The sequence below is a fragment of the Candidatus Methylacidiphilales bacterium genome (assembly GCA_025056655.1).
Lineage (GTDB): Bacteria > Verrucomicrobiota > Verrucomicrobiia > Methylacidiphilales > JANWVL01 > JANWVL01.
This window is the reverse complement of sequence record JANWVL010000045.1, coordinates 1-57,671: the sequence shown is the minus strand read 5'-3', so window position 1 is coordinate 57,671 and position 57,671 is coordinate 1. Positions and strand designations below refer to the sequence as shown.

51 protein-coding genes, 2 tRNA genes and 1 pseudogene (1 of these 54 running past the window's edge) are annotated in these 57,671 nt (G+C 51.7%); 35 read left to right on the top strand and 19 right to left on the bottom strand.

Going from position 1 to position 57,671, the window contains the following annotated elements; all coding sequences use genetic code 11:
- On the top strand, positions 1-366 hold the 3' portion of the coding sequence (locus tag NZM04_02305; protein MCS7062873.1) for an ABC transporter ATP-binding protein. It extends 306 nt beyond the left edge of the window; only the last 366 of its 672 coding nucleotides appear in the window; its start codon lies beyond the left edge, outside the window; the stop codon is at positions 364-366.
- A 15-nt stretch (positions 367-381) separates the two neighbouring features.
- Here NZM04_02305 and NZM04_02300 read toward each other — a convergent pair whose 3' ends face one another.
- Positions 382-1,758 carry a CHASE2 domain-containing protein gene (locus NZM04_02300; GenBank protein ID MCS7062872.1) on the bottom strand — a complete coding sequence of 459 codons (1,377 nt, stop codon included), beginning with the start codon at positions 1,756-1,758 and terminating at the stop codon, positions 382-384.
- A 9-nt stretch (positions 1,759-1,767) separates the two neighbouring features.
- Entirely contained in the window at positions 1,768-2,496 is a 729-nt protein-coding gene (locus NZM04_02295; GenBank protein ID MCS7062871.1) for an outer membrane lipoprotein-sorting protein, read from the bottom strand.
- Between the two features lie 103 nt (positions 2,497-2,599).
- On the opposite strand from NZM04_02295, the gene NZM04_02290 reads away from it, so the two are divergent.
- Both NZM04_02290 and ilvN read left to right on the top strand, forming a co-directional pair.
- Positions 2,600-4,273 carry a glycosyltransferase family 39 protein gene (locus tag NZM04_02290; protein MCS7062870.1) on the top strand — a complete coding sequence of 558 codons (1,674 nt, stop codon included), beginning with the start codon at positions 2,600-2,602 and terminating at the stop codon, positions 4,271-4,273.
- A 46-nt stretch (positions 4,274-4,319) separates the two neighbouring features.
- The gene (ilvN, locus tag NZM04_02285; protein ID MCS7062869.1) at positions 4,320-4,793 is read left to right on the top strand and encodes an acetolactate synthase small subunit; all 474 of its coding nucleotides are present in this window, start codon (positions 4,320-4,322) and stop codon (positions 4,791-4,793) included.
- Positions 4,794-4,859: 66 nt separating this feature from the next.
- Here the strand turns inward: ilvN and NZM04_02280 are convergent, their stop codons facing one another.
- Both NZM04_02280 and NZM04_02275 read right to left on the bottom strand, forming a co-directional pair.
- A complete protein-coding gene (locus tag NZM04_02280) occupies positions 4,860-6,173 on the bottom strand; it encodes an OmpA family protein (GenBank protein MCS7062868.1) in 1,314 nt (437 codons plus the stop codon).
- A gap of 118 nt (positions 6,174-6,291) precedes the next feature.
- Positions 6,292-6,367: transfer RNA gene (locus tag NZM04_02275), tRNA-Gly, on the bottom strand.
- A gap of 143 nt (positions 6,368-6,510) precedes the next feature.
- On the opposite strand from NZM04_02275, the gene NZM04_02270 reads away from it, so the two are divergent.
- Positions 6,511-7,398: a hypothetical protein gene (locus tag NZM04_02270; GenBank protein MCS7062867.1), complete on the top strand. Its 888-nt coding sequence runs from the start codon at positions 6,511-6,513 to the stop codon at positions 7,396-7,398.
- 38 nt (positions 7,399-7,436) lie between these two features.
- Here the strand turns inward: NZM04_02270 and NZM04_02265 are convergent, their stop codons facing one another.
- The 4 genes from NZM04_02265 to NZM04_02250 form a co-directional block, all read right to left on the bottom strand.
- Entirely contained in the window at positions 7,437-8,441 is a 1,005-nt protein-coding gene (locus NZM04_02265) for a deoxyhypusine synthase family protein (protein MCS7062866.1), read from the bottom strand.
- A 12-nt stretch (positions 8,442-8,453) separates the two neighbouring features.
- A complete protein-coding gene (locus NZM04_02260; GenBank protein ID MCS7062865.1) occupies positions 8,454-9,968 on the bottom strand; it encodes a LysM peptidoglycan-binding domain-containing protein in 1,515 nt (504 codons plus the stop codon).
- 61 nt (positions 9,969-10,029) lie between these two features.
- Positions 10,030-10,551 (bottom strand): hypothetical protein, encoded by a 522-nt coding sequence (locus tag NZM04_02255; GenBank protein ID MCS7062864.1) that lies wholly within the window; start codon positions 10,549-10,551, stop codon positions 10,030-10,032.
- A gap of 7 nt (positions 10,552-10,558) precedes the next feature.
- The gene (locus tag NZM04_02250) at positions 10,559-11,818 is read right to left on the bottom strand and encodes an adenylate/guanylate cyclase domain-containing protein (protein ID MCS7062863.1); all 1,260 of its coding nucleotides are present in this window, start codon (positions 11,816-11,818) and stop codon (positions 10,559-10,561) included.
- Between the two features lie 154 nt (positions 11,819-11,972).
- Here NZM04_02250 and NZM04_02245 point away from each other — a divergent pair.
- The 3 genes and pseudogenes from NZM04_02245 (at position 11,973) to floA (ending at position 14,651) form a co-directional block, all read left to right on the top strand.
- Positions 11,973-12,044: transfer RNA gene (locus NZM04_02245), tRNA-Val, on the top strand.
- A 109-nt stretch (positions 12,045-12,153) separates the two neighbouring features.
- Entirely contained in the window at positions 12,154-13,620 is a 1,467-nt protein-coding gene (locus tag NZM04_02240) for a serine protease (GenBank protein ID MCS7062862.1), read from the top strand.
- A gap of 44 nt (positions 13,621-13,664) precedes the next feature.
- Positions 13,665-14,651 (top strand): annotated as a pseudogene (gene floA / locus NZM04_02235) (flotillin-like protein FloA).
- A 44-nt stretch (positions 14,652-14,695) separates the two neighbouring features.
- On the opposite strand, the gene priA reads toward floA, so the two are convergent.
- A complete protein-coding gene (gene priA, locus NZM04_02230) occupies positions 14,696-16,972 on the bottom strand; it encodes a primosomal protein N' (protein ID MCS7062861.1) in 2,277 nt (758 codons plus the stop codon).
- 82 nt (positions 16,973-17,054) lie between these two features.
- Between priA and plsY the strand changes: the two genes are divergently transcribed.
- The 7 genes from plsY to NZM04_02195 all read left to right on the top strand — a co-directional run bounded on the left by plsY (position 17,055) and on the right by NZM04_02195 (position 24,406).
- Positions 17,055-17,708, top strand: coding sequence for a glycerol-3-phosphate 1-O-acyltransferase PlsY (gene plsY / locus NZM04_02225; GenBank protein ID MCS7062860.1), 654 nt, complete (start codon positions 17,055-17,057; stop codon positions 17,706-17,708).
- Positions 17,705-18,601, top strand: coding sequence for an NAD(P)-dependent glycerol-3-phosphate dehydrogenase (locus NZM04_02220; GenBank protein MCS7062859.1), 897 nt, complete (start codon positions 17,705-17,707; stop codon positions 18,599-18,601). The genes plsY and NZM04_02220 overlap by 4 nt, the downstream gene beginning before the upstream one ends.
- 126 nt (positions 18,602-18,727) lie before the next feature.
- A complete protein-coding gene (locus NZM04_02215) occupies positions 18,728-19,042 on the top strand; it encodes a hypothetical protein (protein MCS7062858.1) in 315 nt (104 codons plus the stop codon).
- Between the two features lie 119 nt (positions 19,043-19,161).
- Positions 19,162-19,830, top strand: coding sequence for a succinate dehydrogenase cytochrome b subunit (locus NZM04_02210; protein MCS7062857.1), 669 nt, complete (start codon positions 19,162-19,164; stop codon positions 19,828-19,830).
- Between the two features lie 36 nt (positions 19,831-19,866).
- Entirely contained in the window at positions 19,867-21,789 is a 1,923-nt protein-coding gene (locus NZM04_02205; GenBank protein ID MCS7062856.1) for a fumarate reductase/succinate dehydrogenase flavoprotein subunit, read from the top strand.
- A gap of 19 nt (positions 21,790-21,808) precedes the next feature.
- Positions 21,809-22,576, top strand: coding sequence for a succinate dehydrogenase/fumarate reductase iron-sulfur subunit (locus NZM04_02200; protein ID MCS7062855.1), 768 nt, complete (start codon positions 21,809-21,811; stop codon positions 22,574-22,576).
- A gap of 87 nt (positions 22,577-22,663) precedes the next feature.
- On the top strand, positions 22,664-24,406 hold the full coding sequence (locus NZM04_02195) for an alpha/beta hydrolase-fold protein (protein ID MCS7062854.1): 1,743 nt from the start codon (positions 22,664-22,666) through the stop codon (positions 24,404-24,406).
- Here the strand turns inward: NZM04_02195 and NZM04_02190 are convergent.
- From NZM04_02190 to argF, 3 genes are all read right to left on the bottom strand, one after another.
- Positions 24,400-25,380, bottom strand: coding sequence for a glycosyltransferase family 9 protein (locus NZM04_02190; protein ID MCS7062853.1), 981 nt, complete (start codon positions 25,378-25,380; stop codon positions 24,400-24,402). The genes NZM04_02195 and NZM04_02190 overlap by 7 nt on opposite strands.
- Positions 25,358-26,047, bottom strand: a complete 690-nt coding sequence (locus NZM04_02185) for a hypothetical protein (GenBank protein ID MCS7062852.1) — start codon at positions 26,045-26,047, stop codon at positions 25,358-25,360. Before NZM04_02185 ends, NZM04_02190 begins: the two co-directional genes overlap by 23 nt.
- Before the next feature lie 155 nt (positions 26,048-26,202).
- Positions 26,203-27,093, bottom strand: coding sequence for an ornithine carbamoyltransferase (argF, locus tag NZM04_02180; GenBank protein MCS7062851.1), 891 nt, complete (start codon positions 27,091-27,093; stop codon positions 26,203-26,205).
- On the opposite strand from argF, the gene pyrH reads away from it, so the two are divergent.
- The 5 genes from pyrH (at position 27,085) to NZM04_02155 (ending at position 32,680) form a co-directional block, all read left to right on the top strand.
- Complete coding sequence (pyrH, locus tag NZM04_02175; protein ID MCS7062850.1) at positions 27,085-27,930, top strand: UMP kinase; 846 nt, start codon at positions 27,085-27,087, stop codon at positions 27,928-27,930. The genes argF and pyrH overlap by 9 nt on opposite strands.
- Before the next feature lie 44 nt (positions 27,931-27,974).
- Positions 27,975-29,678 (top strand): GspE/PulE family protein, encoded by a 1,704-nt coding sequence (locus NZM04_02170; GenBank protein MCS7062849.1) that lies wholly within the window; start codon positions 27,975-27,977, stop codon positions 29,676-29,678.
- A 34-nt stretch (positions 29,679-29,712) separates the two neighbouring features.
- Positions 29,713-30,960, top strand: coding sequence for a type II secretion system F family protein (locus NZM04_02165; GenBank protein MCS7062848.1), 1,248 nt, complete (start codon positions 29,713-29,715; stop codon positions 30,958-30,960).
- 102 nt (positions 30,961-31,062) lie between these two features.
- Entirely contained in the window at positions 31,063-31,794 is a 732-nt protein-coding gene (locus NZM04_02160) for a YebC/PmpR family DNA-binding transcriptional regulator (protein ID MCS7062847.1), read from the top strand.
- A gap of 91 nt (positions 31,795-31,885) precedes the next feature.
- Complete coding sequence (locus tag NZM04_02155) at positions 31,886-32,680, top strand: autotransporter outer membrane beta-barrel domain-containing protein (protein ID MCS7062846.1); 795 nt, start codon at positions 31,886-31,888, stop codon at positions 32,678-32,680.
- 111 nt (positions 32,681-32,791) lie between these two features.
- Here NZM04_02155 and NZM04_02150 read toward each other — a convergent pair whose 3' ends face one another.
- Both NZM04_02150 and argB read right to left on the bottom strand, forming a co-directional pair.
- Positions 32,792-34,027, bottom strand: coding sequence for an aspartate aminotransferase family protein (locus tag NZM04_02150; GenBank protein MCS7062845.1), 1,236 nt, complete (start codon positions 34,025-34,027; stop codon positions 32,792-32,794).
- A 13-nt stretch (positions 34,028-34,040) separates the two neighbouring features.
- Entirely contained in the window at positions 34,041-34,940 is a 900-nt protein-coding gene (gene argB, locus NZM04_02145) for an acetylglutamate kinase (GenBank protein ID MCS7062844.1), read from the bottom strand.
- A gap of 178 nt (positions 34,941-35,118) precedes the next feature.
- Between argB and NZM04_02140 the strand changes: the two genes are divergently transcribed.
- Complete coding sequence (locus tag NZM04_02140; GenBank protein ID MCS7062843.1) at positions 35,119-36,549, top strand: phospholipase D-like domain-containing protein; 1,431 nt, start codon at positions 35,119-35,121, stop codon at positions 36,547-36,549.
- Here the strand turns inward: NZM04_02140 and NZM04_02135 are convergent.
- Positions 36,546-37,421 (bottom strand): MBL fold metallo-hydrolase, encoded by an 876-nt coding sequence (locus tag NZM04_02135; GenBank protein MCS7062842.1) that lies wholly within the window; start codon positions 37,419-37,421, stop codon positions 36,546-36,548. The genes NZM04_02140 and NZM04_02135 overlap by 4 nt on opposite strands.
- An 87-nt stretch (positions 37,422-37,508) precedes the next feature.
- On the opposite strand from NZM04_02135, the gene NZM04_02130 reads away from it, so the two are divergent.
- The 5 genes from NZM04_02130 to glgP all read left to right on the top strand — a co-directional run bounded on the left by NZM04_02130 (position 37,509) and on the right by glgP (position 42,906).
- Positions 37,509-38,102 carry a 5-formyltetrahydrofolate cyclo-ligase gene (locus tag NZM04_02130; protein MCS7062841.1) on the top strand — a complete coding sequence of 198 codons (594 nt, stop codon included), beginning with the start codon at positions 37,509-37,511 and terminating at the stop codon, positions 38,100-38,102.
- A 7-nt stretch (positions 38,103-38,109) separates the two neighbouring features.
- Positions 38,110-38,538: a Holliday junction resolvase RuvX gene (ruvX, locus tag NZM04_02125; protein MCS7062840.1), complete on the top strand. Its 429-nt coding sequence runs from the start codon at positions 38,110-38,112 to the stop codon at positions 38,536-38,538.
- Between the two features lie 24 nt (positions 38,539-38,562).
- The gene (gene truA, locus NZM04_02120) at positions 38,563-39,357 is read left to right on the top strand and encodes a tRNA pseudouridine(38-40) synthase TruA (protein MCS7062839.1); all 795 of its coding nucleotides are present in this window, start codon (positions 38,563-38,565) and stop codon (positions 39,355-39,357) included.
- Positions 39,354-40,229: a 50S ribosomal protein L11 methyltransferase gene (locus NZM04_02115; GenBank protein ID MCS7062838.1), complete on the top strand. Its 876-nt coding sequence runs from the start codon at positions 39,354-39,356 to the stop codon at positions 40,227-40,229. Before truA ends, NZM04_02115 begins: the two co-directional genes overlap by 4 nt.
- 118 nt (positions 40,230-40,347) lie before the next feature.
- Positions 40,348-42,906: an alpha-glucan family phosphorylase gene (gene glgP, locus NZM04_02110; protein MCS7062837.1), complete on the top strand. Its 2,559-nt coding sequence runs from the start codon at positions 40,348-40,350 to the stop codon at positions 42,904-42,906.
- A gap of 54 nt (positions 42,907-42,960) precedes the next feature.
- On the opposite strand, the gene NZM04_02105 is transcribed toward glgP, so the two are convergent.
- Entirely contained in the window at positions 42,961-43,662 is a 702-nt protein-coding gene (locus tag NZM04_02105; protein ID MCS7062836.1) for a M23 family metallopeptidase, read from the bottom strand.
- A 134-nt stretch (positions 43,663-43,796) separates the two neighbouring features.
- On the opposite strand from NZM04_02105, the gene hisG reads away from it, so the two are divergent.
- A complete protein-coding gene (hisG, locus tag NZM04_02100; GenBank protein MCS7062835.1) occupies positions 43,797-44,738 on the top strand; it encodes an ATP phosphoribosyltransferase in 942 nt (313 codons plus the stop codon).
- Here hisG and panB read toward each other — a convergent pair.
- Positions 44,732-45,529, bottom strand: a complete 798-nt coding sequence (gene panB, locus NZM04_02095; protein MCS7062834.1) for a 3-methyl-2-oxobutanoate hydroxymethyltransferase — start codon at positions 45,527-45,529, stop codon at positions 44,732-44,734. The two genes, hisG and panB, sit on opposite strands and share 7 nt — an antisense overlap.
- Positions 45,530-45,556: 27 nt before the next feature.
- On the opposite strand from panB, the gene serS reads away from it, so the two are divergent.
- Genes serS through NZM04_02050 form a run of 9 tightly spaced genes read left to right on the top strand, consistent with a single transcriptional unit; the run spans position 45,557 to position 53,239 of the window.
- Complete coding sequence (serS, locus tag NZM04_02090) at positions 45,557-46,813, top strand: serine--tRNA ligase (protein MCS7062833.1); 1,257 nt, start codon at positions 45,557-45,559, stop codon at positions 46,811-46,813.
- A 9-nt stretch (positions 46,814-46,822) separates the two neighbouring features.
- On the top strand, positions 46,823-49,027 hold the full coding sequence (locus NZM04_02085; GenBank protein MCS7062832.1) for a carboxy terminal-processing peptidase: 2,205 nt from the start codon (positions 46,823-46,825) through the stop codon (positions 49,025-49,027).
- 14 nt (positions 49,028-49,041) lie between these two features.
- Positions 49,042-49,257 (top strand): translation initiation factor IF-1, encoded by a 216-nt coding sequence (infA, locus tag NZM04_02080; GenBank protein ID MCS7062831.1) that lies wholly within the window; start codon positions 49,042-49,044, stop codon positions 49,255-49,257.
- A 27-nt stretch (positions 49,258-49,284) separates the two neighbouring features.
- Complete coding sequence (locus tag NZM04_02075) at positions 49,285-49,671, top strand: hypothetical protein (protein MCS7062830.1); 387 nt, start codon at positions 49,285-49,287, stop codon at positions 49,669-49,671.
- Between the two features lie 18 nt (positions 49,672-49,689).
- A complete protein-coding gene (locus tag NZM04_02070) occupies positions 49,690-49,950 on the top strand; it encodes a hypothetical protein (GenBank protein ID MCS7062829.1) in 261 nt (86 codons plus the stop codon).
- Positions 49,951-49,988: 38 nt separating this feature from the next.
- On the top strand, positions 49,989-51,158 hold the full coding sequence (tgt, locus tag NZM04_02065; protein ID MCS7062828.1) for a tRNA guanosine(34) transglycosylase Tgt: 1,170 nt from the start codon (positions 49,989-49,991) through the stop codon (positions 51,156-51,158).
- Positions 51,155-51,490, top strand: a complete 336-nt coding sequence (yajC, locus tag NZM04_02060) for a preprotein translocase subunit YajC (protein ID MCS7062827.1) — start codon at positions 51,155-51,157, stop codon at positions 51,488-51,490. Before tgt ends, yajC begins: the two co-directional genes overlap by 4 nt.
- A gap of 26 nt (positions 51,491-51,516) precedes the next feature.
- Positions 51,517-52,461, top strand: coding sequence for an ABC transporter ATP-binding protein (locus NZM04_02055; GenBank protein MCS7062826.1), 945 nt, complete (start codon positions 51,517-51,519; stop codon positions 52,459-52,461).
- Between the two features lie 4 nt (positions 52,462-52,465).
- On the top strand, positions 52,466-53,239 hold the full coding sequence (locus tag NZM04_02050) for an ABC transporter permease (protein ID MCS7062825.1): 774 nt from the start codon (positions 52,466-52,468) through the stop codon (positions 53,237-53,239).
- A 3-nt stretch (positions 53,240-53,242) separates the two neighbouring features.
- On the opposite strand, the gene NZM04_02045 is transcribed toward NZM04_02050, so the two are convergent.
- Together NZM04_02045 and NZM04_02040 are read right to left on the bottom strand one after the other, a co-directional pair.
- On the bottom strand, positions 53,243-54,844 hold the full coding sequence (locus tag NZM04_02045) for a lipase maturation factor family protein (GenBank protein ID MCS7062824.1): 1,602 nt from the start codon (positions 54,842-54,844) through the stop codon (positions 53,243-53,245).
- A gap of 58 nt (positions 54,845-54,902) precedes the next feature.
- Positions 54,903-57,671 (bottom strand): putative Ig domain-containing protein (locus NZM04_02040; protein MCS7062823.1); only part of this gene is annotated, 2,769 nt, incomplete at its 5' end.

Here is a 57,671-nt window from a genome sequence, read left to right as displayed (position 1 = left end):
AATATCGAGCTTCCGGCACGTCTCAATCGAATGCGGGGCTCAACCGTTCGTAAACGAGCCCAAGCACTGCTTGAAGAAGTGGGCATTGCAAACCGAAAATACCACAAGCCTCATCAACTTTCCGGTGGCGAACAGCAGCGAGCCGCTATTGCTCGCGCACTGATCCACTCACCACCACTCGTTTTGGCCGATGAACCAACGGGCAACCTCGATTCGGCCTCAGGTCAACAAGTTCTGGATTTACTCCTAAGACTTCAAAAGGCTCACAAGCTCACGTTGCTAATGGTGACGCACAATCCAGCCACAGCGTCGTTGGCTCAGCGTCGAATAAAGATTACAGACGGGATTGCGCAAGAAATACGCTAGCTCACATGCAGTCGATTACCGCGAGACCCGCAAAGTATCGTGCCGCTGAAATTCTCGCTCCACACGAGCTTGAGCTGGAGCCGGGAGTTGAGCAATAGCGCGTGTCGGGACGGTAGAAAACTCAAGTAACAACTTTGGACTCGGCTCATCTTCGAATTGCCAGAGGCGCGCAGCAAGACCCATAGCCACCAGGCCGACAAGTAAGACCCCAAAAGCCACCAAGGGAAAAGCAAGATTTAGCCACTGATACAGCAGCATGTGAAGCTCGCCCCAGACTAGGCCGACTACAAGTAGTAAAGCCATTCCCGGGCTCATTCCCCACTCTACAAAAATGCGGCTAAAAAAGATGCTGAAAGCGATAAAACACAAAAAAATCAACACCGGATGCCAAAATCGGGTGAAATTATTATCCAAAATCATTTTTACAGCTTGCATGTGTATCTCGACCGGAGGACGTAGTCCGACAACGGTCAAGATCGGACGGCTGACCGAACGATCCGTGCAACTGATCCATATCTGACGTTTTCGCAGAAGGTTGAGATCGATTGAGGGTTGAGTGCCTCGCTCGGCTTGATCTGCCATCACCAAAAAATCATCAAAATTGATCGTCAAGAAGCGCTCTTGTTTTGGATAAAAGCGCAAACGCATGCAACCCTCTTTATCAATCGGAATAGTCCGTAGGACTTTTCCGTTTGAATGAACCAGCTCGATATGCTGAGCGAGCACGACGCGCGTCAAATTAGGATCAGCGCCGATCTTAATCGCTGCTGCTTGTAAAGCCAGCGAAGGAGTGATTGTGCCATCAACGTTAAAGATCAAAGGGATACGGCGCAAAGGCTGATTTACGGATGGCAGGATATTTCGCGGGCCAGCCTGTGAGTCTCGGATGAGATGAGTAAGAGGCCAAAGTAAGGAACCAAAAGTAGGCAGTGCAGCTCGTTCGCCTTTGACATTGATTGAAGTAAGCCCCTCAGGCAACGGATCGGGATCAGGGCTCCGAAGCACAGCGCCTGCAAATACGCGCTTAGGAATGCGATGAACGTAGCTCAGGAAGGTGTCGTCGAAGGCACTAGAGCGTGCGTCATCATCGTTGAACAACACTTCAAAAACAATACTGTGGGGTGCACGATCAATGAGGGCGCGAGTCATCAAGGCATATTCAAATCGCGGCCAAGGCCACGGCCGGTCAGTTGAGACCTGCTCGATGGCGATCAGCGCCAGATCTCGATCCGGGTAGGGTGTGGCGTTGTGCAATGTCTGGCCCCAGTCTAGCACGACGTCCTCAAAGGTATCGAATATTCCCGCGACAGAGGCGGTAGAGATCAATAGTGCCCAAATCACACCCAACGTAGAGGCAAGTTGAAGGCGGCGTTCAAATGGATTTAAGCCCATAACTGGCGTTTATCCCGTTTCTGCGGGCTTTACATCCCAAAACTCGATGTAGGTTCGAGAAGCGGATAGATCTCGTCCTGGTATCATGGAAGAAATTTGGAGTTCTTTTATAACTACGACGTTTCCCAGGCGTATTACTCCATTAACTTCGAGGCGTTTTATCACTTGCCCTTTGTCATTCAAGGCATCGGCTCGTAAGAGGGCAAAAGATGCGGCCTCGACCCAATAGCGAATTCGAGAGTAACTGCTTTTTTCACCTGGGGGTGCAGAGGCTTCGTATTTGAGTGCGGGCACGGTCTTGATCGTATCGGGGCCGAGAGCGACGGTCTGGCTCCAATGTATGAAATTTAGCGTGAGATCTTCATAGGTGGCGTCGGAATTGAGGATGCGGTCAAGGTATTGCTCTTTCTCTAAAGTCTTCCAAGGCGCATCGGCAGCTTGTTTTACGAAGAGTTTGTTGCCTTTTTTTGTGAATTCGACGCGAAAAAACAGGTTATGTTTTGGAAAGCGATAAGTGAGTTGATTATCACGCGTGACTAAGATCAAGGGGTGACTGTCTTGTGCCGTTTTCATTCGGCCTGTTAATACGAGCGGTTCCAGTTGAAAGTGGTGGAGTATCCGATCGGAGATCTTGGTCTGATGATTGTGGGTGATGGGGCTGCCATTCAGCGAGGTAGATCCAAGAATTAGAGCCAATATGCACGCTGCTGCGCGGTTTTTCGATGGGCTTGAGTTCATGGTTGGAATATAGTGTTTCAACGCGAATACATCAAAGAAAGAAACTTGTCGCGGGTATGGGCTCGTTCATAATCCTTGTTTTTGAAAGCACACCTCCCTTTTCATGATTCCAGAGACTATCATGCCTCGCACCTACCGCAAACGGGTGACACTTCTTCTTTTTGCAGCGTTGTTTTTTCGATTTTGGCTTGGGCAGACGTTTGAATTGAGTGAGGCCGAGGCATATGCGTGGCTGAAGGGCAAAAATTGGGATTGGGGATATTGGGATCAGGGTGCGGGTGTGCCATGGCTTGCGGCCATTGGTAGTGCACTTTTTGGGGATACAGAGCTTGGGCTGCGATGCATTACTGCAGCTTTGTATGCCTCTATGGGGTTTATCCTCTTCCTCACTGCTCGGCTGTGGTATAACCCACAAAACGCTTTCTATTGTGTCCTTCTCTACCTTATCACGCCTCTATATGCGTGGAAGACCATCCTTCTGAATGAGGCTTCGGTTTCTTTGGCGTTAATGGCTTTAGCGCTCTATGGTATTGCTTTCCTTTTGCATATTCCGACTTGGCGTGGAGCAATTCTGGCTGGGCTTGCCTGTGCAGGGGGGATCATGGTCGCTTGGTCTAACCTGACGTGGATATTGGGGCTTGGCTTGTATTATTGGGTGAATCGTCGTTCTGATCGGCCGATTCCGCGGAGGCGTATGCTTTTGACGGCTGCCATAACGCTGGTGGGGTTTCTTCCAGCGTTGGTCTGGCATTATCAGATGGGGCTTTTTAAGGAGCGGACGCTATTTTTCATTGAGATAGCTACTCGGCTTCATACTCAGTTTGAGTTAAGCCGATTGGTTGAGTTTTTCATTCGGCAATTTTGGCTTCTGGGGCCGGCGCTTAGCATGGCATTGATCTTGGCCATCGTTTTTATTCGGCGAGCGCATACAACACAGCATATAACAACTCTTCTGCTTTGTTTTAGCCTGCCGGGCTTTCTTTTGGCGATCTTCCGCTATGCGCTTGGCAACCCGCATCCGTATTGGGAGATGGTTTTTTATTATCCGACGATGATTGTGGCGGTGAGCGTCTGGGCGCATCTTACGCAAGGCAATCGGGTCTGGCGTTTTGTTCTGCTTGCGGTGCTTGTTGCGACGGCTTTTCAAAGTCTTTATGGGATAGTGGGACGTAAAGAGAATATCTTTGGGCCTATCGAAAGACGCTGTGTGGAGGTGCAGTCTTGGCAGGGTTTTGCGGATCAGATTCAACGGATTAACGAGCATATCGGGGCAACGTTTATCATCACGGATGATGCTTATGTGGCGGCCTCGCTGACGTTTTATCTTCGGGATGCTACGACGACTTATCTCACTCCAGAGCGTGCTCGGGAAAATCAATATCAGTTTTGGCCGAGTTTTGATGATCACGTTAATTACGATGCACTTTTAATTTTTACGCGGGATACGGGGCCATCTCCTGATCTTGCAGCACAATTTCGTTCTGTGGAGCCGCTGCCTCTCGAGGACGTTCCTGACACTTTTCCTCATACATGGCGTTATTTCATAGGTCGGGGTTTTAGCCAGACTGCGTATGCAGCAGATGAGGAGCGGGATACTTCTTCTAGGAAGAAGCATCGGCCTCATCCTAGCCATGATGAGCCTTTGCCGGCGGAATTTACGCCTGCTCCACCAGATAAGCCGCTAGATGATTTGCCTCCTCTTCTTCATGCGCCGGAGTCCTCGGGAGCTGCTACGTCCCGACAGTCGGAGTCGTTTAAGACAAGGAAAAAGGAGTGAAAGCGATGCATTGCCACAAGGTAGAAGGCTGCTAAGAGATTGGATTATGCGTCATACGATTTCAGTTCTTGTTGAGAATCGCTTTGGAGTGCTTACACGTGTCGCTGGGCTGTTTAGTGGTCGCGGTTACAATATCGATAGCCTGAATGTTGCGCCAATCCACGATGAGAAGACGTCACGTATGACAATCGTGGTGAGAGGCGATGATAAGACGCTGGATCAGGTGGTGTTGCAACTTAAGAAATTGATAGATGTGATCGAGGTGCACGATTTTCGCGAGGGGGATTCGATTGATCGGGAGCTGGTGTTGATCAAGGTGAAGACGCCGGCTGAACTGCGGGCAGAGGTGATTGAGTTTGCAAACATTTTTCGGGCTAAGATTGTGGATGTGCAGCTCGATTCGCTCACGATAGAAATTACGGGGGATGAGGCGAAAGTTAATAAGTTCATTACGTTAATGGAGCCATTTGGGATCCTCGACTTATCGCGAACGGGGAAGATTGCGCTTCCGAGGGCTTAGGGATTTTTCTACATTTGCGCAGCCTGAAAGGGGCGGTCTGAGCGTTTCTATGCTGGCGGGCAAACCTTAAGGCTTGTTGGCAGGAGCGGGGGTTGCGTTCTCGGCATCCTCGGGAATGGGTGTGCCGACGGGGATTGCGGGGGCAGTAGGGATGCTGTTGTCGGAAGTGGGAGGCGTAGTGGCGGGTGTGATGAGGGAGTGGGTGGGTGGTAGGGGGGGATTGGGCGGGTTGGTCGGGTTTGGGGTTGTGATAGTGGGAATGAGGGAAGGTTGGGCTTGGCTGGGTGTCTTGGGGAGTTCTGCGTAGATGAGGATTTCGACGCGGCGATTGGGTTCTTGTTGTTGTTGGCTTCCGCGGGGGTTGACTTTGGGTTGGGTCTTGCCGAATCCTTTAGTGCGGAATTTGTAATTGGGATTGCGAAGGGCGTTGCGGAGCCAGCTGGCGACGGTGTCGGCGCGGAGTTGGGATAGGGTCATGTTGTATTCGTCCGTGCCGAAAGTATCTGTATGGCCATGAATATCCACTAAAGCATTGGGGAAGCGGAGGAGGATTTCTCTGGCTTTTTCGAGAATGGGGATGGCACTGGGGCGGAGCTCGGCTGAGTTGAAGTCAAAGAGGATGTCGCTGGGAAGCGTCATGGTAACGGGCTCGGCGTAGCCTGGAGGAACGCTGGATTGGGTGGAAAGGCTAGAGCGGATTTCATCGAAGCCTGGGATTGTCGAGGTGCCTACACCGGAATTTAAGCCTGTGCCGGATGGACCGAGTAAGGCGCGGTTTGTATCATCTCCGAGGGCGCGAGCGATGGCGGCTAGAGTTTCGTCTCCTTCTTGAGTAATCCCTGCGCGTGCGCTCGTGAGGGCTTCGCGGATGGCTTCCGAGGAGGGGATGAAGGGGCTTGATTCAAGAGGGGTAGGAGCTGAAGGTAGTGAAGCGATGACATCTTGGCTGATGGAGACTTCTGGGATGGAGTAGCGAGGTTGATTAATCGAAATGTTTGTTTCGACAGGGATTTTGGGCGTAGAAAGCTGAGGTGGGGCTTGAAGAATGCGTCCTACATTCGATTGAGTGGGGGTCTCGGAGGGGATACCTGGGGTGTCGTTTTTGGGTTGTAACGGAGGGGGAGGAGGTATTTCTCTACGTTGGACTATGATGGGGCGCTCTGGACGGTCGTAGTCATCGATAGTCTGTATGGAATGGATTTGAGTAACGATTAGAAAGACCACTGCTAGGGCGTGGAAAAGGATCGAGAATAAAATGGCAATTATTGAATAACGGCGAATTTGTCTATCGAGCTCGCTGATATGTGGGTTATCGAAGTCATAGATATCCATCGACAGGGGCATTCTCGGTCGCGGGACTATGGCTGTGGATTCACTCATGGATAAAGCTAAGATAGCGGCTTTTGGATTTGCTGTAAAATAAAACGCAGCAGGTAAAATGCACCAGGAATTATGTCCTGATGATGTGTTTTTCGTGTATTAGAGTGCTCGCTGGGAATGGAGCGGGTGACGAGACTCGAACTCGCGACATCAACCTTGGCAAGGTTGCACTCTACCAGCTGAGTTACACCCGCGCTGTGTGATTAATGAGATTAGTATAGATATGCGACGAGTATGTTTGTCAATAGTTTTGTCAATGTTCCGTTCTAGCCGCAACTCATGAAGAGTAATTGGCAGGATGCTTGCTGGGGTGGGGGTTCCGTGGTAGGGTAATGGAATGGCTGAAACCTCTGTGATTGAAGACCGGCTCGGACAAGTCTTTGAAAAAAGACAAGCAGAGGTGCTTTCACAGGTGGTTGGGGAGATAGCCAGTAATCTGGTGGCTCGTGAAGATTTCTCTGAGTTGAAACAAATCGTTCACAGCCTCGGCATCACGATTGAACAGATCGGAAAGTTTCAGGCAGAGACTAACCAGCGATTTGATCGACTTGTAAAATTTCAAGAGGAGACAGAGCTGCGGTTTAAGGTGCTGGCCGAGGCGCAGGCGAGGACTGAGGCGCGGGTCAATGAGTTGGCGGAGAGTATATCGCGGTTGGAGAAGGCACAGGAGCGGACAGAGCAGCGGCTAAATGAGTTGGCTGAGGCACAGGCGAGGACAGAGGCGCGGGTCAATGAGTTGGCGGAGAGTATATTGCGGTTGGAGAAGGCACAGGAGCGGACAGAGCAGCGGCTAAATGAATTGGCTGAGGCACAGGCGAGGACGGATAAGTCTATCGGTGCGTTGACAGAGGCATTAGGGGCTAATCTCGAAGATTTGGCGATTGATATTGTGCCGGAGCTGCTTGAAAAGCATTGGCATATGAAGATCAGCAGCTCAGGTCCTGAAGAAATTAAGACAAACGGCCACGTTTATCCTTTTGATTTTGTGATCCGTGGTCACGTCAAAGGTCAACCAGTGACCGTTCTGGGAGAAGCGAAAAGTAATCTGACTGAAAAAGAGGTGGTTAGATTTCTTAAGATTGTAGATCGTGTCAAAAAGGGAATTAAGGGCAAGGTGAAGGCGCTGTTTTTTGGTTTTAGAGCGCTAAGCGCAGCGAGAGAAAAAATTGAAAGGAGTGGTGCAGCCATGGTCTTTAGCCGAGGGGTAATGATCGGTAAGTTTTAATAATCTTTTTGCAAGCTCCATTTTCCGTCGGGCTTGTTTTACCAGCCAAGGACTAGGGCAAATATCAGGGGCGCAACGATTGTTGCGTCAGATTCTATGATGTGCTTAGGGGTGTGGACGGATAGCTTACCCCATGTGATCTTTTCGTTTGGGACAGCTCCGGAATAGGAGCCGTATGAGGTGGTCGAGTCACTGATTTGGCAGAAGTAACCCCAGAGGGGGATGCCTGTGCGGCCTAGGTCTTGGTGAAGCATGGGGACGACGCAAATTGGGAAATCACCCGCGATTCCGCCGCCGATTTGGAAAAAGCCGATGTTGCCGACATCTGGGTTGTCGGGGTGTAAGGGGTGAGCGTGGGTGGTATACCAATCTGCGAGTGCGATCATGTATTCGATGCCTGTGCGGATGGTGTGGACGTTGCGGATATTGCCGCTGATGACGTGTGCGGCATACATGTTACCTAGGGTCGAGTCTTCCCAGCCGGGGACAAAGAGAGGCAGGTTTTTCTGCGCGGCTGCATGGACCCATGAGTCTTTGGGGTCGATCTGGTAATGTTTTTCGAGAACTCCGGAGAGGAGGATGCGGTAAAAAAACTCGTGGGGAAAGAAGCGCTCTCCGGCTTGGTCTGCTCGTTGCCATTCTTCGAGCATGGCAGTTTCGATGCGACGCATTGCTTCTATTTCTGGGATGCAGGTGTCGGTGACGCGGTTAAGGTGTTGTTCGAGGAGGGTTTGTTCATCTTGGGGGGTTAAATCTCGATAGTGGGGAATTCTTTTGTAATGGTGATGGGCGACTAGGTTGAAGACGTCTTCTTCAAGATTAGCGCCGGTGCAGCAGATAGCGTGAACTTTATTTTGTCGGATCATTTCGGCTAAGGAGAGGCCAAGCTCTGCTGTGGACATTGCTCCTGCGAGGGTGAGGAACATCATTCCTCCTTGATCCAGGTGGTGGATGTAAGAGATGGCGGCTTCTTTGAGGGCGGCTGCGTTGAAGTGTCGGAAGTGATGTTGGATGAACTGAGTGATAGATGCAGAAGTAGGCATGACGGTTAGGTTTTATTGAAGGAGGTCACGCATTTCTTCTGTTTGGTGGGCAAAGGTTTGGCGGTCAAGGTTGTCTACAGGGCGTCCGATCGCTACGAAGCGACCGTGACGATAACGGGAAGAGCCGATGGGGCGGTAACCACCGAAGTTCATTTCTGGGCGAAACACGTAGATGTTGGGGCCACCGCGACGGGTGGAGGTGCCGCTAGAGTTTGAGGCGGCCATGAGGTAGCGTCCTTTTTCGTCTTTGCCAAGGTAGATGGCTACATGTGTTATCGGGGGCCAGCGGACGGGGCGGTAGGTGTGTTCCCAAAAGAGGAGGTCACCGGGGCGAAGGTTTTTTTCGAGGAAATCGCGAGAGGGGTTACCGGAGGCGTCTTTGGGGACGATCCAGATGCGTCCGCGGTTGCGCAAGCTGAGGAATTGATCTGAGGCGGTGCGTCCGATATCGACGCCGGCTACGCGTTGGTAGAGCCACCGAGTGGTGTTGGAGCAATCCATGACCCATGGGACGGATTCGCCTGGGGGACGCCAGCGGCCTTTGTATTTTATGCCTTGTGAGGCTATGCGGCGGATTTCGTTTCGGAATTGTTCAGTAGCACGTCCGGGCACGCGGGTGTGGAGGCGGGTGAGGGGAGGGATTGTGGAGACCGTGTTTTTGGAGTTGGGTTTGGAAGAGGAGGTGGTGGGGGGCGGAGTGGTATGGGAGAAGATTAAGGGAGAGCGGAATTTTGAGGAGTGGTTGTGTTTGGGTGAGTGAGTGAGTTTTTTGGTGATTGAAATGGGGGTGGAATCGTCAGTCTTGGAGGAGGTGGCTTGAATTTGCTGTGGGTGATCTTTTTTATGGGTAATTAGAGTTGTAGGAGTAAGGCTGATTTCGTCGTTGAATACTTCATTGTAGTCGAATGTTGGTTCTTCAGCGATTTGGAATTTGCTTTCTTGGGGGTTTAGTTGGATTTGGCTGCGGTTGGCAGAGGCGCTGCGGAGGGGGAGATTTTGGGCTATGTAGGGGGGTGGATCGAGGGAGATGGATCGAGGATTGATCTGGGTGGGGGATGATGGGGATGTGAGGAGAGGCTCTGATGGTGTTTGAGTAGTGTGAGTTCGAGGAACTTTTGTTGGCGAGGCGAAAGATTTTTTAAGGGGGAGGGAGTAGAGGCTAGGGTTTGCTTTGGAAAACTTGGGAGCAGGTGAGGGTATGGAATTTATGACCTTGACAGTCTTGCCTGCGGGGGCGACTGGTGCTGGTTTTTGGGTGATTGTGACGACGCGAGGTTTAGGAAAGATGAGTTTTTGGTTGGGACGGATGAGGTCGGAGTTGAGGCGGTTAAGTTTTTTAACTTCTTCGACTGAGCATCCGCGGGAACGAGCGAGTTGCCAGAGGGTGTCGCCCGGTTTGACTATGTAGGTTTCGTGATTTTTTCCCGCTTGAGTCATTACGGGGCTGATGGAGAGTGCGAAAATAGCGACGATCGTTAGCATTAGGAGTAGCGGAGTGTATGGTGAGGTTTGTCGCATTTGTCGCATACTGATGTGGGGTTGCTCAGGCAGATGTGAATAGTTGGCCGCAGGCTAGCGATTTTGTTTTTTATAGCAAGCCTCTTTGTTGGAAATTTTGTATGTTATGCTGAGTGGAATGGTGGATATAAAATAGGGTGAATTTAATTAGGATGATTTCCCAGCCTTCTTCCAGTCCGGAAAGTAGGGTGTGAAGGGGGTCATCGAGTTTTTGTATCTCGGCTTGAATTTTGGGTAGACATGAATCGATGGGCTCGCGGATTAGTTGGGAATGAGTGTCTGTCTTTTTTATGATAAAACCATATTTAAGGATGATGGATTGGGCAAGGGCTTGTCGGATGGATTGTACGAACTCTTGTGCTTCTGGGCCAAATCCCTGCAATAGTATAGTGGCAAAGTGGTGGGGCGAGAGGATTTGAGGTTTTTCTGCTGTGAGGATACCATCGCGACGATGGGTGAGGTTAGGGTTATCCATGTCGGTGGTCAGAATGGTGTAGTGGAGGAAGGTGTCGCTAAAGGTGGCTATGTTTTTTTTAGGAGGGATGATGATGCGAGCATTTTCGAAGGAGAATTCCCAGGTGTCTGAGTTCATATTCAGTCTAGCTGGATTGAGATGCAGTGTAAATACGCGCTGAGTAGACTTTTAGTGGATGGGTGATTCCTTTGAGCTGAAGTTCGCCGAGGGGTTGAAAAAGTTGGGTAGATTTGGCAGTTCGGATTACCTCTTCTGTAGCGAGGATCTCGCCGGCTTCAGCTTCACCTTGAATTCTAGCTGCAGCATTCACGGTATGTCCTATGAGGGTGTATTTTTTAGAGTTTTGGCCTCCGACTATGCCCTCGAGGACAGGTCCATGGGTGATGCCGATGCCCATTCCGAGTTGATATGGGGCGAGGACGGTGTGGATTTTTCGAGAGAGTTCTAGAGCGCAGTCTATCGCGGCGCTGGGCTTAGTAAAAGAGGTTAAGAAGGCGTCGGCGATGAATTCACACTTAGCACCGCCGAATTCGGCTACGGTATCTTCGATGATGGTGTAACTTTTTTCCAATATCGAGACGACTGTCTCCGTGGGTGTGCGTTCGCAGAAGGATGTGAATCCACGGATGTCTCCCATCATGATTGTTTTCGTGGTGGGCTGCATAGTGTGGGGTAAATCATCGGATTGTTTGATTGCAGAGCGTATGATGTGGGTATCCAAGCTCCATGAGGTAAGATTTTCCAATGTCTGTCCGATGCTTTTTAGGCGTGCGGCACGGTAGGCAACGAGCGTCTGATGTAGGATGAGACTTAGCATGATCGTGAATAATGCAGCGATGAGAAATAGAGAGCCAGTTTCGACTTGTATAGAGTCAAGAGAAGAATGAAGTGAGGAAAAGTGAAGTGTCTCAGAAGGGAGGATGGCAGTATAAAGGGCAAAAACAGTGAGGATACGCAGGCCTTGGGTAGCGAGATTGGCCAGTAGCGTGCGGATTGGAGCATGAGACTGTTGAGCGTATCGGTGTAATATATTTTCCAAGATTAACCAGATTGCCGCAATCCCAATCCAAAGATGTTCGGCAAGGGATATGGGAATTTTTAGGGAAAACAAACCAACGGATAGCGATAGCAGCGGTATCAAGTCGCGTATCCACGTATAAGTGTGTAGCCAGAAAGCTGCTAGAATGATTGGAGCTGTCATGCCGAGACTCAGCAGGAGTGCTAAAATCTGTCGGATTTCGGCTGAAGGCCAAGGTGTCCACCAAAAGCACAACCCAACGAGAGTGAGGGTGGGTAGCGTAATGCGGATGGCGTATTCGGCTATGTTGTAGCGCCAACTTTCATTTAAGACACCGCTGGATGGGGGTTTGGATGCTGAGCTCATTCTGGGCAAAATTCCCAAAGAAGAAATACTGGTTTTTTGATGAACTTAGGATAACTCTGCCAAGACTCCAACTTAATTTTGCGGGGAATTTGATGGGGCAAGAGGAAAAAAGCTTGTTGTTTTTTGGCGTGAGGTGGATAGTTTTGCGGCATTGGGGCAGTTAGCTCAGCGGTAGAGCACCTCGTTTACACCGAGGGGGTCGGGGGTTCAAACCCCTCACTGCCCATGTGGGTGTGGATCATCGTGTGCGTGACTAATGATTGGGTTTTTGCGAATTGTGACCTAAGAAAGTTGTGGCAGGATGAATAAGTTTTTGGCAAGGAAAAATTAAAAATATGAAGTGCTTGTGTTTGCCTCGTCTGTTATTTTCGGCCGGGCTATTCCTACTGTTACTAAACGAATGGATTTGGGCGGCTCCCGCAGAGGGAACCCAAAACCCTGCGAAAGAAGCGGTCTTATACGTTTTACCCATACGCGACGATATCGAACAGACCATGGTCTATAAAGTGCGTCGCGGTGTAAAAGAAGCCATGGAAAACAGAGCTGTCGCGTTGATTATCCACATGGAAACCAACGGAGGACGTCTTGATTCCCTTGAAGAAATTATCAAAGTGTTGGAGCGATTTGCACCGAGGGAGCGATTATATACGTATGTGGACTCGAAGGCATTTTCTGCCGGAGCATTTATAGCCGCGGCGACGCCCAACATCTACATGAGCCCGACAGCAGTCATCGGAGCCGCTACACCAGTGATGATCAGTCCTGGAGGCAATGCTGAAGGGCTTCCAAAGAGCTATGAAGAAAAAATCAGCTCAGCTGTGAGGGCACAGGTTCGTGCCATTGCTGAAAAGAACGGCCACCGCCCAGAGGTTTTTGATGCGATGGTCGATCGGGATCAAGGGCTTATTATCGATGGCAAAGAAATAGTGCCTAAAGGCAAAGTCCTGACCTTGACTGCTACTGAAGCTTGCGAAGTCGTAGGAGGGAGACCCTTACTTGCAAGCGGAGTGGTGGAAAATCTTGATGCAATGATAGCTAAAGTGGCGAAAGATTTGAGCTTGGAAGGGTATCGGGTTGTTACATTTAAGCCCACCGGGTTTGAACAACTCGGTCGCCTAGTCACGATGATGGCGCCAGTGCTGCTCAGTCTGGCGTTTATCCTAGGGTATATTGAGTTTAAAACTCCAGGGTTTGGGATTTTTGGAACACTTGCTGTGATTTGTGCAGTTATCTTTTTCTTTGGCCACATGGTTGCGGGCTTGAGTGGATATGAGCCACTTGTGTTATTTTTCCTGGGGGTCGCATTGATTTTGCTCGAGTTTTTAGTTTTCCCCGGACTCATATTACCAGGGCTAGTCGGAATTGTCTTAGTGGTCGGTGCCGTTATTTACTCTATGGCAGATTTATATCCGAGTCTTGAGGGAATAAGCTGGCCGACAGTGCAGAATTTGCGATTGCCTTTTTACACGCTTTTTCAAGCGTTTGGGTTGACGACGCTGGCAGTGCTACTGATTGCGCGATACTTTCCGAAACGTATATTATTTCAAAATCTAGAACGTGCCACATTCAGCGGAGCGGGCTACGATCAAGGTGCTTCAGAAAAAATAAAGGGCATGGGAGAAAAACAACCCTCGCTTCTTGGCATGACTGGCCAAGCAATCACCCCGCTGCGTCCCGCAGGAGTTGCAGTATTCGACGGGCAACGTAAGGATGTGATCACCCAAGGGGACTTTATTGAAAAAGGATCCTCCGTACGAGTAGTCGCGGTGGAAGGGACGAAGCTTATCGTCACTAAGATTTGATTTTCGCTTGTGGCTAGCTATCTTCCCCCCATCATTTCTAAGCTATGCAAGTAGTCGAACTCATCCTCTTTGGCGGTTTAGCCCTGATTGGGCTGATTTTCATTATTATCCTCTTTAACTTCGCCAACATTTGGATCCGCTCCATCATTTCAGGGGCCCCCGTAGGGCTCCACGAGATAGTCTTCATGCGGTTGCGCGGGATTCCGCCAGCTTTAATCGTAAACAATCGCATTACTGCAGTTCGATCGGGTCTTGACATCAGCGCAGCTCAACTCGAAACGCATTTCCTCGCCGGCGGCAATGTTGAAGCGGTCGTCCGCGCGATGATCGCAGCTGATAAAGCCGGGATTCCTCTCACGTTTAATCGTTGCTGCGCGATTGACCTAGCCACCATAGGCTCAGGTAAGACTGTATTCGAAGCCGTCCGCACATCAGTCAACCCCAAAGTCATAGACTGTCCCAACCCCGCATCTGGGAAAACCAGCATTGATGGCGTGGCCAAAGACGGCATCGGAGTCCGAGCCAAAGCCCGCGTGACCGTCCGTACCAATCTCGACCGTTTCGTCGGCGGTGCCACAGAGGAAACTATCATCGCGCGAGTCGGAGAAGGCATCGTCAGCACCATCGGTTCTGCCGATAGCTACAAGGAAGTGCTAGAGAACCCCGACCGCATCTCTAAAACAGTTCTCGCAAAAGGTCTCGACGCTGGCACAGCTTTCGAAATCCTTTCAATAGACATAGCCGATGTTGACGTCGGAGATAACGTCGGTGCTAAGCTCCAAGCCGAGCAAGCTGAAGCCGACAAGCGCGTGGCTCAAGCTAAAGCTGAAGTTCGCCGTGCAGCAGCCGTAGCGCTCGAGCAAGAAATGAAAGCCCGCGTCCAAGAAATGCGTGCCAAGGTAGTCGAAGCAGAAGCTCAGGTCCCCCTAGCCATCGCAGAAGCCTTCCGAAAAGGCAATCTCGGCCTTATGGACTACTATCGCATAAAGAATATCCAAGCCGATACACAAATGCGTTCCAGCATTGCAGGGGAAGACAAAGGCTCCGCCATCTCCAACATACCGTAGGCCTCCATTCACAACAAATCATACGGATCGACATCCACAGTGCATCGTATACCGTCAGGCCAAGTCTGACCCGACAGCACATCGCGCAACTCCCTAGCGGTCTGCCTAACTTGCTGAGTCTTGATAAAAATATGATACCTATATCGATCCTTCACCTTGTGAATTGGAGCTGGGCTAGGAGCCTCTGGCACAACGGCGCATTTCACTAGCCTTTCCCTCAACCTCAAATTAATCTGCTCTGCAACCCATCGCGTCTTCTCTTCGACAGGGCCACTAAATGTTATCAACACCGCTCTCGTCCACGGCGGATAATTCAATGCACGTCGGAATTCTAGCTCCTCCTCCACAAATCCCCTATAGTCATGATGCCGTGCCAACTGAATCGCAGAATGATACGGAGTGTTAGTTTGCACATAGACTTCCCCTAAGCGATCACTTCGGCCACTTCGTCCTGCCACTTGTGTGATCAATTGAAACACACGCTCAGCGGCTCGGAAATCCGGCATGTGAAGCGCTTGGTCCGCGTGTATTACCCCGACGCAGGATACCTGGGGAAAATGCAACCCCTTTGCAATCATTTGCGTTCCCAATAAAATGTCTACCTCACCGCCCTCCATAGCTCTTAAGGCATGCTGAAATGCTCCTTTACGACGCATGCTATCAGCATCCACACGTCGAATTCTCGCCGCAGGAAACAGATTCCCAATCGCCTCTTCCAACCGCTGCGTCCCAGCCCCAGCAAGTCGCAACTTCACGCTTCCACAAGCTCTGCATGCAGGAGGCCGCTCCTCCTGATGATCGCACAAATGACACACCAGTTTTTCCCTCGCTCGATGATAGTTCAAGGCCACACTGCAGTGCGGGCACATCACTACCTCTCCACAATCTTCACACTGTAAAACCGGCGCATACCCGCGACGATTCAACAACAATATCACCTGCTCCCCGCGTTTTATAGTCTCCTCCACAGCAGTTTTCAGCATCGGATGAATCAAAGCCCCCTTAGTCCTTCTTTGATCCAATACATGCACTACAGGCAACGCCTGGCCGCCGAAGCGCTTCTTTAACTCAACAAGACGATATTTTCCTCGCTGTGCGTTATACCAAGACTCGAGCGATGGGGTAGCCGATCCCAAGACCACCCTTGCTCTCTCCCGCTTTCCCCTCCACACAGCTAAATCCCTTGCATGATAATTCGGACACTCCTCGTTTTTGTAGCTCTGCTCATGCTCCTCATCTACCACAATCAACCCCAAATCTTTCATCGGCGCAAAAATCGCAGATCGCGCACCGACCACTATCCTCGCTATCCCGCGCTTGATGCGCAACCAAGCATCATACCGTTCCCCATCGCTCATATAACTATGCCACACGGCCAGACTCTCACGCCACTCCCAAAGCCGCTGCTGAAATCTAGCCATGATCTGCGGCGTCAATCCCACCTCAGGCACAAGCACTAACGCGCTTTGTCCCGCCTCGAGCACCCTCCGAATCGCCTCGCAATACACCTCCGTCTTTCCGCTCCCCGTCACGCCCCATAAAAGCACAGGCTTCCCCTCCGCAAACACAGCCTGCAACGCAGCTCGTTGCTCTGCATTCAGCTCGACGCCATCACCTCGAATCCCCTCGACCTGCCCCCACGTCTCTCGCCCCTTGGCAGCAGCAAAAATTCGTACCCAACCTTTCTTTTCCAATCTCCGCCACACCTCTCTTCGCACGCCGCTCTGCTCGATAGCCTCATGGATCCAAGCCGCCCCACCGCGCTCCTTCAAAAATGAGAGTGCAGCCCGCTGCTGAGGTGAACGTAAAGCCCCCTCTCTTTCCACTGCCTCCGCATCCCAGCACCGCACCAGTTCCACGCGCAACCGCAACAACGGCCCTCTCTCGTTCGCCACAACCTGAGGCAATACACACCGCATCACCGCTCCCAATGGTGCACAGTAATATTCCGCAATCCACTGAGCCATCTCCACCAGCACTGCCGGCAGATGATAAACAGAATCCGCTATCCCAGAAATCTCCTTTAATCCTTCGCGTCTTCCACAAGCACCTTCCTCCGCCCAATCCACAATATACCCACACACCATCCGTCGTCCAAGACTCACACGCACTTTCGCCCCAATCGTAAGCTCGCCCCGCCACCGCTCCGGCACAAGGTAATCAAAAACCCCATCCACGTGCGATTCAGGCACCACACGAGCAATCCGCCCCATCCCTCCCCGCTCGCCCATCCGCGGCCTCTCATCATCCTCCTCCCACCCTACAAACAAATCCGTCTCTTTCATTAACCCTCTTCCCTCACGACTACACCCATCCTACAAATAAAATGATTGGCGAAAACAAGATAAAAAATAAACTCTCCCATACATGGAAGGCCCCCTTCAAAACCCGTTCCTCCTCTTCTTCACCAGCTTCATTTTCATCGGAGCCTACCTCATCGGCTCGATCCCCTTCGGCTTCCTCATCGCCAAACTCTGGAAAATAGACATCCGCCTCCACGGCAGCAAAAACATCGGAGCCACCAACGTCTGGCGCGTCATGGGCAAAAAATGGGGCATCCTCGTTTTCATCCTAGATTTTCTCAAAGGTTACCTCCCCATCCTTCTCCTACTCACCTTTTGGAACCGCGAAGCCGAAATAAACGACCACACCCTAGCAGTCATCGCCGCCATAGCTCTAATCCTCGGCCACAACCACCCAATCTGGCTCGACTTCAAAGGTGGAAAAGGCATAGCGACTTCAGCAGGCATCCTAGTCGCCCTCATGCCATGGAGTTTCCTCGCAGCATTCAGCTGCTGGCTCATCGGCTTTGCAATCACACGAATCGTCTCAGTAGGCTCTATCCTCGCCTGCATAGCCCTGCCACTTTCCACTTTTTTCACCTATCGAAACGAACCCATCTTACTCTTTTTCAGCCTTGTTGCAGGCAGCCTCGGTCTACTGCGCCACAAAAGCAACATTTCCCGACTCTGGGCAGGCGAGGAAAAACCACTCACCTCTGGCCCCGAAAAACCATCGTGAAAAAAACCATCACCGTCCTCGGTGCTGGAGCTTGGGGACGCACCCTCTCACGCCTACTCCAAAATAACGGACACACCGTCCACCTCCGCCACCACGACGACCTCTCTCCCTGGCCAGACCAAGACGGGCTCATGATCGCAATCCCCGTCCAACACATACGCCACACAATCAATCAACTCCCCCCACCGCACACCCCGATTTGCTCCCTCAGCAAAGGCATTGAAATAGGCACCGGAAAACGCGTCACCCAAATCATCCGAGAAACATGGCCCGATAGCCTCCCCCTTGCCGTCCTCAGCGGTCCCAACCTCGCCCACGAAATTACCCAAGGACTACCAGCCGCCTCCACCTTAGCCGCAGAAGACACCCCTACTGCAATATTCTGGCAGACACTTCTCCATCAACCGCTCTTTCGCATCTATCGTTGCCCCGACATCATCGGCGTCGAGCTCGGCGGCGCTCTCAAAAACATTTACGCCATAGCAGGCGGTGTCTGCCGCGGACTCGGCCTCGGAGAAAACGCCCTCGCCGCCCTACTCACCCGTAGCTCTGCTGAAATGACCCGCATCGGCCTCATCCTAGGTGGACAACTCGACACCTTCCGAGGCCTCAGCGGCATCGGTGACCTCTTCCTCACGGCCACCAGCCGCCACAGCCGCAACGCTCGCGTCGGTGAACTCCTCGTCCAAGGAAAACCCCTCCCTGAAATCCTGCAATCCTTGGGCGGCGTCGCAGAAGGAGTTACCACAGCCCGCGCCATCTACAACGATCCCCGTCTAACCAACTGCGAAAAACCCATCGCCAACGAAATCTACGCCATGCTCTACGAAAACAAACCAGTTCAAAAAGCCGTCGAAGATCTCCTCGACCGCATCCCATCAGTAGAAAACTAACCATTTTTGAAGTGCAGCGCGAAGCGACAACGCCCCGCCGCTACGGACAGCAGGAACAAGCGCAAGCGCGCTCCCGCTTTATCTCATAGCAGCGCAGCACATTCGTTTTGCGTCGCACTCCAAAATATGGACTACGGCAAAACTTTGGACTGCGGTGAGAAGCACCAGCGCCTCACAGCTTGGGTTATCCCCAAAAAGCGAGGTTGCACCATCGCCTGCCTCCGCATTCCACACTTCAAGCCGCAGCAGGAAACACGGTGCCCTGCCGCCTTCCTTCGCGTCTCGCCAGTCGTCCTTTTCGGCCATCAGCACAAAACGCCGCCCGCCCGCGCTTTACTCCTTCTAACGATGAGCACCTTCTCTTCGCTTTCTTTGTCCATGACATCTCCAAAAAAACTCAGCGCCTTTACCCTAAACTCCGTGTTGAATGTTTCCGAATGAGAGGGCAGCTAGCCTATAAGCCGAGCTTATAGCCTGATTTACTGGTTTAATATCCACCGCAACTTCCTCAGCAGGCTTTGCAACCTCGATGGGCAAACTATAAGTTTTTAACGTCGCCTATGCCGTTCAACCGCTGGCTCAACACCGTCACCTTAAAATGGATCATGGCATTATCTGGCCTCTTTCTCGTGGGCTTTGTCATCGCCCATATGTTGGGGAATTTGCAGATTTTCCTAGGCCGTGATGCGATTAATGAATACGCGCGGCTTCTAAAGTCGAACGCAGCCCTGCTGTGGGGCTTTAGGCTGGCTTTACTAGCGGCTGCTGTATTGCACGTCAGTGCTGCCATTGCCCTGATCCGCATCAACCGTGCTGCCGCAGGTTCTCGGTATTCAGTAAGAGACCCTCTTTCGGCCTCAATAGCCTCTCGCACGATGGCCTTATCGGGGATCGTTCTTTTGGCATTTATCGTTTATCACATTTTGCATTTTACGGTGATGGCTTTTCATCCGGAATATCATGCGCTGGATAGTCAAGGCCGGCACGATGTTTACGGAATGATGGTTGCGGGATTTAGTCAGCCTTTAATTGCGAGTTTTTATATTTTATCAATGGCGCTTTTAGCATTGCATCTCTCGCACGGGATAGGGAGCATCTTTCGCACAGTGGGATTTGCTTCAAAACGCATTTTCATCATCGGCTCGGCTATTGGTTACATGGTCGCAGCCGTCCTGTTTCTGGGATTCGTGTCGGTGCCGGTCAGCGTGTGGATAGGTTGGGTAAAATGATTTTATGATAAACGCCATCTCTAACTCCGTCTCCATATGAAACTCGAGGCTTCCATCCCCAGCGGTCCACTTTCCGAGAAGTGGTCTCGTTTTAAGCGAGATGCCCGCCTCGTCAATCCAACCAATAAGCGTAAATATCACGTGATCATCGTCGGCACAGGCTTGGCGGGTGCTTCCGCAGCAGCTTCCCTCGGCGAGCTCGGATATAACGTCACGGTATTTTGTTTCCAAGACAGCCCACGCCGGGCTCATTCCATAGCTGCTCAGGGTGGAATAAATGCTGCTAAAAACTACCGCAACGATGGCGACTCCGTCTATCGCCTTTTCTACGACACAATCAAAGGCGGCGACTTTCGCGCACGCGAAGCCAACGTCTATCGCTTAGCCGAAGTCTCCGTCAACATCATCGACCAATGTGTCGCGCAAGGGGTGCCTTTTGCCCGAGAGTATTCCGGTCTCCTCGACAACCGCTCCTTCGGCGGCGCGCAAGTCTCCCGCACCTTCTACGCACGCGGCCAGACTGGCCAGCAGCTCCTCCTTGGCGCCTACCAAGCCCTCATGCGCCAAGTCGCTAGCGGTCAAGCGCGTCTTTTCCCGCGCACTGAGATGCTCGATCTTGTCGTCGTCGATGGTTATGCAAAAGGCATCATTACTCGCGATCTCGTTACGGGACAAATCACCCGCCACGCCGCCGACGCTGTCCTCCTCGCCACAGGCGGCTACGGTAACGTATTCAACCTCTCCACCTATGCTCGCGGCTCGAACGCCACAGCCATCTGGCGCGCTTATAAGCGCGGCGCAGTCTTCGCCAACCCCTGTTTCACACAGATCCATCCCACCTGCATCCCCGTCTCGGGCGACTATCAATCCAAGCTCACGCTCATGTCGGAGTCGCTTCGCAACGACGGCCGATGCTGGGTCCCCCTCTACAAAGAAGATTGCGGCAAAAATCCCCTCGAGATTCCCGAAGAGCGCCGCGACTACTACCTCGAGCGCCTCTATCCGTCCTATGGCAACCTCGCCCCACGCGACATCGCCTCCCGCGCCGCTAAGCGCGTCTGCGATGAAGGCCGCGGCGTAGGCCCGGGCGGACTCGGAGTCTACCTCGACTTCTCCGACGCCATCCGTCGGCTTGGAGAAAACGTTATCCGCCAACGTTACGGCAATCTCTTCGACATGTATCGCGAAATCACGGGCGAAGATGCCTACAAAGTCCCCATGCGTATCTACCCCGCCATCCACTACACCATGGGAGGCCTCTGGGTTGATTATCAACTCATGTCCAACATCCCTGGCCTCTTCGTCCTCGGCGAAGCCAACTTCTCCGATCACGGTGCCAACCGCCTCGGCGCTTCCGCCCTCATGCAAGGCCTCGCTGATGGCTATTTCATCATCCCCTACACCCTCTCGAATTTCCTTGCGACTCAAAAACCAATCTCTCCGAAAGCTTTCGTCGAACGCCCCGAATTCCAAGAGGCCGAGGAAAACGTTCGCTCAATAATCCGCCGCTTACTCAACATCAAAGGACGCCGCACGGTGGACGACTTCCATCGCACACTCGGCAAAATCCTGTGGAACTACTGCGGCATGTCACGAAACGCCACTGGCCTCCGCCAAGCCCTCACCGAAATCCCCGCTATCCGTGAAGAATTCTGGCAAAACGTCAACGTCCCCGGCTCCGCCGACTCCCTCAACCAAGCCCTCGAAAAAGCAGGCCGCGTCGCTGATTTCCTCGAGCTTGGTGAGCTCCTCTGCCTCGACGCTCTCACCCGCGAAGAATCCTGTGGTTGCCATTTCAGAGAAGAATATCAGACGCCCGATGGTGAATGCGCCCGCAACGACCAAGACTTCGCACACGTCGCAGTCTGGGAATATCAAGGCCCAGACAAACCTCCTCTCCGCCACACCGAGCCACTCCGCTACGAAGAAGTCAAAATGACCACCCGAAGCTATAAGTAGTCCCGAAGGAGATCATCGTATGAATTTCACCCTCAAAGTCTGGCGACAAAAAGACCGACACTCCCAAGGCCGATTCGTTACTTACCAGGCCCGCAACGTCAACCCCAACATGTCCTTCCTCGAAATGCTCGATGTCGTCAACAACGAGCTCGTTCTAAAAGGCGAAGAACCTATCGCCTTCGATCACGACTGCCGCGAAGGCATCTGCGGCATGTGTTCCCTCGTCATCAACGGCGAACCGCACGGCCCAGAAGATCGCGTCACAACTTGCCAAACCTACATGCGATCATTCCGCGATGGCGACACAATCACCATTGAGCCTTACCGCGCCCGCGCCTTCCCAGTTATAAGAGACCTCATCACCGATCGATCCGGACTCGACCGCATCATCGCCGCAGGAGGATACATCAGCGCCAACGTCGGCGCAGCCCCTGATGCCAACGCCATTCCAATCCCCAAACCCGTCGCCGACCTCGCCTTCGACGCCGCAGCCTGCATCGGCTGTGGCGCCTGTGTCGCCGCTTGCAAAAACGGCTCCGCCATGCTCTTCCTCGCCGCCAAGGCAACTCATCTCAATATCCTTCCCCAAGGCAAACCCGAGAAACACCGCCGCGTCCTCGCTATGCTCCAAGCTCACGACGCTGCAGGCTTCGGCGCATGCTCCAACACCACCGCCTGCGAAGCCGTCTGCCCAAAAGGCATCTCCACCGAATACATCTCCCGCTTCAATCGCGATCATCTTCTTGCCCAGATCTCTCAAGCTCTCCACCCCACCTGGTTTCAATAGGCTCGCCCCGCACGTCCCAGAGAGCAGCGAGAATTGACAACCCTTTTTCCTCCGCCACTATTAGTTGTAAATACAACAAAAACTCGCATGTCCTCGCTCTATCCCAAGTTGGCGGCTATCTTAGTCATTCTTCACCTCGCGAATCTACCATTTACGGCCTTTCCGAAGTCGGTTCAAAAACAAACCCTGACTTTCTCACACACCGTCGATGTCGGCCTGGGCAACTTTCTTTACGTCCTCGGAAATCACCCCGACCTCGGCGCCAACGACCCCGTCCGTGCCATCCGTCTGCGCTGGACTCCCGGAAACATCTGGACAGGCCAGATCGCCGTCGAAGCTGGCGCCAACATACAATACAAATTCATCTCCCGCAGCGGCTCATCCTCCACCCACTGCCAAAACTCCAACGCCAGCGACATCACCCCGCTCCAGACCCTAAACGTCCCCTCCATCCCTCCACCGCACTACAAAGGCAAAATTATTTTCTACCACAGCGGCTTTGATCCAGCCTACATCCTCTACTCCTCAAACGGCGGCCCATGGCAAAACGCCCAGCTCCAAAAAATCGGCCCCGGCCGTTCCCCCGGAGAATTCCTCCACCGCATCGATGGCATCGGTGAAGAAGGAGCTCCCATTCAATTCGTCTTCCACAACGGCCAAGGCGTTTTCGATAAACCTCCTACCGGTGAAGGCGTAGGAGCTGGCGGCGACTACTACACCGAGCTCGACGCTTTCTTCGTTCAAGACGGTCAAGTCTTTAACTATTTCCCCCCACCCTCCGTCTCCCCGCAAAGCATCAGCGGCACAATCACCATCACCTCCACGATCCCCAACATCCTCAGTCGCGCAATCCGTGTCCTCCTTCCTCGCGGCTACAATGAAAACACCTGGCGTCGCTACCCCGTCCTCTATTTACACGACGGACAAAACGTCTTTCACCCAGGCGGCGTTTTCGGCTCTTGGGACGTAGACATAACAGCCGGCCGCCTAATGCGGCAAGGCCGCATGCGCGAGACCATCATCGTCGCAATCAACAACACATCCGATCGCATGTCCGAATACGTCCCCACGGGCGACACCATAAGCGGCAACCCCGCAGGCAAAGGAGCCGCCTACGCCCAATACCTCATCCAAAACGTCAAACCCTACATCGACGCCACCTACCGCACACTCCCCGACAACCGCCACACCGGGCTCATGGGTTCATCGCTCGGTGGCCTCATCACCACCTACATCGGATGGCACCACTCCGCCACCTTCTCCCTCCTCGGCCCTCTATCGCCATCCTACTGGGCTGCCCCAAACTTTGTAAATTACGTCAATAACAATCCGCGACCCGCCGGCATTCGCAGAATTTACACCGCATGGGGCACCAATGAAAGCGACTCCAGCATGTGGAATCCCGCCTGGGCCATGCACGCACGCTTCCTCGCAAAGGGGTTCGTCGTAAACGAAGACCTCAAAATGGCGATCGGCTGCGGGGCTGGCCACAACGAAGCCACTTGGGCAGCCCAAATGCCCGCTGCGCTTCCCTACCTCTTCAACCTGTGGGATGAGCCAAACTACCTAGCACAAAAACATCATCCCTTTGCTGTAAGCCAATTCCAACTCGGATCCACAGCCAGTCTTACCTTTCCGACTTTAGCTGGATTTGTCTATGAACTACAGCGCTCGCTTGATCTCACCCCAGGCTCCTGGACGACTATTGCTGAGACCCCTCAAGCCGAGCCACTGCCGTGGTCAAGCTCCACGCTCACAGATCCTGCTCCACCCAGCGGACCGCGCGGATTCTATCGCATCCGCGTAAAAGACTGGCCAAGCTCTCAATAAGCCCAAGATCGAATAACCTCCCGCAGCCGCACAATTAGTCGATCAGGCGTAATCGACGTCATGCACAAAAGCGGTTCTTCATTCCGACACTTGCGGCGCAGACAAGGAGAACACGACACCCCCTCCGCTTTAAACAACTCCACTTTTCGCCCCACAGGAGCAGTTCGCGAAGGATCCGTCGGGCCAAATAACACCAGCGTCGGCACACCATAAGCGGCTGCCAGATGGGCAGGCCCGCTATCCGAGCTGATCACCGCAGCGGCATTTCTCAAAATGCACATTAACGACCACAAAGAGCTTTCCTTCCTCATATCCACAGCATTCGGAGGCAGTCGCTTCTCCAAATCCCCGCGACCGACAACCACAAACCGCGCATCAGGAAAGTTGTGGATGACTCGCTCATAGTAAGCCCACGGCCACAACTTCGTCGCCCAGCGTGCAAAAGGATGGATCACGACATACGGCTTATTTTCGCTCGCCAACTGCGCAACCGGTGGAGCCGCAGCCAACCCAAAATCAAAGGGATCGGCATCTTTTACTCCGAGATAGGAAGCAGCTTCGAGATAACGCTTCGCCGCATGGATCGCTCGAGTCGTGTGAATCTCGCCATAGAACCAACTCGCGCCCTCCCGACTCCCACTGAGCCCCACACGTCGCCGAGCGCCCGAGAAAGCCGTCAACACACCGCTGCGAAATAGCCCCTGCAGATCCACTGCGCAGTCGTAACGCTCCGCTTTCCAGCGCGAAAAAAGCTTCATGGCATCACCCCACTGCAGAGGTGACCACCAGCCTCGCGGAGGCGAAAACCAAACTCGATCCACATAATGATGCTCACGAAAAAGATCGCGGTAGGGATGGAACACAAACCAATCAATGCGACATCGCGGATATTGTTTTTTTAAGGCCGCAGCCACGGGCATCGCCTGCACGATATCGCCGAGCGAGCTGGGCTTAATGACGAGTATTTTGTCCATGAGGCGATGGAATGCTAACTTGCGGTTGGAAACGTTGTGAGCAACGTGCGGCTGTCGGAATATTTAATTGCGCCTCAAGTGCCGCAATGCGTTGATCAATTTTCTCCCAGTGACTCTGCGGCTCATTTTTAAGAAAAGCCTTCTGTCGGATGGCACAATAATGCTCGTAAGCGCGCGTAAGTTGCCCCGATTTTTCCATCATGTAACCCGCAAAACGCTCCAGAAACGGCAAGGCGCCAGGCTGTTGAGAAGCCGCAAGATAAGCCTCAGCAGCGCCTGCATAATCTTCAAGGCGATGGTGCAACAAAGAAGCTAGCGCGTAATGCAGGCGGTAACTTTGAGGCAGCACAGCTATCCCCTGGCGGAGAAGGGCCTCTCCTTCCCGTATCCAGTGACGAGCCAGCGACTCGGCACGCGGGCTAGCTTGCTCTTTGGCCCGTCGTTCCGCATCATAAGCAGCATTCCAAGCGAGATGCCATGCACCCATCTCCCAAAACATTTCAAACTGCGGATCGAGCAAAGTAGCCAGAGAGACTTTTTGTTTCAGCAGAAACCAATCGCGTTTTTCCCAGGCGGAGGTGACTTCAAGCCAAGTCAGATTGGCTACAAGCGATTTCATCCCGCTCAAAATAGCCCAGGCGGAGGTTTGGCCAAGTGAACGCGTCATAGATGGAGAGAAAAAATTTGGCGTGAACGAAGAGTTGCGCTGAGTCTGATGCAAAGAGGTCTCGCATGAGGATTTCACAAAGCACCACAGGAGTAAGCCCAGCAGAGGGTAGAGGAGCTTTATTAGCCTAAGGAAAAATGTAGAAGGGTAAGACATCAGCACGATTGCTTGATCCAAGCTAAAATGCCTTTTTGAACGTGCAGGCGATTTTCGGCTTCATCAAAAATATCGAGGGCTTTTTCATCTAAGAGCTCTGCGCTGATCTCTTTGCCTCGGTAGGCCGGAAGGCAGTGTTGGACAAGCGCCTGTGGAGCGGCGACTCGAAGGAGGTCGTGATTGATTTGATAACCTTGAAAGTCTCGTAGGCGTTTTTCGGTCTCGGCTTCCATGCCCATGGAGACCCAGACGTCTGTGTAGAGCAGATCAGCTCCTGCGGCAGCTTCATAAGGGTCAGTTGTATTGCGAACGTGGGGATTTTGAATCGGGCAAGCATAGCCTTGCGGGGCAGCGAAGCAGAGCTCAAAGTCAAGCAGTGCGGCTGCATGTGCCCATGAGATTGCGACATTGCAGGCGGCATCACCGATGAAGGCTACACGACGGCCTTGGATAGATCCGCGTTTCTCTTCGAATGTGAAGATATCGGCTAGAATCTGACACGGATGCTCTTGATCAGTGAGTGCGTTGATGGTAGGGCGGTTGCTATATTTAGAAAAGATCTCGACGTCTCGATGATCGTAAGTGCGGATCACTGTGCCGAAAATCATGCGTCCGAGCACGCGTGCGGTGTCTTCGATGGGCTCACCACGACCGAGTTGAATTTCCTGAGCGCTTAAGAATAAGGATTGTCCGCCAAGCTCACGGATGGCGACCTCAAAGGAGACGCGCGTGCGCGTAGAGGGTTTAGAAAAAACAAGCGCCCAAATTTCGCCAGATAGAGGATGCGGGAGGTGGGCACTGCCTCGGGCGGCTTTGAATTCCCGGCTAAACGCGAAAATTTCACGAACGTCTTCGCGCCTGAGATCGCGTATGGAAAGTAAATGACGCATGGGGCTACAAGCGTAGCCAATTTATTTGAAAACGAAATGGAATTTCAGCGTGGAATGATTTTTCGCGTTGATTTGAGTCTGTTTTTTTCTGAAGATGAAGGTGTGACGGCGAAAACAACGCGAACCGCGAAATATTCGAGAATCCTTCTCAAACTCAGTGGTGAAATTCTCGCCGGAAAAGAAGACGTAATCGATCAAAGAGTCGCGCTCGATATCGCTGAACAAATTCGCGAAATTCATGAGCTAGGGGTGCAGGTGGCAATTGTAATCGGTGGAGGCAACATATGGCGTGGCCTCACAGCCAGTAGTCGAGGGATGGATCGCACAACGGCAGATTACATGGGTATGTTGGCCACAATTATAAATGGCTTGGCCTTACAGGCGACGCTTGAACACATCGGAGTGGTTACCCGTGTGCAGACGGCGATTGAGGTGAAAAATGTCGCTGAGCCGTTTATTCTTCGGCGCGCGATACGTCATCTTGAAAAAGGGCGCGCGGTGATTTTCGTAGCAGGCACAGGTAATCCTTATTTTTCTACGGATACTACAGCCGCTCTGCGAGCGAGTGAAATCGGAGCAGAGGTAATTTTGAAAGCGACGAAGGTGGACGGTATTTACAACGCAGATCCCAAAAAGCACCCGGAGGCGAAGCGCTACGAGCGGATCACATTTCAAGAGGCTTTGCGCGCGCGGTTGAAGATTATGGACTCTACAGCCTTTTCGCTTTGTATGGATAACAAGGTGCCGATTATTGTTTTTGACGTTTTCAAAAAAGGCAATCTGCGTGATGTGGTAATGGGTAAAAATGTTGGCACTTTGGTGATAGACGGCGAATGAGCGCCGGCTCTTGTTTCAGTTGTGGTTTCGGTTAAAATAGCATCATGCACGATAAGATTCTCGAACTGTGTGAGATAGCTGGTGCGACGGACGCCGAGAAGAATCGCAACACAATGCTTGACGCAGCTCAGCAGCAACAGTCTATTGTTCGGGCATTGTTGGAGCTTGAAAATCTCGATGAGAAGAAGTTCTTGTCGGGCTTGAGCACACTGACGGGGATTCCTTGGTATGAGCAGAACGTCGATTCGGTCGCCGCGCCGCTTCGAGAAAAGTTTCCTGCAAGGGTGGTGTTGCGGCATCATCTATGCCCGGTTGAAATTGGGGAGGGGCAGATCGGAATTTTGACGTATGATCCGTTTGATTACATAGCGCGACAGCAGGTGAATCAACTACTAGACACTCCCGTAGTGTGGTTCATGAGCACGCGTCGAAATATCCTTAACGGATTACGGCAAGGCTACGGGGTCGGTGCTGAAAATTTCGATGATATCCTTGAGAACAGTGATGAAGACGTATTTTTAGAGGTGAAGCAAGAGACGAACGTCTTGGACGCAGATGATTCAGACGAGGCTGCAGTTGTGCGCTTTGTGAATCAGATTTTTCGGGAAGCCTTACATCAGGGGGCAACGGATGTGCACATTGAGCCGATTGAGAACGATCTTCGAATCCGTTATCGCGTAGATGGCATGCTGACTGAAGTGCCAGTGCCTCCGCAGATTAAGCGGCTGCAGTCATCGCTTATTTCTCGCCTGAAAATTATGGCGCATTTAGATATCGCCGAGCGGCGACTTCCGCAGGATGGTCGGATCAATCTGGAGTTGGATGGTAAACCGATCGACGTGCGTGTGGCGACGATTCCAAGCGTGGTAGGGGAGAGCGTCAGTTTGCGTCTTTTGGGACAAGAGCGTTTTGATTTCTTGCGTCTGCAGATGGAGCCTCAGGTTGAAAAAATGTGCCGCGATTTACTGGCATTGCCAAATGGTATCATTCTAATCACAGGTCCTACTGGCAGCGGTAAATCCACGACTCTTTATACTTTCCTGACAACATTGAATACAACAGAACGACGGATCGTAACGATCGAAGACCCGGTAGAGCATAAGTTGCCTGGAGTCGTGCAAATCGCTGTCAAGCCGGAGATTGACCTGACATTTGCCAAAGGCTTGCGCAGCATTCTTCGTGGCGATCCAAATGTGGTAATGATCGGGGAAATGCGGGATTTAGAGACGGCAGAAATAGCAATCCGAGCGGCTCTGACGGGGCACTTAGTGTTTTCGACGCTACATACTAATGATGCAGTGGGAGGCATTACGCGATTAATCGATATGGGGATCGAGCCTTTTTTAGTGGCTTCAGCTGTGCGTGCTTTTATAGCCCAACGTCTTGTGCGAAGGCTATGCCTGCATTGTAAAACTCCCGCTGGGGATTATTATTCCCAGCCCTATCTTGAATCTATAGGTTTTCCTCTTGAACATGCTGATAAGATTTATCGTGCTGTAGGATGTGATGAGTGTCGCCACACGGGTTATCAAGGGCGACTGGCGATTTACGAAGTCTGTCTTTTAACGCAGCGGCTCCAAGACATGATAACCCAACGCAAACCCGCCAACCTCCTACGTCCAGCTGCGCTAGAAGAAGGAATGATTACCTTACGCGAATATGGGTTCCGCAAGGTCATAGCAGGCGAAACCACCATTGAAGAAGTCCTAAGGGTAACTATAGCGGATCGTTCAGAGGAAGGAATCTGACGACAGACGGTATCAACTAACACCGTAACAATTTATGGCAATTTATAGTTACCAGGCTCTCCAGCCCGATGGAACTCGCACTCAAGGGGAATTAGAAGCAAAGAGTCGAACGGATGCCTTACGCATTCTTGATCGACAGAAACTGCAACCGATACGAATTCAAGAAAAAACAGGCAGTCGTGTCGCTTCGACGTCGCATACGGCAGCAAAAACAAGCAACGCAGTCCCTTCAGGTCCTATCAATCTTACACAAGGTCAGATTATCCGTTTCACAGAAGAGTTAAGCGATATGCTTCAAGCAGGTCTGCAACTCGAGCCAGCGCTTCGCGTAATGGAGGGGCGTCAAGAACTGTCAAATTTGAAACATGTAGTGGCAGCGCTACGGCAGCGTGTGAGAGACGGGGCTTCTTTCTCGAGTGCGCTTCGATCAGTGAGCCCTTCTTTTGGTGAACTTTACTGCAATTTGGTTGCTGCGGGAGAGGTTTCTGGTGCCCTAGGGCAGATTTTGGCTCGGCAAGTAACCTATTTGAATCTTATGGACGATATGCGAGCACGCGTGACGCAAGCCTTGATTTATCCGGCGTTTATCACTATGGCCGGTATTTTACTGATCGGCATATTTATGACGGTCCTCGTTCCCCAACTTACCTCGCTTTTCAGCAAGACAGGTCAGAAACTGCCTCTTGCAACTCAACTTTTGATTAACTTCAGTCAATTCCTCTCTGCTAACGGCTGGTGGTTAGCGCTCCTGGCAGTTGGCTCAATTGTCGGAGCATTAGCTTATATTCGCACCCCTCAAGGGAAGACATGGTGGCATCATGCTCAACTTCAAATCCCGCTTATCGGCAAAGTGCTCTACGCCCGTTTCTATGCTGAGCTGACGCAAACATGTGCGACGCTGGTCGGCAACGGTGTTCCCCTGTTGAATGCAGTGCGCCTTATGGCCGATGCAATTCCTAATGAATATCTGAAGGCATTACTGAGACGTGTTGCTGACTATATTGCCGATGGTGCGGTTTTTTCCAGTGCCTTGCGGAAGACGCAGAAATTCCCACCGGCGTTAATTGATATGGTAGTCGTCGGTGAACAAACGGGTGAGTTGGCCTTAGCTTTGGAACGTGTGTCGAGACGCTATGATAAAGAACTTAACACACAAGTTCAGCGTATGACGGCGTTAATTCAACCGATCATTCTGATAGTGTTAGCTCTAGTTGTCGGCGCGGTGTGCTATTCGATCATCGCAGGTATACTTCAATCGGTATCAGGATTTAGAACACGGTAATGAACACTGGGGCTTTTCGATCTCCTGTAAGGCTTTCGATCCTTTATTCTTGAAACGAAGACGTTCTAAGTTTGTAAATTAATTATTCAAAAACCAATCGATATGGGACGGCAATGGCTTCACGCTATTCGTGAGATCAATTCGCAACGTCGCTCTAAACTCATAACAAAATATCTTCGTGAAATCACTGTAGCTGCCAAGCTCGGCGGGGGGGATCCTCACACTAACGCTAGACTGCAGGCAGCTATCGAACGCGCCAAGAAAGAATCTATCCCCAAAGATAACATCGAGCGCGCTATCGGCAAGGGTATCGGTAGTTCCGATAACAAAGACGCCCTTGAGCTCGTAATATTCGAGGGATACGCACCTCACAAAATTCCAGTGATTGTCGAAGCCCTAACCGATAATCATAATCGCACCGCAGCAGAGATCCGTTTATTATTTAAAAAAGGGCAACTTGGAACAGCCGGCTCCAATAAATTCCTCTTTGATCATGTCGGCATCGTCGAGGCTCACCATCCTGACCGATCTATTGATATTGAGGCTGCAGCGATCGAATCCGGAGCTAATGATTTTGAGGCTCTCACACACGCACAGAATGACGAAATTCCTGAAAACTCCATCGGAGCAAAATTCATAACAGACCGCACCGCCACGCATGCAGTGGCGAGTTGGTTGAAGGAACACGGTTGGACAGTGATCACAGCTGAGATTGGTTACATTCCTAAGATGTATCCTCCCCTGGATGACGCCCAGAGGCAGGAGGTGGGAGAATTTCTTCAAGCGCTAGATGAACATGATGACGTTCACCGAATTTGGGCGGCTATACGATGATGCAAATCGTTTCATGCAAATCAAAAATTTCGTGAATTTTTAATTTTTATATTGAATAAGCAGCGTAGCCTTTGATATACACCTCGTTGATATGAAAAAAATCATATACGCTATCCTTGGTATAGTGGCTTGCAGTTCCATATCTATCGCAGGCGTGAAATACTCAGACCCTAAAACAGTCACTCCGCGTGAACCCGCACCTGAATCCAAACCGAAAAAAGAACTCAAAAACTGGTATATCGGAGCTGGCATAATGGGTGGTATACACCATGACGGAAGGGTCTTATTCACGGAAAGATTTGACCCTGGGATTCCCGATGATGATGCTGTCATCAATCTCCGTAGCGGCAACTACCTTGGTGCTGAAGCCAAGCTCGGGTATCGCTTTTATTTCACCGATGCTTGGTTTTTTGCCACTGAGCTTAATCCTTACTACCTCACAGGCACGTTAAAAGGAAAAGGATACTGGACAAGTCCTAGCTTAGGCATGGGGGCGGATATCGAATACAAAGATCGTGTTGATAAAATCAACGTGATGTTAAACTTGCTGATCGGATATGATCACAAGTGGTTTCGTCTCTACGCAGGGCCAGGTGTAGGTGTAGCTTTCGTGGATACTGCAACTAAACCCGAGATAACGATGACTGACAACATGGGGAATTCCATTACTACAACCGTAGACGATCTTGACCCCAAGTCTGCAGCCAGTCTAGCAGTGCAAGGAGTTGCAGGGGTGGAATTTAAATTAAATGACTCGTGGTCGATTTACGCAGAATATAAATATCTCGATGTTACCAACGCCAAACAAGGGCAGGGGAATGTTACTTGGCGGAACAGAGAATTGCGCTCTAGCCTGGGGAGTATAGGGTTCAAGTATTCCTTCTAAATCTAAGTTGTCCTTCAAGCCTGCGGCTTTACGCCCCCTGGTCCCCAACCAGGGGGCGTTCTTATTTTATGGAAGGATAGGCTAAATTTCTCCAAGCACTAGGCAGGTGTTTTAGGCAAAAGATCGAGATAAAATCTGCAACGCCTGATCGCATTCTTCTTCACTTACATTCAACGGTGGCAACAATCGAACGACTTTCTCGCCTGCTGCTGCAGTTAAAAGCCCCATGCCGATAAGTTGCATGACTTTGCCGCGCGCATTGCACTCCTTTAACTCGATCCCCAAAAGTCCCCCATATCCTCTTACATCGCTAATCTGCCCCGGATATTTATCTCTCAAATCTAAGAGAGACGATTTCAACGCTTCCCCGCGAACACGAATATTCTCGTCCAAGCGTTCTGCCTGAATCACCTCAAAAGTGGCTAATGCCGCCGCACAAGCTAAAGGGTTGCCCCCGTAAGTTGTCCCATGCGATCCTGGTCCCATCAGTTGACTCAAAGGATCTCGCACCCACACCGCTCCCACTGGAAAGCCACCTCCTAAAGATTTAGCCATTGCAACTGCATCTGGCGAGAAACCAACATCACGACCTTCAAGAATTCGCTCATAGCTTTGAAAGCGTCCCGTTCGAAACATCCCACACTGCACTCCATCCCACAGCAAAAGTAAATTCCGCTCGTCGCATATACGTCGCACATGAGTGAGAAATTCAGGTGTAGCCACGTTTACCCCACCCTCGCCTTGTATCCCCTCGATTAAAATCGCCACCGTCTCTCTTCGCACCGCCGACTCGACCGCCCGCCAATCATTCCAAGGCACATGAGTAAACTCAGGCAATAACGGATAAAACCCGACCTTCACCTTCTCCTGACCTGTGGCCGAAAGTGTGGCCATCGTTCTCCCATGAAAGGAACCATGTGCTGTGATAATATGATACCTCCCAGACTCCGCACCAAAACGCCTCGCAAGCTTTATCAACGCCTCGTTCGCCTCTGCTCCACTATTGCAAAAAAACACACGCCCTGCCCCAAGTAAACCAACAATTCGCTCTGCAAGAAGTGCCTGCCCCTCGTGATAAAACAAATTCGACACATGCATCAAGCGCCCCATCTGGTCCTGAATCGCTTTCACAATAGCCTCATGGCAATGCCCTAACGCATTTACTGCTATCCCCTGTGCAAAATCAAGATACCTCCGACCCTCTTCATCCCAGACGTAGCACCCCTTCCCACGCCTTATCAACAGCGGAAAACGAGCATAGTTCCCCAGCACCACTTGGTCATGTCGCCTCAATACTGCCTCAGCTCTTTGCCCCGCGATCAGCTGATACACTCGCTGTTCAATCATGTATCTCTTCTAGCTAGATGTGAATCTCAGTGCCCACATCTGCTCGAGTAAAAAGTTTCAACAACAGCCCGTGCGGCATACGCCCATCCAAAAGATACACATTTTTAACCCCAGCCCGTATCGCTGCCATAGCCGAATCCAGCTTCGGGAGCATTCCGCCATCAATCACACCCTGTTTGCATAGATCCGCTATCTGTTTCTCTGTAAGAACAGGAATCCGCGAATTAGGATCCGACGCATTTCGCAAGACACCGTTCACATCAGAAAGAAAAATTAACGTATTCGCTTTTAACGCCTCAGCCACAGCCGATGCCGCGACATCTGCATTCACATTATAACGTTGCCCTTGCTTATCCACAGCAATAGGCGAAATGACCGGAATTTCACCTCGCCTAATACATGCCGTGATAACAGCTGTCTTGACCTCTGTCACTTCCCCTACAAGTCCCAAATCAATCGGCTCTTGAGGCGAATCCTTAGCCTTACCCTTCGTCATCGGCAGCTTCACAAAAAGCTTACGAGCCTTCAACACCTCTACCCCAGAGATAGCACAAGCCTTAGCCCCAAGCTCTACAATACGATTCGCAATCACAGGCGTAATCGATTCATTAAATGTTTTTTCAATTATCTTTATCGTCGCCTCATCCGTATAGCGCATCCCTTGAATAAATACGGGCTGTAAATTAGCCTCCCTCATCGCCTTGCTGATCAACTTCCCACCCCCATGCACCACCACTGGAAATATCCCCACCGCAGCTAACAAAATCACATCACGCAACACCCCCTCCACAAGCCGCTCATTCTCCATCGCAGAGCCCCCATACTTCACCACCACTATCTCGCCCTTTAGCCGAAGTAACGCCGGTAGCGCCTCAATTAAAGCCTTCGCCACTTGATCGTGTTGATTATTCATGCACACCCAGACTGCCCGCATAAAATGCAGCACTCCCCCCCATTGGCAAGCCTATCATTTCAATTCCCACTCCATCCGCTAAGCCTCCAACCTACGCCCCCCTTTCATGTCAACTACATAACGGTTTTTTTACAAAGTTTCATTTTCCCTCCAGGCACCCTTCCATTAACCTCAAAGCATGAAAACGGCCCAATCCTACCTCATCCTCCTAATCATCAGCCTAATAATAACCAACCTTCCCCTCTCTGCTGCCATCATCTCCGGTTCAGATTGGAATGTCATCTGGAATCGCCCAGACCAAAATTCATCCCTCAACACCCCAGAAGAATTCGACATCCGCGACGCCCTCATCGCAAGAATAAATGCCCTCGGCAGCAACCACTCCGCCTTTCTCTCCACCTTCACCTTTTCTGGCAACGCCACAGGCGCAGGCTCCATCCTCACAGCTATCTACAACCGCCTCAGCGATCCCACCGTCTCCAACCTCACAATCCGCATGAATATCGATAAAAATATAAACCCCTCCACCCTCTACAACACCGGTGGCTCCTCCCCATTCTACTCAATCAGCGGCCTAGCCTCCACCGTCTTTCCAAACGGCAACGCCTTCTACTACGACCGAGGCACATACCCATACGGGATCATGCACAACAAATTCTCCCTCTTCGACTACGGCCCCGGCAACCGCTGGATCCACTCCAGCTCCGCCAACTACACCGGCGGCTCAGCCATATTCCAATGGAATATCTCCTTCGAAGTCCGCAACGACGCACTCTACGCCCTCTACCTCGGCGAAGCCAACCAACTCATGGGCACAGACACAAACACCTCCGACGGCATCTACCACGATAACCCCACCAAATCCCACGCCTTCGACCTCTCCCCCCCTAGCATCAGCTTCGACGGCGGCAACGGCCTCATCGGAGTCCGTTTCGGCCCCCACCCCGACAGCATCGTCCCCGGAGGAAACAACGCCGCATCAGAAATCATTTCCGCCATCAACTCCGCCCAATACTCCATTCTCCTCGGCACCAACAAACTCTCCTCCATGCAAATCGCCAACGCCCTCATCAACGCCTGCAACAACGGCGTCGAAGTCCACCTCATCATCTCCCAAAGCGACGTCACAGGCTCAGGTGACTCCGTTGCCGTTTACAACCACCTCAATAACCCCGCCAACTACGCAGACGCAGCAGCCTTCGCACGATTTTTTACCTACATCGCTGATCGCGACGGAGCAACAGCCGGCTTGCAACCAGACAACCCCCTCACCGATCAAGATCTCGTCCACACAAAATACCTCGTCATAGACGCCGGCACCCCCAACGCCCAAGTCATCCACGGCTCCGCCAACTTCACCAATCAAGCCCTCAACGGCACTAACCTCAACGACGAAAACATCCTCTTCATCAAAAGCACATCAGTCGCCAATGCTTTCGTCCAACACGCCCAAGCCATGACAGCTGGCCAGATCCCCGCACTCCCAGTTCCAGAGCCCTCCACCTATGCATTCATTCTCCTAGGCCTAGGCCTAGGAAGCCTGATCCTAAGTATCAAATCCAACAAACACAAAACATCCTCCACTCCCGTACACACCAAAACACCTTAAAACACCTGCGGCATCCCCTCGATCAAAAAACGAATCTGCGAAAGAATCCTCCGCTTCGCAGCCTCACGCAACAACCTCTCCGCAGGCTCATGCATCGGCTCATAGCTAATCCGATACGTCCCAAAATGCATCGGGATAAACGTCTTCCCGCCTAGCTCCTCAAACGCCTGCAAAGCCTTCTCCGGATCGATGTGATGATCCCGCGCCGACAAGCTCTGATACGCGCCGATCGCCATCAATACAATCTCCGGCTTACATCGCCTCCCAATCTCCTTAAACCCCTCAAAATAAGTCGTATCCCCACTATGATATATCCTCCGTCCAGCATACTCGATCACATACCCTCCATAACCTCGGTGCCGGTCAAACCCCAACCGCGCTCCCCAATGCTTCGCAGGAGTAAAAGTAATCTTCAAACCTCGATACACGTAATCCTCCCACCACCGCATCTCATGAACGCGCTCAAACCCTAAATCATGCACCAAGTTTCCTACATTCTCCGGCACAACGATCGGCTGCCGCTCCGCAATCTTTCTCAAACTCCGCCGATCCAAATGATCAAAATGCGCATGCGTGATCAACACCAAGTCAATATTCGGCAAATCCCTCAACGCAAAACCCGCGCGCCTCAGCCGTCGGATCACCGTCAACCAATTACTCCAATTCGGATCAATCAACACATTATGCCTAGCCGTCTGAATCAAAAACGACGCATGCCCAATCCAAGTGATCCCTATTTGATCCCCTGTCACTTTCGGAAAAATCGGCTTCCCCTGCACCCCAATCTTCCTTGCAAAAAGCGATGGTATCAACACATCCGTAATAAAATTCCGATGATGCCACCGCTTACGTTCCGCTCCCTTCACTTTCATAACATGCCATAAATCCTAACACCATCCCACACCCTAAACCCAAGCTTTCATCATGCAAAAATAAAGTTACACTCGCCCCACCTTCCCATGCAACCCCCTCCTCCTCACCCCAAGCAACTCCAGCGCGACCTCGCTCGCTCTCGACTAAAAGTCATGACCGATAAAGACCGCGAAATCGCCTCACGTTGCCTCATTGAAAACATTCACCGTCTCCCCATCCTCCGCCGACTCCAGCCCGTCGCAGGCTTTTACCCCCTGCTCAAGCAAGAACCCGATCTCCGCCCCTACTGGCAATCCATCCTCGACCGAGGCCTCCCCCTCATCATGCCCTCCGGCGCAGATAACCTCGAAGAAATCTCCCTCTGGCGAGTCCCCCACCTCGACGCTTTCCGCCCCACCCAAAGCGGCGTCATGGAACCCGACCCCGCACAATGCCAACCCATACCCTTCTCCGAACCCAAACTCATCTTCGTCCCCGGCATAGCCTTCAACGCCTCCGGCGCACGCCTCGGTCGCGGCAAGGGATATTATGACCGCCTCCTCCCACGACTCCGCCAGACAACTTACCGCGTCGGCGTCTTCTTTTCCTGTCAAGAAATCGAAGACCTCTACACCGAGCCTCACGACGCCCCCCTAGACCTCATCATCACAGACCAATCCATCCACCTCTGCTCAATCTAACCCCCCCATGAAAAACATCCTTGCCCTTGACCTCGGCGCCGCACGCGTTGGCCTGGCCTATGCAGACGCTCAGATCGGCATCCCACTTCCCCTGCCCTATCTCCCCGCACAACCCTGGGACGCCTTTCTCTCAGCTCTAAAAAAAATTGTCGCAGAAAAATCAATCCACGAAATCGTCGTCGGCCTACCCCTAAAAATGGACGGCACCTCAGGGCCCGCTGCTCAAGCTGCCCGCCAGCGCATCCAAGAAATTCACGCCGCTACCGCCTTGCCCGTCTACCCCATAGACGAACGCCTCTCCACCCTCCAAGCCAGTCGCCAGCTTCAAGCCTACGGCCTCCCCGCAAAAAAACAAAAACAACACCTAGACAGCAGTGCAGCTCTGATCCTCCTCCAAGCTTATCTCGACCGCCACCAAGGCCCTCCACAATCCTGATGGCCCCCCCCACACCTCATCCCGATGCTATCCACCTACATCCTCACCCTCTCCTACAAAGGCACTCGCTACCAAGGATGGCAACGCCAAGCCAACACCCCTCACACCATCCAACAAATTTTAGAAAACGCCCTCTCCACTCTCTTCTCCACGCCGATCACCACCGACGCCTCAGGCCGCACCGATGCCGGCGTCCACGCCCTAGGCCAAATAGTTGCATTTCGCGCACCACGCAAATTTTCACCCGCCACCCTCCTACGCGCCCTAAACGCCCACCTCCCCCCCGACATCCGGGTCCTCCGCGCTCGCCACACCCCTACCCCATTCCATCCCCGCTTCGATGCCCACAGCAAGACTTACCTATACAAAATCTACAATCACCCCATCCACGATCCCTTCCTCGTAGAGCTTGCCTGGCACCAGCCCCTTCCCCTTTCCCTACCAGCCATGCGCCAAGCCGCGCGCCATCTCATCGGCCGCCACGACTTCTCAGCTTTCTTCACCAACCCCGGCTACCCAGTCCCCGATCGCACTCGCACCCTCTACCGCCTAACCATAAGTCAACCTGCCCCACACCACATCGAAATCCGAGCCACAGCCGACGGCTTCCTTCATCGCATGATGCGAAACCTAGTCGGAACGCTCGTCGCCGTCGGTCGCCAAAAACTCTCCCCCCAACAAATCCCGCTCCTCCTCGAATCAAAATCCCGCCTCCACGCTCCAGCGACTGCCCCAGCTCATGGCCTCTACCTCGAAAAAGTTCACTACCGCAAACCTTCCACGCCTCATCAATCCAAGACCTCCCCCTCTCCACAATGAAAAATACGCTCCCCACACACCACTGGATTTGCCGGCGCTATCTCCATCCCGACCACGCCGAAAAATGGATCCACACTCTCCCCCCAGCCCATCAGCTCAAAATCACCTACACCCACTCCCCCCCAACCCCCCGCGCCAGAGTCGACTTCTACGCACCCTCCTACCGCGCTGCCTATGCATTCAAAAAAAAACACGGCGGCCGCATCCTGCGTCTGTCCTCACTCGCCTGGTCCCCCAATCCAGCCCCCACCGATCCTCCTCTCCGCGCAACTCGACGCCTTGCTATCTGCTCCACCCCGCAGCAGCTCCATCACTGGCAACGCAAACTCAACCCCTCACAACTCATCCTCATCACCCACAGTCTAGCCTTCGGCACAGGCCATCACCCCACCACCGCCCTCTGCCTACGCGCTCTACAGACCATTGCTACTCGCCAGCGAAAATCCCCATCCCAACCTCCCCCAGCGCCCTGCATAGACATCGGCACAGGAAGCGGAATCCTAGCAATTGCCGCCGCTCGATTGGGCTTCCCCGACGTCCACGCTCTAGATCATGATACCACAGCCCTGCGCATAGCCCGCTACCACGCTCGCATCAATCACACAACCATCCGCTTCATCCACGCCGACATCACCCGATACCCCCTCCCCCCCGCATCCTATTCCCTCATTATCGCCAATCTCTACAGCGCACTCCTCACCGTCGCAGCCCCAAGAATCCTCCAAGCCCTCGCCCCAAAAGGTTACCTCATCCTCTCAGGCATCCGCACCGAAGATGAAAACGAAATCCGCCACGCCTTTGCCTCCGTGCCGTTCATCCATCGCTCCCAAAAAGAAAACTGGCTATGTCTGATTGCACAAGCAGCCTTCTAATTCCAACAACCCCTCGAGTCGATAACCATCAGCAGTCTCTCACTCCCAACACCACGCTGACCTCAACGCCAAAATAAAAGTTGTCCTACCTGCCCCCCTCGCTTTAACCTCCCCCACTATGCAAAAATGGCCCTTCTCTTACTCCTGCATCCCCCAAATCCCACCCCGCATCGAAGGACTTCGCGAACTCGCCTACAACCTTTGGTGGACCTGGAACCCTAAAGCTATAGCCATATTCAACGAACTCGACCCTGCACTCTGGAAAAAAGTCGAGCACAACCCCGTCCGCCTCCTCCACCACATCCCTCAAACCCGCCTAATCCAAGTCTCCGAAGACCCCGCCTTCGTCTCCCGCCTAGACGCCGTCCTCCACGACCTCCACCAATACCTCTCCCGCAGCGATCGCTGGTTCCCCACCCACCATGGACACGATCACCTTATCGCCTACTTCTCAGCCGAATTCGGCTTTCACGAGTCCCTCCCCATCTACTCCGGCGGCCTAGGCATTCTCGCAGGCGACCACTGCAAATCCGCCTCCGACCTCGGCGTCCCATTCATTGCAGTGGGGCTCCTCTACCGCATCGGCTACTTCAAACAACGCTTCAACAAAGACGGCTGGCAAGAATCCGAAAACATCCACTTCAACTTTTACGAACTCCCCATCACAGAAATGCGCCACGCCGACGGCACCCCCGTCACCACACAAGTAGATATCCTAGGAACCCCAGTAACCATCAAAGTCTGGCAAGCCCTCATCGGAAATGTCCGACTCCTCCTTCTCGATACCGACATCAGCGAAAACACCGAAGAACACCGCAAAATCACCTACCAACTCTACGGCGGCGACCACGAAACCCGCATCAAACAAGAAATCGTCCTCGGCATCGGCGGCGTCCGCGCCATCGCCGCCATAGGCCTCAAACCAACCGTATATCACATGAACGAAGGCCACGCCGCCTTCCTCTCCCTCGAGCGCATCCGCCAACTCATCACCCTCCAAGGCCTCAACTTCTCCGAAGCCCTACAAGTCGTCGCCGCCTCAAATCTCTTCACCACCCACACCCCAGTCCCCGCAGGCAACGACGCCTTTTCCCCAGCACTCATGCACAAATACTTCGACCGCTACGCCCAAGAATCCTCCATCAGCTTCGAAGAAATAATGCGCCTCGGACGACCATGGGAACATCACCACGACGAACCCTTCAGCATGACCATCCTCGGCCTCCGCACCTCCCGCCAAGCCAATGGCGTCAGTGCCATCCACGGCCACGTCTCACGTGAAATGTGGCAAAATGTCTGGCCAGGCGTCCCAGTTGAAGAAATCCCCATCGGCCACATCACCAACGGCATCCACACCGCCACCTGGATGGCACCAGAAATCCGAGCACTCTTCGACCGCTCCCTCGGCCCAAATTGGATCGAAAACTCCTACGACCCCACACTATGGTCCAGAAACAGTGAGTTCGACGATGAAGAATTTTGGAATATCCACCAAGCCCTCAAAGTCCGCCTCATCCACTTCGCCCGCAACAACGTCCGCCAACAACGCATCCGCACCGGATTCAAACCCGAAGACATCGTCCAAGCCGATCAAATTCTCGACCCCTCCGTGCTGACCATCGGCTTCGCTCGACGCTTTGCCACCTACAAACGCGCCACACTCCTTTTCCGCGACCTCGATCGCCTCAACGCCATCGTCAATCATCCCGAGCACCCTGTCCAATTCATCTTCGCAGGCAAAGCCCACCCCGCAGATGAAGGCGGCAAAAAACTAATCCAACGCATCTACCAAATCTGCCTCATGCCAGAATTCCGTAACCGCATCGTGCTCCTCGAAAATTACGACATCAACCTCGCCCGCTACCTCTACCACGGCGTAGACGTCTGGCTCAACAACCCCACACGCCCTCTCGAAGCCTCCGGCACCAGCGGAGAAAAAGTCTGCCCCAACGGAGTCCTCAACCTCTCCGTCCGCGACGGCTGGTGGGACGAAGCCTACGATGGCGCCAACGGCTGGGCAATCGGCGAAGATGTCGTCTCACACGATGCCTCAGTCCAAGATGAATTCGACGCCGTCTCACTCTATACCCTGATTGAGCAACAAGTCGCGCCCCTCTATTACCGCCGCGATAGCGACGAGATCCCACACGAATGGATCTCTTGGTGCCGACACAGCATCGAAACCATATGCCCAATTTACAACACCGGCCGCATGGTGCAGGACTACTGCAATCAATATTATCTAGTCGCCTCTCGTAACGGCAAAAAAATGGCCGAAAACAACTACAGCCACGCCCGCAACCTTTCCCAATGGAAAGATCGCGTCCGACGCGCATGGCATCAAGTCCGAGCCAAAGAAGTCACCTGCCACGCTCACCAAAATAACCAATACATCATGGTCGGAGACGGCTTCACCCTAGAAGCCAAAGTATATCTCGGTGACCTCACCCCACAAGAAGTCCTCGTAGAAGCTTACGCACAACTCACCAGCGGCGCTGGTCGCGCCCAACAACACCGCCTAGAAGCCGTTCAAACCTTCCCCGACGGATGGATCCTCTATCGCGGACGAGTAGTCGCACTTGAGACAGGCACATACCGCCTCAACGTCCGAGTCATCCCTTATCACCCTGATCTCGTCCAAAAACACGAGCTCCGACTCATCTGCTGGGCTGAATAAACTCGCAGCTCAGCACACCTTCCCCATCCCCTAAACCATAGCCCCGCCAAAGACTCAATCACTGCCCCACATCTCCCAATCCTCCATCGCAAGGAAACGATAACGCCCCTCTTCCTTACGAAGAGCGCTAATGAAACCCGATCCACTACGATAACTTTTCAACATATCTTCCTCACCGTAGCCCCCCCCTAATCCTAGCCCCAGCTCTGTGCGCACCTCCCAATGAAGATGCGCCGCATAAAGACCACCGCAGTTACCCATCACACCGATAAGCTTACCACGCGGTATCAAGGTGAAAGGCTCAACATAGATAGCGTCCAAATGCGCAAACATCATCTCAACGTAGTGCACACGGCCTTGCTCCTCCACTTTATAAATTACAGTTACCACTTTTCCCCAAGCCCCCTCAAAGTCCATTGCCAACGACACCCAACCATCTCCAGGACTATACACAGGCTCTCCTAAATCCTCATTTCCCGGCGCGACATTCCAGTCCTCCCCGAGATGGCCTTCATTTCCAAAAGGGCGCGCAATCTGCACGCCCTCCGCTAAAGGAGGACGGACGGGAAAATCCATCGTAGCATTGGTTTCCATCAGATCACCCAAATGTCTCTCGACAAACTCCTGCCATGTAATCCAAACGACATCCCCGTCTAATTCCCCTATTTTCAAGCTTCGCGAGGCAAATTCAACCACTAAATAAAGCATCAAAACATACAGCCCCCACGCTATCCATTCGCCTCTGAAGCCTCTCATAAAAGCATTTCTTCCACTGCAGACGAAGGATGTCAAAACCGCAATCCAAAGCCAAAGACAAAACAAAACCCACACCAATAAATCAATCGCAAACGAGCTTTTTTTGAACACCAACTTGCGATAAAGTGCCCAAGATGAAAACTTCTCACCCTACGGCCTCCCAAGCCTCCGAGACTACACAAGCCTCTAAAAATCAAGAAAACCAAGGCATCATTCGTCTCGGTCTTCCCAAGGGTAGCCTTGAAGAAGCCACAGTGCAGCTTTTTGCCCGCGCTGGCTATCAACTCTCGTATAGCCCACGCGGTTACCGCCCCTATATTGACGATCCTCAAATTGAACCGCGACTGCTTCGTCCTCAGGAAATCCCTCGCTACATCGCTCAGGGCTTTTTAGATTGCGGCATCACAGGCAAAGATTGGATTGCTGAAGAGGGCGCAGAAGTGCACGTAATTTGTGATTTACGTTACAACAAAGCAACAGCCCTCCCCGCTCGATGGGTTCTGGCTGTGCCCGAAGATTCACCGATCCGTTCTGTAAAAGATTTACAAGGCAAACGCATCGCCACCGAGCCCGTCAAGCTCGTAAAAGCTTACCTTCAAAAACATGGCGTAACGGCAGAAGTCGAATTTTCCTGGGGCGCCACCGAGGTGAAAGTGCCTGAACTCGTAGATGCGATTGTCGACATCACCGAGACCGGCTCATCGCTTCGCGCCAATAAATTGCGCGTGCTGGATACTGTCATGGAAAGTTACCCCCAATTCATCGCAAACATCACAGCATGGAACGACCCCAACAAACGCGCCAAGATGGAGTCGCTAGCGCTTCTCTTGACGGCAGCTTTGAATGCTCGGAATAAGGTCGGGATCAAACTCAATCTTCCCGCCGATCGCCTCCAAGCCGTCCTCGAGACCTTACCCGCCCTTCGCAAGCCAACCGTCTCCTCACTAGCTCAAGAAGGTTGGATCGCACTGGAAACAGTGCTCGATGAAAACCTCGTGCGCGATCTGATCCCCGCACTCAAAAAGCACGGCGCAGAAGGAATCATCGAGTATCCGCTAAACAAAGTCGTCTATTGATGCAAACGCTCATAAACGCTTTGCACCCCCTGCATAAAAGCTCGTGCAGCATTTTTTATCTCCGCTGCCACATCCGCCAAAGGATGAGCAAACCGAGGCCGAAACCACGGGTAAAGACCAATCAGATCATGTAGCACCAAAATTTGTCCATCACAATCCTCTCCTGAACCAATACCAATTGTAGGAATTTTCAACGCGCGACGAATCTCAGCTGCCAGGTCCGCAACAACAAGTTCCAGCACAATCGCAAAAGCCCCTTGTTCCTCTAAAAAATGTGCATCAGCTAGGATGGCACGACGCTCCGCATCCGTGCGACCTTTTATCCGGTAACGACCTTCTTCCTTAATAGATTGAGGCAACATGCCAAGGTGCCCCATGAAAGGAATACCAGCTCCTGCAAGCGCCTGAATAGCGACGGCCCGTGACCGACCGCCTTCTAGTTTGACGGCATCTGCTCCAGCTTGAAGCAAAGCCCGGGCTGACTGAATCGCCTGTGACGCCTCATTGTAAGTATCCTTGGGCAAATCAGCTACTATCAAAGCCCGTGTCCGTGCCCGAGCGACAGCTCGAGTGTGATGGATCATCTCTGCAAGGGTGACTTCCGTCGTGTCAGGATAGCCTAAGACGACCATGCCAAGCGAATCCCCCACCAATAAAAGCGGAACGCCCACTTCATCCAACAGCCGCGCAGTCGGATAATCATAGCAAGTCAATGCAGCTATAGATCTGCGATTTTTGTATGAACGCAGCTCCTGTGGCGTCAACCGATCGCTGGGGAATGATGTTGTCACAGATAGATGAGCTGATAAACAGCCGCAATGCTAGACATACGCCACATACGTGAGCAAGCAGAGAACGTAAAAGAAGCACTGCGTTCCAGAGGCCGAGGCGATGAAAATGCCATTGATCAATTGCTCGCTATCGATGAGGAACGAAGAAAACTCATCACGCAAGTCGAGCACTTGAAAAGTGAGCGAAATCGAGTGAGCAAACTCATCGGTGCTAAAAAATCACGTGGCGAGGAGGTAAGCGAACTCCTCGACTCCATGAAGAAAACCTCAGATGAAATCACGGCTATGGATGCGCGCTTGGCGCAAATCGAAGAGCAGCAACAACAGATTTTATTGACCATCCCCAATCTTCCCCATCCGTCCGTCCCGCGCGGCCAAGATGCCAGCCATAATCGTGTCGAGCGAGTGTGGGGCACGCCACCATCCTTTGATTTCATTCCAAAGCCGCATTGGGAAATCGCAGAAAAACTCGGCTGGCTAGATTTTTCAGCAGCAGCTAAGATCTCTGGAAGCGGGTTTGTTGTCTACAAAGGGCAAGGCGCAAGACTCGAGCGAGCATTGATCAACTATATTTTAGATATTCACACCCAAAAACATGGCTACCTCGAAGTAAATGTCCCACACATCGTCCGGGGAACTTCGATGGTAGGGACCGGGCAATTGCCTAAATTTGCTGAGGATATGTATCGGCTGGAGAATGAAGAGAGTTATTTGATTCCGACAGCTGAAGTCCCCGTCACCAATTTACATCGCGAGGAGATTTTATCTGCGGATTCATTACCGATCGCCTACGCGGCTTTCACCCCTTGCTTTCGTAGGGAGGCTGGCAGCGCAGGAAAAGATACCCGCGGGATGATTCGGATGCATCAGTTCGATAAAGTCGAGCTCGTTCATATCACGACGCCAGAGAGATCTTATGCCACGCTAGAACGCCTGGTCGAGCATGTAGAGGTGGTGTTGCAAAACTTAGGCCTGCATTATCGGGTCGTATCGCTCTGCACGGGCGATATGGGGTTTGGTGCGGCCAAATGCTACGATATCGAGGTATGGGCGCCCGGACTGGGAGCCTGGCTGGAAGTTTCCTCTTGTAGTAATTTTGAGGATTTTCAAGCTCGACGTATGCAGCTCAGGTATCGGCCAGCCGAAGGGGAAAAACCTAGATTTTGCCATACCTTGAACGGCTCCGGGCCAGCTTTAGCGCGGCTTTATATCGCCCTTCTGGAGACGTATCAACAGCGGGACGGTTCGGTCTTGCTCCCGGAGGCTATCCGTGCTTATATTTAACCAGGGTGTATGCCGAGAATACTACAAATGTGGACTTTCAGTGCAACGATCGCTCTGGCCCTCTGGCTAGATGCGATCGCAGCACCCATGAGTCGACCCATGACAGGTAGGGTAGCTCAAATTGTCGGCGAGCTACTCGAAAATAACCATTACAGCAGGGTTCTTTTTGATGATGCAGTCTCAAGTCAATTCCTCAAAAACTACTTTGAGCGTCTCGACTACAACCGGATGATTTTTTTGCAATCTGATATTGATGAATTTACAAAAGAATACGGCACAAAACTAGATGACCTTACACGTCGTGGAGATCCGACACCAGCTTACAGAATTTACGAACGCTACCGAGAACGCTTAGCTGAGCGAGTTAAACACATCCACACCTTACTTAAGCAGCCCCATAATTTCGACATAGAAGAGCGGTTTCTTCCGGCGCGTGACAAAGAACCTTGGCCCAAGACAATCGAGGAAATGAACGAGCTTTGGCGTCTGAGAATCAAATATGATCTCCTAGCAGGTATTTTGGACAAATCAGATCCGAATAAGTCAGAAAACGAGCGCTATGATGCAACAGTTGCTCGCGTCAAAAAACGATACGACCTCATCCTAAAAGCCGCACAAGAAGCAGAGACCGATGATATCATCCAAGAATACCTCTCCGCATTGGCCCACGCTTATGATCCCCACACAGATTACTTCAATCCAGAACAGGCAGAAAACTTCTCTATAAATAGCATAAAACTCAAGCTCATCGGCATAGGTGCTGTTCTACAAAGCGAGGACGGTTACGCTAAGGTCAAAGAAGTTGTTCCCGGTGGCCCAGCAGATCTCAGCAAACAAATAAAACCCGGCGACAGAATCGTCGCAGTGCAACAAGAAAAAGGTGAGCCAGTCGATGTCGTAGATATGAAGCTCAACCGAGTGGTTAAAATGATCCGTGGAAAAAAAGGCACTAAAGTCACACTCACCATCATCCCGGCCACCTCAGTAGATGGCTCAGAAAGAAAACGCGTCACCTTGATCCGAAATGAAATTCAACTCAAAGACCAATACGCCAAAGCCCGTATTATCGAATTGCCCGCCACGACAGAAAACCCGGCTATAAGACTCGGAGTCGTAGTATTGCCTGAATTCTACGACAACTGTGCTCGTGACGTCGCCAAGCTCATACGCCGCTTAATGAAGGAAAACATATCAGGTCTTATTCTCGATCTACGTCGCAACGGAGGAGGCATCCTAGAGCAAGCTGTCGAAATCACTGGCCTTTTCATCCCCAAAGGACCAGTCGTCCAAGTGCGTGATTCTCGTTCTCGCACTATGACCTACGTGGATGATGATGGCAAAGTCCTTTACGATGGACCTTTGGCCGTCCTTGTTAACCGTCTCAGTGCTTCTGCCTCCGAAATTGTTGCCGCAGCATTACAAGATCACGGGCGTGCCATAATTGTCGGGGACCAAAGCACGCATGGCAAAGGCACCGTTCAGAAATTAGAGCCACTCGACCGACACCTCTGGATGGAGTTCCCCACCAATCCAGGACAGCTCAAGCTCACCGTATCTAAGTTTTACCGCATAGCTGGTGGCACAACTCAAAAAGTCGGCGTCACTCCCGACATCATTCTCCCCTCCCTTTATGATTACTTTGAGATCGGAGAATCACGCCTTCCCAACGCACTTCCTCCCGATGAAATTGCCCCTGCCACCTACAAACCCCTAAACCGCACACTACCTCATCTAACGCGTCTTCAGCATCTCTCCCAAAATCGTATCGCCTCACAACCAGAATTCAAATTCATCCAAGACGACATTAAAGTTCTCAAGGCGAAGCTTGAAGATAAATCAGTCAGCCTTTGCAAAGCGACTCGTCTAAAAGAACTGGATGAGTATAAAAGGAAAAAAAACGCTCGCGAAGAACAGTTGAAAAAGCTACCACCACTAACTGAAAAATTCTACGAAATAACATTAGACATGGTTGATAAAGAAGAGGCACCTCGGCTTATCCCCCTTTCAGGATCCAAAATGAAAGGTAGCGAAGGCATCCAAATAGAAGAAACTAACGAAGCCGCTACAGGCGTCGAGCTAGAAACATACGCCTACGCACAGCTAATGGAGACAGCCAATATCCTTAGCGACTACATACAAATCACCCGCTCTTCTAAAACTCCTGAAATGATTGCCCAGCAAAAACAAACTGCAGACCAACTCATCTCACCCTAGTTATTCACAGCAACATGAGCTCCCAAAACATACAAGTCGAAGGTCGGATCGTTACGGTTCTCCCCGGCACCATGTTCCGGGTTGAGCTACCCAACAAACACAATATCCTTGCCCACATCTCGGGCAAAATGCGAAAAAACTTCGTTCGCCTCACCCTAGGCGATCGTGTCAAGGTCGAGATGTCTCCCCACGATCTCGAAAAAGGCCGCATTCTATACAGATTAAGTTAGGCTTCATCCCGCCCCCCCTCACATTCTATGGAATGCTTCGAGCAACACAACTCGCCCCGATCCCTTCAGGGGCAATCATACACTTTCAACAATGACCTAGAACGTGCAGCCATACTTGAGAAGGCCTTCGACTATCGGGGCGACGTCACCCTCACTTTAAGCAATGGCCAAACCATCGAATGCTACATCTACAATCGTAACCAATTCGCTTCCCCACCCTACATTGATGTCTTCCTAAAAGGATCAGATGCCTCACAGCGTTTTCCCTACACCGATATCACCGCACTTGCCTTCACCGGCAAAGACGCTGCCGATGGCAAATCCTACGAAGCCTGGAAAGCCAAAAAGCAAAGCGAACGTGCTGCAGAAGCCGCTAAAATTGAGGCTGAAATGCGAGAAAAAGGACTACTCTAAGTCCCTTTCAAAAGACATATGGGCACCAGTCCCACCCCTCATTCCAAGGAGTTCGAGAAAATCATGCTCGAAAGGGCTCAACGAGCCGCTCAAATCATCGCCCATGCCCAAAAATACAAAGTCTGCGAAGGCTGTGACTCCATCGTTACGGCCGACACCATTACTTGCCCTACTTGTCACAGCTACCGCTTCGACGCCACGCCTGAACGGGTCGTCCGACAAGCAGAATATCTTGCCACCCGTCCACCTCAAAGCCTTCAAAGCAGCGATTACGTTTAAATCCCAGGAATAAAAGGGACGCGAAAACCTACTACTCAATGCCTGCTCCCAGCCCATTTCGCGTCATCACCACCGACCGCACATCCCAAGCAAGACTCGGCGAGCTTATCACCCCTCATGGCACGATACCAACGCCAATTTTCATGCCCGTAGGCACGCAGGGCACCGTCAAAGGCATCCCCTCTCATGATCTTCTACAACTCAATACCCCTATCATCTTAGCCAACACCTACCACCTCCTTATTCGTCCTGGCAAATCCATCATAGAGCATTTCGGCGGCCTTCATACCTTCATGCAATGGCCGCGCCCAATCCTCACAGATAGCGGCGGCTACCAAGTCTTCAGCCTAGCCCGCCTCAGAAAAATCTCTTGCGATGGCGTCCATTTCCAGTCCCACGTCAACGGAGCGCCGTTTTTTCTCGGCCCACGTGAAGCGCTTGAAATGCAGCGCGCAATCGGCTCCGATATCGCTATGGTGCTAGACGTCTGTCCACCGTGGGATGCACCTCCGATACAAATGCGCGAAGCCGTTATGCTGACGCTAAGTTGGGCCCAACAAGCCCGCCAAATCTGGCCGCAGCTTCTGCAAAAAGAAAATATCGAACCACAATCTCTACCTCGCCCACTTCTTTTCGGCATCGTTCAAGGAGGCAGCAACCCCACTTTGCGAGCGCACTGCGCACAATCCCTCGTTGAAAAAGATTTCGATAGCTACGCCATCGGCGGCGTCAGCGTGGGTGAACCGCAGGAGGAAATGTATCGAGCCGTCGAGTTAACCATTCCCCATCTTCCTCCAGATAAAGCCCGCTACACAATGGGGCTAGGCCATCCGCACCAAATAGTCGAGCTCGTCGCTCGTGGTGTAGACATGTTCGATTGCGTCCTGCCCACACGCATGGCACGGCATGGCACTGCCTACACCAGCTGCGGTCCTATCAATCTTAAACGCAGCGTTCATGCACTTTCACACGATCCAATTGATCCTTCCTGTGCTTGTGCAGTATGCATGCGCTACAGCCGAGGTTATGTCCATCATCTCTTCCGTGCTGGTGAGATGCTTGCTCAATATCTCACCACCTATCACAACCTTGCATTCTATCTAGAATTAACGCGCAAAATTCGTGAAACCTTGGCTCAAGGCACGTTCTCAGCATTTCGGGAAGCCTTTACAAAAACTTATTCCGTGCCTAATGAGAGAGAACCATGAACAACCTCTTATATCTCGCACAAGCGGCTAATCCTGCTCCCGTCCCGGATCCCACTGTGCCTTCAGGCCCGCCGGCCTACACGCTGATCGTTCAGCTACTACTCTTTTTTCTGATCTTTTATTTTCTTCTCATTCGTCCCTCAATCAAGGCACGAAAAGCTCAAGAAAAAATGATCGCCGATATCAAGATCGGGGATAATATCGTCTTCTGCAACGGTATCCTCGGGCACGTCACCAACATCAAAGATAAAACCTTCATCGTAAAAGTAGACGACTCGGTAAAACTAGAGATCCAAAAAGCTGCTGTTACCTCTGTGTTGCCAAAATCCTGAGAGCCATACATCGTCGGATTCTTCTCATGGCCTGTTCCCTTTTGCTCAAGGCCGTCAGTTACAGATACAGAGACAAAGCGGCTCTACATCAGCTCACTGCAAAAATTTCAGGTAAGGCCATCACTGCCCTTCTCGGTCCGAATGGATCGGGCAAAAGCACCCTATTCAATATCCTTGCCACACACCTTCCTTTGCAAGAAGGTGAGGCCACACTTGAGCTCCACGATCGACCAGCAGTTTCTCTTCGTCCACCGCTCCAACCCTGGCGTGCCGTGCTAGGCGTCGTCTTCCAAAATCCAAGCCTCGATAAAAAACTCACCGTTTTGGAGAACATGCGTTATCATGCATGGCTCTTCGGAATTAAGGACAGCATATTCCTACAACGATCACGTTTTTTGCTCGATGCCCTGAAAATACAGGACTATGCGCATGCCAAAGTCGAGACGTTGTCGGGTGGTATAGCCCGACGCGCTGAGATCGCTAAGACACTACTGGCTCAACCTCGATTACTTCTTTTAGATGAGCCGTCCACTGGGCTCGATCCGATTGCACGACGTGATCTAATGGATCTACTGCGACGCCTGGTGTCTGAAGAAAAGATCCTAGTCTTCATGACTACTCATTTTACCGATGAAGCTGAGCAAGCAGATCAAGTTCTCATCTTGGATCAGGGTCATCTGGTTGCCAATGGGGCACCTTCTGAGCTTAAGAAATCGTGTCCATTCCATGTTATACGTGTGGAAGGGGATTTCCCATCAAAATTCGTCATGCAGTTTTCGGAAAGTTTTCGTTACAGGTTTCAACATCATCCTCGGCATCTCCGAATCGAATGCCCTATAGACGAAGATCCAGAGGGCCTTGCACGCTGGATTCGTCAAACACTTGATGGAACGTCGCACAGCATCACAATTTCACCTCCCACACTTGAGGACGTCTTTTTCAAAATGACTGGGCACACATTTACCGTTTGATTCCATGTTTCACGCATATTTCCTCCCAATATACTCAATTGCGCATCGTGAAATTGTTCGTTTTTTACGGCAACCCACACGGATCATTGGTGCATTTGGCACACCACTTCTCCTATGGAGCCTTCTAGGAAGCGGGATTGGAAGCTCTTTTCAAGCTCCGCATGCAAGCCACTTGCCGTTTCTTCACTTTTTTTTACCGGGTGCCATGCTTTTTTTGGTGTTGTTTACCTCGATCTTTTCAGCGATCTCGATCATTACTGATCGGAATGAGGGATTCATGCAGAGCGTGATCTCTGCACCCATTCCTCGCCTTGCGATCGTTTTGGGCAAGGTTTTTGGAGCTGTCCTACTCGCAGTTGTTCAAGCCACTCTGCTCGGCATGGTTTCATACCTTGGCGGTTTCCCATGGACATTCCAAATGATTCTGCCGGCTCTATTCGTTTTAACGTTAAGCGCTCTGTTCCTCGCTTGCTTGGGGTTTGCAACGGCTTGGCCAATGGATTCCGTGCAAGGTTATCACGGAGTAATGAATTTGATCCTCATGCCCATGTGGGTATTATCCGGCGGGCTTTTTCCTCCTGAAGGTGCCTCGCCGATACTGCAGTTTATCATGCATGCCAATCCGCTACACTATGCGATTGCTGCATTGCGACACGTGATGCTTCCCGAGACGCAGCCTTGGCCAAGCTGGTCGAGCTGCATTTTGATTTTGACCGTAATCGATGCTCTTATGTTGGGGCTCTGTCTCTGGATCAGCCAACGCCCTGTTAAAAAATAGTTCCTACTGTGGCGCCTCGGTATTTGAATTTCGAAGTGAAACCGCTGGCATAAAGATTCCTACATATTCTCTCTCCCACCAGCGTCGCTCATATAGAAGGGTTGCTAGATCCGACATTCGGTAACGGTAGCGTAGAGCCCGAATAAAGCGCACCTCACGGATTTCAATCGGTGGTTTACCAAATAAAGCCCAAATCTCTAGTTTATGCTGTAGAAGTCCTTGAGTCATTTTCGTGAACCAATAAAGAGGGGAACTTCGATGCGCATCGCGAGGCCATTGAAACCCATCTGGAACCAGAGCTGCGAACCACATCTGCCAATCTAGCCTTGGCTGGTGCGGCGCTACAAAGGCGGGCATTCGATATGGATTCCCCGGCTTGTATTTGCATTCAAGCTCATGCCACGTTGTTCCGTCTGAGCTCACTTCCAAGATGACCTCATCTCGCATTTTCGTCATCGATTGAAATAGCCCGTAAGCATTAAAGCTGCGCAGCCCGCTAAAATGCTGGTAGAGCTCGTGAAAAGGTTGCGGAAAAACCCGCGTGTAGCCTTGCACTCGATAGCTGAAGGATTGATCTGCAGCTATGAGAGTGAGCAAGATAGCCACCGGCGCGAATATTAGACTAGGCCAACAGGCCAGACTCCAAGGAGAGCGAACTGGCCTATCAAAACATGCAGCGTGAAATTTTTTCAATCGTTTCACCGGCCAAGCTTGATCGTCTAAAAGACTCAGCGCGACAGTAGCGGTAAGCAGGTTAAAAAAGTTGTAGTTTCCAGTGAAGAAGACCGCTGCCATGAGCACTATGAACCCGTAAGCTGCCCAACGTCGAGCAATCGCGCCGCAGAAAACTGCTACAGGCAGAATCAGCTCGATACCATGCATCATCAGACAGCTCAGTTGGTCCATCCAGAGAGGAAGTTGATGAGCTAACCAGCCTCCTACGTGGGGTAGAGGTTGTGTCTCGTAATGGTAAGTCAACGCTGTCAAATCGATCCAGCTTGTATCGCCACCTAAAATTTTGACAGCCCCTGACTGAAACATGATTCGGAAGATGAGCCAGTGCATAAGAAAGACAGCAGCAGGCGGAGGATCGTAATCTCTACGCGCGCAAAAAGCTCTCCAGCCTTTTCCTCCTTTCCATGAGGCATAGAAAATCCCGATGAATCCAGCCTCCAGCAGGAAGATGTCCCACTGATAGTTCATGAAGATGTCACCTACGGTTACGATCGAAAGATAAAGAGCCCAGAGGATAAATAATGCAGGTCCTGGCGTGAGCCCGATAAAAACTAAGAGACCAAGCACGCCGCCCATCACAGAGAGTAGTCCTATTTTTTCATGTAGATGGCCTAAGCGAAATATGGTCGGATATTGTAGCCAGAGGGAGCGCTTTTTTCTTTGCTCAAACGCCCTGATATTTTCGATGAGTTCATGGGCTGGAAGAATCCCTTTGTCGCCTACTAAACCTTGCCATTGGTAAGCCCAGGAAAAAAAGGCAAAGGCATAAATCAGTCCCAATAGACGAGGAAGATAATACCCGCTTGCGCGATATGAGGTTTTGATTGAGGACGGCGCCTGTGGAGGCGGGCTGTCTGTTTGAATTGCCATTGAAATACAATGGCCTAATCAGTGGCCAGATGCGATTTTTTTTAGGCCTGGTTAAGGCTTAGGGCTTATGAAAGGCTACAGGAGGGGGTTCGTCTTGGAGAATTTCATTTAATATATCTTGAATAGGTTTGTATCGAATAGGACGAGAGGTGTCTTCCTCGATTTTAAATGTCAGAAGAAGCTCGGCTTTCGAATTATCAGCAGACGAGTAAGCAATGAGTGTGGCTGAGCTTGTGCCTGCAGTCCGAGGTCGTCCACTGATTACTCCTTGTTTTTCATCGAGCTGTAGGCCGCTTGGAAGTTCTCCAATGATTGAAAAGCTGTCGGCATTGAAGTTTACTCGAATGACGTAGCTCAAAGAGCGATTGACTTGTCCACGTATGACGGGAGAACTGATAATTCGAGGTGGGGTCGGCGCCACTACACGGAGTGTGAATTTCTTTGCACCAGTGCCGGCTTCATTCACGGCTTTGATTTCGAAATTGAATAGGCCTGATTCTTCTGGCGTTCCCGATAGAATGCCATTGCGGCGGTCGAATTGAAGGCCTTTGGGAAGTTTTCCATCTATGAGGAAGGTTTTAATTTCTTGATCGGCTTCGATTTTTTGTTCGAACCGCTTACCAAGCTCCGAAGCTAAGCTTGAGATTGTTTTTATTTCGGGAGGCGGAGATTTGCTTATGTGAATGATCAATGGCTTTTCAGACTTGCCGCCGGCATTGATGGCAATCATGTTCACCTCATGACGACCTTCCTTTCGTGGAGTGCCTGAGATGCGAGCTGTTTTGGCGTCAAACGTCAATCCATCGGGTAGGGCACCATCTATTTGGAAACCAGTAGGATTGCCTGTGGCACGGATTTGATAATCGAAAGGCTGATTAACGAAACCTCGTTTGATTTCCTCACTTATAATTGTGGGGGCAGGAGGCTTGCTGATGGTAAATGTGACGGCTTTTGCAGAGTTGCCCTTGGCATTGAAGGCAGCTACAGTCACTGTAAAGGTGCCGGATTCTTGGGGCGTGCCACGGATGATTCCAGTGCCTTCATCCATGACTAATCCTTCAGGAAGTCGTCCTTTGAAGTTATAGGTCAACGCGGGCGCTTGAGTCCGGATCTGATAAGTGAGCGGCTGCCCAACAACCCCAGAGACGTTCGATGGACTCACTATTACAGGAGCTTCAGTAGCAAGCTTGCTAGAGTCAACTTTGGTGTTGCTCTTTTGATTTCCTTTTTCCCCGTCGTTTTTGTCCTTGGGGTCTGTGGCTTTGAGTTGAATATCAGGCGTCGGCTTGGGAGTTAGCGGAGGGCGTTGATTTGTTGAAGATCTTGAGGCAGGTCGAAGATTGATTTCTTGATCCTTTAGAGCAGCTTCTTCCGGAAACGTTCGGGTTGTCGGCTGGGAGGAGGGTAGGGATGGCGCAGTCAGCCTTGGGGAGCCGAAATTGGCAGCGGGTGGAGGATTAGGAGTGGGAGTGGGCATGGGAACGGGGGTTGAGATAATGGCTACGGTTTGGTTTACGATTGTGATGGTGAGATTTTTAACAGTTGTGCCTGCGCGGTTACTTGCGATGAGTTTAACTTCGTAAGTCCCCACCGCTTCAGGTGTGCCAAGGATATAACCCGTTCGGTTGTTTACTGAAAGGCCAGGCGGAAGTCCGGTAGCATCGTAGCGCGTCACTTCGCCTTCTGTATTAATGGCAAAGCCGAAAGCACTGCCCAGGACTCCTTGAATAGTATCAGGTGTCGTGATCACGGGTGGCGTCAGTGATGAGTCTTCGGGTTCAGTGACGTGTATGGTGAGCGCTTGATAACTTTCTCCCCCACTATTTGCGGCAAAGACATTCACCTGATATGTGCCTCGGGTGGTAATGCTTCCTTGAATGCGACCTGTGGCAGGATCAAGAATGAGGCCTGGAGGTAGACCGGTAGCTGAAAAACGAGTGGCCGGACGTAGAGTAGTGATTTGGAATGAACTAAAAACGCCTTGGCGGATGACCCATGTAGATGGACTTGTGATTTCAGGGACTTGCGGGAGAATCATCAATCTAAGAACTTTTTCGGTTGTCGCGCTTTGGTTTGTTGCGACTAAAGTGACGGAATATTGACCCGCTGCCGCAGGGATACCCGTGATGGTGCGCGTGTTGACATCAAATCTGAGATTGGCAGGAAGAGACAACACCGACACAGAGGTTGCATTTTCAGCTTGCACAGAATACACAAACGAGTTGCCTTCGACACCTGTAGCAGTGAGTGGCGAGGTGATAACAGGAGCTGCAAGTTGAACAACAAATTCTATCCTAAGTGTGCTTTCACCTACGGGATTTTTTGCGGTTAGAAAAACAGGAAATGTCCCAAGTCTAGTGGGAATGCCTGTGATTTGTCCCGTGCGTGCATCGAATTCCATCCAATCTGGCTTATCTCGCAGAATCCATTGATTGACCTCTCCACCCATATTTGTCGCAACTACGGGTTGCATGGCTTCATTGAGCTTCAGAACAACGATTTCGGGGCCTCTTAAATCTGGACGAGCCGAAATTTTGAAAATGGAGTTAAAACGGCTAACGCCTTGGTCGTTCTCTGCAAGAATCATAGCATTGAAGATACCGGCCACACTTGGTGTTCCAGTCACAATTCCCGTCGAGGAGTCGATAGTTAGCCCGTTGGGCAAACCCACTGCGTTCCAGCGAGTCGCTTGGCCACTGTTATTTCTGAACTGCACTGGATCAATGGCTAGACCAAGATAACCTTCAACATTCTTTGGAGCTACGATTCGGGGCGGAGGAGGGCGATGGCTGAATTTCACCACGAAAGCATCCATACTGCCTTGTAT

Coding starts and splice junctions, on each gene's coding strand:
- NZM04_02300 (MCS7062872.1), bottom strand. CDS start 1,758: ATGGGCTTAAATCCATTTGAACGCCGCCTTCAACTTGCCTCTACGTTG.
- NZM04_02295 (MCS7062871.1), bottom strand. CDS start 2,496: ATGAACTCAAGCCCATCGAAAAACCGCGCAGCAGCGTGCATATTGGCT.
- NZM04_02290 (MCS7062870.1), top strand. CDS start 2,600: ATGATTCCAGAGACTATCATGCCTCGCACCTACCGCAAACGGGTGACA.
- ilvN (MCS7062869.1), top strand. CDS start 4,320: ATGCGTCATACGATTTCAGTTCTTGTTGAGAATCGCTTTGGAGTGCTT.
- NZM04_02280 (MCS7062868.1), bottom strand. CDS start 6,173: ATGAGTGAATCCACAGCCATAGTCCCGCGACCGAGAATGCCCCTGTCG.
- NZM04_02270 (MCS7062867.1), top strand. CDS start 6,511: ATGGCTGAAACCTCTGTGATTGAAGACCGGCTCGGACAAGTCTTTGAA.
- NZM04_02265 (MCS7062866.1), bottom strand. CDS start 8,441: ATGCCTACTTCTGCATCTATCACTCAGTTCATCCAACATCACTTCCGA.
- NZM04_02260 (MCS7062865.1), bottom strand. CDS start 9,968: ATGCGACAAATGCGACAAACCTCACCATACACTCCGCTACTCCTAATG.
- NZM04_02255 (MCS7062864.1), bottom strand. CDS start 10,551: ATGAACTCAGACACCTGGGAATTCTCCTTCGAAAATGCTCGCATCATC.
- NZM04_02250 (MCS7062863.1), bottom strand. CDS start 11,818: ATGAGCTCAGCATCCAAACCCCCATCCAGCGGTGTCTTAAATGAAAGT.
- NZM04_02240 (MCS7062862.1), top strand. CDS start 12,154: ATGAAGTGCTTGTGTTTGCCTCGTCTGTTATTTTCGGCCGGGCTATTC.
- priA (MCS7062861.1), bottom strand. CDS start 16,972: ATGAAAGAGACGGATTTGTTTGTAGGGTGGGAGGAGGATGATGAGAGG.
- plsY (MCS7062860.1), top strand. CDS start 17,055: ATGGAAGGCCCCCTTCAAAACCCGTTCCTCCTCTTCTTCACCAGCTTC.
- NZM04_02215 (MCS7062858.1), top strand. CDS start 18,728: ATGGACTACGGCAAAACTTTGGACTGCGGTGAGAAGCACCAGCGCCTC.
- NZM04_02210 (MCS7062857.1), top strand. CDS start 19,162: ATGCCGTTCAACCGCTGGCTCAACACCGTCACCTTAAAATGGATCATG.
- NZM04_02205 (MCS7062856.1), top strand. CDS start 19,867: ATGAAACTCGAGGCTTCCATCCCCAGCGGTCCACTTTCCGAGAAGTGG.
- NZM04_02200 (MCS7062855.1), top strand. CDS start 21,809: ATGAATTTCACCCTCAAAGTCTGGCGACAAAAAGACCGACACTCCCAA.
- NZM04_02195 (MCS7062854.1), top strand. CDS start 22,664: ATGTCCTCGCTCTATCCCAAGTTGGCGGCTATCTTAGTCATTCTTCAC.
- NZM04_02190 (MCS7062853.1), bottom strand. CDS start 25,380: ATGGACAAAATACTCGTCATTAAGCCCAGCTCGCTCGGCGATATCGTG.
- NZM04_02185 (MCS7062852.1), bottom strand. CDS start 26,047: ATGACGCGTTCACTTGGCCAAACCTCCGCCTGGGCTATTTTGAGCGGG.
- pyrH (MCS7062850.1), top strand. CDS start 27,085: ATGACGCATGGGGCTACAAGCGTAGCCAATTTATTTGAAAACGAAATG.
- argF (MCS7062851.1), bottom strand. CDS start 27,093: ATGCGTCATTTACTTTCCATACGCGATCTCAGGCGCGAAGACGTTCGT.
- NZM04_02170 (MCS7062849.1), top strand. CDS start 27,975: ATGCACGATAAGATTCTCGAACTGTGTGAGATAGCTGGTGCGACGGAC.
- NZM04_02165 (MCS7062848.1), top strand. CDS start 29,713: ATGGCAATTTATAGTTACCAGGCTCTCCAGCCCGATGGAACTCGCACT.
- NZM04_02160 (MCS7062847.1), top strand. CDS start 31,063: ATGGGACGGCAATGGCTTCACGCTATTCGTGAGATCAATTCGCAACGT.
- NZM04_02155 (MCS7062846.1), top strand. CDS start 31,886: ATGAAAAAAATCATATACGCTATCCTTGGTATAGTGGCTTGCAGTTCC.
- NZM04_02150 (MCS7062845.1), bottom strand. CDS start 34,027: ATGATTGAACAGCGAGTGTATCAGCTGATCGCGGGGCAAAGAGCTGAG.
- argB (MCS7062844.1), bottom strand. CDS start 34,940: ATGAATAATCAACACGATCAAGTGGCGAAGGCTTTAATTGAGGCGCTA.
- NZM04_02140 (MCS7062843.1), top strand. CDS start 35,119: ATGAAAACGGCCCAATCCTACCTCATCCTCCTAATCATCAGCCTAATA.
- NZM04_02135 (MCS7062842.1), bottom strand. CDS start 37,421: ATGAAAGTGAAGGGAGCGGAACGTAAGCGGTGGCATCATCGGAATTTT.
- NZM04_02130 (MCS7062841.1), top strand. CDS start 37,509: ATGCAACCCCCTCCTCCTCACCCCAAGCAACTCCAGCGCGACCTCGCT.
- ruvX (MCS7062840.1), top strand. CDS start 38,110: ATGAAAAACATCCTTGCCCTTGACCTCGGCGCCGCACGCGTTGGCCTG.
- truA (MCS7062839.1), top strand. CDS start 38,563: ATGCTATCCACCTACATCCTCACCCTCTCCTACAAAGGCACTCGCTAC.
- NZM04_02115 (MCS7062838.1), top strand. CDS start 39,354: ATGAAAAATACGCTCCCCACACACCACTGGATTTGCCGGCGCTATCTC.
- glgP (MCS7062837.1), top strand. CDS start 40,348: ATGCAAAAATGGCCCTTCTCTTACTCCTGCATCCCCCAAATCCCACCC.
- NZM04_02105 (MCS7062836.1), bottom strand. CDS start 43,662: ATGAGAGGCTTCAGAGGCGAATGGATAGCGTGGGGGCTGTATGTTTTG.
- hisG (MCS7062835.1), top strand. CDS start 43,797: ATGAAAACTTCTCACCCTACGGCCTCCCAAGCCTCCGAGACTACACAA.
- serS (MCS7062833.1), top strand. CDS start 45,557: ATGCTAGACATACGCCACATACGTGAGCAAGCAGAGAACGTAAAAGAA.
- NZM04_02085 (MCS7062832.1), top strand. CDS start 46,823: ATGCCGAGAATACTACAAATGTGGACTTTCAGTGCAACGATCGCTCTG.
- infA (MCS7062831.1), top strand. CDS start 49,042: ATGAGCTCCCAAAACATACAAGTCGAAGGTCGGATCGTTACGGTTCTC.
- NZM04_02075 (MCS7062830.1), top strand. CDS start 49,285: ATGGAATGCTTCGAGCAACACAACTCGCCCCGATCCCTTCAGGGGCAA.
- NZM04_02070 (MCS7062829.1), top strand. CDS start 49,690: ATGGGCACCAGTCCCACCCCTCATTCCAAGGAGTTCGAGAAAATCATG.
- tgt (MCS7062828.1), top strand. CDS start 49,989: ATGCCTGCTCCCAGCCCATTTCGCGTCATCACCACCGACCGCACATCC.
- yajC (MCS7062827.1), top strand. CDS start 51,155: ATGAACAACCTCTTATATCTCGCACAAGCGGCTAATCCTGCTCCCGTC.
- NZM04_02055 (MCS7062826.1), top strand. CDS start 51,517: ATGGCCTGTTCCCTTTTGCTCAAGGCCGTCAGTTACAGATACAGAGAC.
- NZM04_02050 (MCS7062825.1), top strand. CDS start 52,466: ATGTTTCACGCATATTTCCTCCCAATATACTCAATTGCGCATCGTGAA.
- NZM04_02045 (MCS7062824.1), bottom strand. CDS start 54,844: ATGGCAATTCAAACAGACAGCCCGCCTCCACAGGCGCCGTCCTCAATC.